At 71.5% G+C, this 56343-nt stretch carries 54 protein-coding genes and 2 pseudogenes (2 of these 56 running past the window's edge); 19 read left to right on the forward strand and 37 right to left on the reverse strand.

Annotation, left to right across the window (positions count from 1 at the left end; genetic code table 11):
• Nucleotides 1-454 carry the 3' portion of an L-glyceraldehyde 3-phosphate reductase gene (gene mgrA / locus OHB04_RS15375; protein ID WP_326688257.1) on the forward strand. 632 nt of this gene lie to the left of the window's left edge, so the window shows 454 of its 1086 coding nt (coding positions 633-1086); its start codon lies beyond the left edge, outside the window; its stop codon occupies nt 452-454.
• A gap of 168 nt (nt 455-622) precedes the next feature.
• On the opposite strand, the gene OHB04_RS15380 is transcribed toward mgrA, so the two are convergent.
• A complete protein-coding gene (locus OHB04_RS15380; protein ID WP_326688258.1) occupies nt 623-1378 on the reverse strand; it encodes an A24 family peptidase in 756 nt (251 codons plus the stop codon).
• Between the two features lie 9 nt (nt 1379-1387).
• Entirely contained in the window at nt 1388-2389 is a 1002-nt protein-coding gene (locus tag OHB04_RS15385) for a helix-turn-helix domain-containing protein (protein ID WP_326688259.1), read from the reverse strand.
• A gap of 93 nt (nt 2390-2482) precedes the next feature.
• On the opposite strand from OHB04_RS15385, the gene OHB04_RS15390 reads away from it, so the two are divergent.
• The 3 genes from OHB04_RS15390 to OHB04_RS15400 all read left to right on the forward strand — a co-directional run bounded on the left by OHB04_RS15390 (nt 2483) and on the right by OHB04_RS15400 (nt 4276).
• Nucleotides 2483-2824 carry a hypothetical protein gene (locus OHB04_RS15390; RefSeq protein ID WP_326688260.1) on the forward strand — a complete coding sequence of 114 codons (342 nt, stop codon included), beginning with the start codon at nt 2483-2485 and terminating at the stop codon, nt 2822-2824.
• A 66-nt stretch (nt 2825-2890) separates the two neighbouring features.
• Entirely contained in the window at nt 2891-3109 is a 219-nt protein-coding gene (locus OHB04_RS15395; RefSeq protein WP_326688261.1) for a hypothetical protein, read from the forward strand.
• A gap of 447 nt (nt 3110-3556) precedes the next feature.
• On the forward strand, nt 3557-4276 hold the full coding sequence (locus OHB04_RS15400; protein WP_326688262.1) for a hypothetical protein: 720 nt from the start codon (nt 3557-3559) through the stop codon (nt 4274-4276).
• 110 nt (nt 4277-4386) lie between these two features.
• Here the strand turns inward: OHB04_RS15400 and OHB04_RS15405 are convergent, their stop codons facing one another.
• The 4 genes from OHB04_RS15405 to OHB04_RS15420 form a co-directional block, all read right to left on the reverse strand.
• On the reverse strand, nt 4387-5460 hold the full coding sequence (locus OHB04_RS15405) for an alkene reductase (RefSeq protein WP_326807627.1): 1074 nt from the start codon (nt 5458-5460) through the stop codon (nt 4387-4389).
• Between the two features lie 325 nt (nt 5461-5785).
• The gene (locus tag OHB04_RS15410; RefSeq protein ID WP_326688264.1) at nt 5786-6250 is read right to left on the reverse strand and encodes a MarR family winged helix-turn-helix transcriptional regulator; all 465 of its coding nucleotides are present in this window, start codon (nt 6248-6250) and stop codon (nt 5786-5788) included.
• A gap of 35 nt (nt 6251-6285) precedes the next feature.
• On the reverse strand, nt 6286-7200 hold the full coding sequence (locus OHB04_RS15415; protein WP_326807628.1) for an NADP-dependent oxidoreductase: 915 nt from the start codon (nt 7198-7200) through the stop codon (nt 6286-6288).
• A gap of 295 nt (nt 7201-7495) precedes the next feature.
• Complete coding sequence (locus tag OHB04_RS15420) at nt 7496-8146, reverse strand: hypothetical protein (protein ID WP_326807629.1); 651 nt, start codon at nt 8144-8146, stop codon at nt 7496-7498.
• A gap of 95 nt (nt 8147-8241) precedes the next feature.
• Between OHB04_RS15420 and OHB04_RS15425 the strand changes: the two genes are divergently transcribed.
• The gene (locus OHB04_RS15425; RefSeq protein ID WP_326688267.1) at nt 8242-9516 is read left to right on the forward strand and encodes a winged helix DNA-binding domain-containing protein; all 1275 of its coding nucleotides are present in this window, start codon (nt 8242-8244) and stop codon (nt 9514-9516) included.
• Between the two features lie 133 nt (nt 9517-9649).
• Nucleotides 9650-10582 carry a hypothetical protein gene (locus OHB04_RS15430; protein WP_326807630.1) on the forward strand — a complete coding sequence of 311 codons (933 nt, stop codon included), beginning with the start codon at nt 9650-9652 and terminating at the stop codon, nt 10580-10582.
• Nucleotides 10583-10658: 76 nt separating this feature from the next.
• Here OHB04_RS15430 and OHB04_RS15435 read toward each other — a convergent pair whose 3' ends face one another.
• From OHB04_RS15435 to OHB04_RS15500, 14 genes are all read right to left on the reverse strand, one after another.
• Entirely contained in the window at nt 10659-10862 is a 204-nt protein-coding gene (locus OHB04_RS15435; protein WP_326807631.1) for a hypothetical protein, read from the reverse strand.
• 83 nt (nt 10863-10945) lie between these two features.
• Nucleotides 10946-11698, reverse strand: coding sequence for an OmpA family protein (locus tag OHB04_RS15440; protein ID WP_326809453.1), 753 nt, complete (start codon nt 11696-11698; stop codon nt 10946-10948).
• 2 nt (nt 11699-11700) lie between these two features.
• Complete coding sequence (locus OHB04_RS15445) at nt 11701-12294, reverse strand: hypothetical protein (protein ID WP_326807632.1); 594 nt, start codon at nt 12292-12294, stop codon at nt 11701-11703.
• Nucleotides 12295-12329: 35 nt separating this feature from the next.
• Nucleotides 12330-12905, reverse strand: coding sequence for a hypothetical protein (locus OHB04_RS15450; RefSeq protein WP_326807633.1), 576 nt, complete (start codon nt 12903-12905; stop codon nt 12330-12332).
• Between the two features lie 41 nt (nt 12906-12946).
• The gene (locus OHB04_RS15455; protein ID WP_326688272.1) at nt 12947-13150 is read right to left on the reverse strand and encodes a hypothetical protein; all 204 of its coding nucleotides are present in this window, start codon (nt 13148-13150) and stop codon (nt 12947-12949) included.
• Between the two features lie 628 nt (nt 13151-13778).
• Nucleotides 13779-14768, reverse strand: a complete 990-nt coding sequence (locus tag OHB04_RS15460) for a hypothetical protein (protein ID WP_326688273.1) — start codon at nt 14766-14768, stop codon at nt 13779-13781.
• A complete protein-coding gene (locus OHB04_RS15465) occupies nt 14756-15433 on the reverse strand; it encodes a hypothetical protein (protein WP_326688274.1) in 678 nt (225 codons plus the stop codon). Before OHB04_RS15465 ends, OHB04_RS15460 begins: the two co-directional genes overlap by 13 nt.
• A gap of 184 nt (nt 15434-15617) precedes the next feature.
• Complete coding sequence (locus tag OHB04_RS15470) at nt 15618-16508, reverse strand: DUF5936 domain-containing protein (RefSeq protein WP_326688275.1); 891 nt, start codon at nt 16506-16508, stop codon at nt 15618-15620.
• A 3-nt stretch (nt 16509-16511) separates the two neighbouring features.
• On the reverse strand, nt 16512-17465 hold the full coding sequence (locus OHB04_RS15475) for a type II secretion system F family protein (protein WP_326809454.1): 954 nt from the start codon (nt 17463-17465) through the stop codon (nt 16512-16514).
• A gap of 131 nt (nt 17466-17596) precedes the next feature.
• Nucleotides 17597-18949: a CpaF family protein gene (locus OHB04_RS15480; RefSeq protein ID WP_326688276.1), complete on the reverse strand. Its 1353-nt coding sequence runs from the start codon at nt 18947-18949 to the stop codon at nt 17597-17599.
• Between the two features lie 22 nt (nt 18950-18971).
• The gene (locus tag OHB04_RS15485; RefSeq protein WP_326809455.1) at nt 18972-19355 is read right to left on the reverse strand and encodes a TadE/TadG family type IV pilus assembly protein; all 384 of its coding nucleotides are present in this window, start codon (nt 19353-19355) and stop codon (nt 18972-18974) included.
• A gap of 180 nt (nt 19356-19535) precedes the next feature.
• Nucleotides 19536-21449, reverse strand: a complete 1914-nt coding sequence (locus OHB04_RS15490) for an AAA family ATPase (RefSeq protein WP_326809456.1) — start codon at nt 21447-21449, stop codon at nt 19536-19538.
• Nucleotides 21450-21457: 8 nt separating this feature from the next.
• A complete protein-coding gene (cpaB, locus tag OHB04_RS15495; RefSeq protein ID WP_326807634.1) occupies nt 21458-22210 on the reverse strand; it encodes a Flp pilus assembly protein CpaB in 753 nt (250 codons plus the stop codon).
• Nucleotides 22207-23310, reverse strand: coding sequence for a hypothetical protein (locus OHB04_RS15500; RefSeq protein ID WP_326807635.1), 1104 nt, complete (start codon nt 23308-23310; stop codon nt 22207-22209). The genes cpaB and OHB04_RS15500 overlap by 4 nt, the downstream gene beginning before the upstream one ends.
• A gap of 300 nt (nt 23311-23610) precedes the next feature.
• Between OHB04_RS15500 and OHB04_RS15505 the strand changes: the two genes are divergently transcribed.
• A complete protein-coding gene (locus OHB04_RS15505) occupies nt 23611-23754 on the forward strand; it encodes a hypothetical protein (RefSeq protein ID WP_326688280.1) in 144 nt (47 codons plus the stop codon).
• Between the two features lie 40 nt (nt 23755-23794).
• Here OHB04_RS15505 and OHB04_RS15510 read toward each other — a convergent pair whose 3' ends face one another.
• On the reverse strand, nt 23795-25102 hold the full coding sequence (locus OHB04_RS15510; protein WP_326688281.1) for an Nramp family divalent metal transporter: 1308 nt from the start codon (nt 25100-25102) through the stop codon (nt 23795-23797).
• A 198-nt stretch (nt 25103-25300) separates the two neighbouring features.
• Here OHB04_RS15510 and OHB04_RS15515 point away from each other — a divergent pair, with 198 nt between their 5' ends.
• The 3 genes from OHB04_RS15515 (at nt 25301) to OHB04_RS15525 (ending at nt 27239) form a co-directional block, all read left to right on the forward strand.
• On the forward strand, nt 25301-26341 hold the full coding sequence (locus OHB04_RS15515; RefSeq protein ID WP_326688282.1) for a chitinase: 1041 nt from the start codon (nt 25301-25303) through the stop codon (nt 26339-26341).
• A 161-nt stretch (nt 26342-26502) separates the two neighbouring features.
• A complete protein-coding gene (locus OHB04_RS15520) occupies nt 26503-27000 on the forward strand; it encodes a DUF2975 domain-containing protein (protein WP_326807636.1) in 498 nt (165 codons plus the stop codon).
• Nucleotides 27000-27239: a helix-turn-helix domain-containing protein gene (locus OHB04_RS15525; protein ID WP_326688284.1), complete on the forward strand. Its 240-nt coding sequence runs from the start codon at nt 27000-27002 to the stop codon at nt 27237-27239. The genes OHB04_RS15520 and OHB04_RS15525 overlap by 1 nt, the downstream gene beginning before the upstream one ends.
• A gap of 92 nt (nt 27240-27331) precedes the next feature.
• Here the strand turns inward: OHB04_RS15525 and OHB04_RS15530 are convergent, their stop codons facing one another.
• The 6 genes from OHB04_RS15530 to OHB04_RS15555 form a co-directional block, all read right to left on the reverse strand.
• A complete protein-coding gene (locus OHB04_RS15530) occupies nt 27332-28213 on the reverse strand; it encodes a S1 family peptidase (protein ID WP_326688285.1) in 882 nt (293 codons plus the stop codon).
• 87 nt (nt 28214-28300) lie between these two features.
• A complete protein-coding gene (locus tag OHB04_RS15535; RefSeq protein WP_326807637.1) occupies nt 28301-29239 on the reverse strand; it encodes a S1 family peptidase in 939 nt (312 codons plus the stop codon).
• Between the two features lie 215 nt (nt 29240-29454).
• On the reverse strand, nt 29455-30945 hold the full coding sequence (locus OHB04_RS15540; protein WP_326807638.1) for a GntP family permease: 1491 nt from the start codon (nt 30943-30945) through the stop codon (nt 29455-29457).
• Between the two features lie 57 nt (nt 30946-31002).
• Entirely contained in the window at nt 31003-31416 is a 414-nt protein-coding gene (locus OHB04_RS15545; RefSeq protein WP_326688288.1) for a RidA family protein, read from the reverse strand.
• On the reverse strand, nt 31413-32189 hold the full coding sequence (locus tag OHB04_RS15550) for an IclR family transcriptional regulator (RefSeq protein WP_326688289.1): 777 nt from the start codon (nt 32187-32189) through the stop codon (nt 31413-31415). The genes OHB04_RS15545 and OHB04_RS15550 overlap by 4 nt, the downstream gene beginning before the upstream one ends.
• Nucleotides 32186-33328, reverse strand: coding sequence for a sugar kinase (locus OHB04_RS15555; RefSeq protein WP_442815092.1), 1143 nt, complete (start codon nt 33326-33328; stop codon nt 32186-32188). Before OHB04_RS15555 ends, OHB04_RS15550 begins: the two co-directional genes overlap by 4 nt.
• Before the next feature lie 191 nt (nt 33329-33519).
• Between OHB04_RS15555 and OHB04_RS15560 the strand changes: the two genes are divergently transcribed.
• The gene (locus OHB04_RS15560) at nt 33520-34806 is read left to right on the forward strand and encodes an alanine racemase (RefSeq protein ID WP_326807640.1); all 1287 of its coding nucleotides are present in this window, start codon (nt 33520-33522) and stop codon (nt 34804-34806) included.
• Nucleotides 34807-34842: 36 nt separating this feature from the next.
• Nucleotides 34843-36435, forward strand: a complete 1593-nt coding sequence (locus tag OHB04_RS15565; protein WP_326807641.1) for an N-acyl-D-amino-acid deacylase family protein — start codon at nt 34843-34845, stop codon at nt 36433-36435.
• A gap of 206 nt (nt 36436-36641) precedes the next feature.
• Here OHB04_RS15565 and trhA read toward each other — a convergent pair whose 3' ends face one another.
• The gene (gene trhA, locus OHB04_RS15570) at nt 36642-37385 is read right to left on the reverse strand and encodes a PAQR family membrane homeostasis protein TrhA (protein WP_326688293.1); all 744 of its coding nucleotides are present in this window, start codon (nt 37383-37385) and stop codon (nt 36642-36644) included.
• A 244-nt stretch (nt 37386-37629) separates the two neighbouring features.
• Between trhA and OHB04_RS15575 the strand changes: the two genes are divergently transcribed.
• Nucleotides 37630-39465 (forward strand): phosphoenolpyruvate carboxykinase (GTP), encoded by a 1836-nt coding sequence (locus OHB04_RS15575; RefSeq protein WP_326807642.1) that lies wholly within the window; start codon nt 37630-37632, stop codon nt 39463-39465.
• Nucleotides 39466-39586: 121 nt separating this feature from the next.
• Here the strand turns inward: OHB04_RS15575 and OHB04_RS15580 are convergent, their stop codons facing one another.
• Nucleotides 39587-40000, reverse strand: coding sequence for an SCO4983 family protein (locus OHB04_RS15580; protein WP_326807643.1), 414 nt, complete (start codon nt 39998-40000; stop codon nt 39587-39589).
• Nucleotides 40001-40095: 95 nt separating this feature from the next.
• A complete protein-coding gene (locus OHB04_RS15585) occupies nt 40096-41307 on the reverse strand; it encodes a pyridoxal phosphate-dependent aminotransferase (RefSeq protein ID WP_326688296.1) in 1212 nt (403 codons plus the stop codon).
• A gap of 148 nt (nt 41308-41455) precedes the next feature.
• Here OHB04_RS15585 and OHB04_RS15590 point away from each other — a divergent pair, with 148 nt between their 5' ends.
• Nucleotides 41456-43150: an MFS transporter gene (locus OHB04_RS15590; RefSeq protein ID WP_326807644.1), complete on the forward strand. Its 1695-nt coding sequence runs from the start codon at nt 41456-41458 to the stop codon at nt 43148-43150.
• 5 nt (nt 43151-43155) lie between these two features.
• Nucleotides 43156-43809, forward strand: coding sequence for a TetR/AcrR family transcriptional regulator (locus OHB04_RS15595; RefSeq protein ID WP_326688298.1), 654 nt, complete (start codon nt 43156-43158; stop codon nt 43807-43809).
• Nucleotides 43810-43916: 107 nt separating this feature from the next.
• Here OHB04_RS15595 and OHB04_RS15600 read toward each other — a convergent pair whose 3' ends face one another.
• From OHB04_RS15600 to OHB04_RS15620, 5 genes are all read right to left on the reverse strand, one after another.
• A complete protein-coding gene (locus OHB04_RS15600) occupies nt 43917-45989 on the reverse strand; it encodes a thioredoxin domain-containing protein (RefSeq protein ID WP_326807645.1) in 2073 nt (690 codons plus the stop codon).
• Nucleotides 45990-46162: 173 nt separating this feature from the next.
• Complete coding sequence (locus OHB04_RS15605; RefSeq protein ID WP_326807646.1) at nt 46163-46840, reverse strand: NADase-type glycan-binding domain-containing protein; 678 nt, start codon at nt 46838-46840, stop codon at nt 46163-46165.
• Nucleotides 46841-46922: 82 nt separating this feature from the next.
• Complete coding sequence (locus OHB04_RS15610) at nt 46923-47720, reverse strand: hypothetical protein (protein WP_326809613.1); 798 nt, start codon at nt 47718-47720, stop codon at nt 46923-46925.
• Nucleotides 47717-48367, reverse strand: a complete 651-nt coding sequence (locus OHB04_RS15615; protein WP_326807647.1) for a DUF4255 domain-containing protein — start codon at nt 48365-48367, stop codon at nt 47717-47719. The genes OHB04_RS15610 and OHB04_RS15615 overlap by 4 nt, the downstream gene beginning before the upstream one ends.
• Nucleotides 48364-49026: a helix-turn-helix transcriptional regulator gene (locus tag OHB04_RS15620; RefSeq protein ID WP_326807648.1), complete on the reverse strand. Its 663-nt coding sequence runs from the start codon at nt 49024-49026 to the stop codon at nt 48364-48366. Before OHB04_RS15620 ends, OHB04_RS15615 begins: the two co-directional genes overlap by 4 nt.
• Before the next feature lie 981 nt (nt 49027-50007).
• On the opposite strand from OHB04_RS15620, the pseudogene OHB04_RS41825 reads away from it, so the two are divergent.
• From OHB04_RS41825 to OHB04_RS15635, 4 genes and pseudogenes are all read left to right on the forward strand, one after another.
• Nucleotides 50008-50178, forward strand: a pseudogene (locus tag OHB04_RS41825) (LysR family transcriptional regulator); the annotation flags it as partial.
• Nucleotides 50179-50363: 185 nt separating this feature from the next.
• Nucleotides 50364-50960: pseudogene (locus OHB04_RS15625) on the forward strand (LysR substrate-binding domain-containing protein); the annotation flags it as partial.
• A 231-nt stretch (nt 50961-51191) separates the two neighbouring features.
• Nucleotides 51192-53306: an ATP-binding protein gene (locus OHB04_RS15630; protein ID WP_326807649.1), complete on the forward strand. Its 2115-nt coding sequence runs from the start codon at nt 51192-51194 to the stop codon at nt 53304-53306.
• Nucleotides 53307-53374: 68 nt separating this feature from the next.
• Nucleotides 53375-53638, forward strand: a complete 264-nt coding sequence (locus OHB04_RS15635) for a hypothetical protein (RefSeq protein ID WP_326807650.1) — start codon at nt 53375-53377, stop codon at nt 53636-53638.
• Nucleotides 53639-53773: 135 nt separating this feature from the next.
• Here OHB04_RS15635 and OHB04_RS15640 read toward each other — a convergent pair whose 3' ends face one another.
• Nucleotides 53774-56335, reverse strand: coding sequence for an ABC transporter permease (locus tag OHB04_RS15640; RefSeq protein ID WP_326807651.1), 2562 nt, complete (start codon nt 56333-56335; stop codon nt 53774-53776).
• Nucleotides 56332-56343: the 3' end of an ABC transporter ATP-binding protein gene (locus OHB04_RS15645; RefSeq protein WP_326807652.1), read on the reverse strand. Its footprint extends 792 nt past the window's final position; the window shows 12 of its 804 coding nt (coding positions 793-804); its start codon lies beyond the right edge, outside the window — the gene reads right to left on this strand; the stop codon is at nt 56332-56334. Before OHB04_RS15645 ends, OHB04_RS15640 begins: the two co-directional genes overlap by 4 nt.

Here is a 56343-nt window from a genome sequence, read left to right on the forward strand (position 1 = left end):
GCCGTCGTACTCGATGATCAACCGCTGGACGGAGGAGGACGGGCTCCTCGACGCGCTGGAGCAGGAGGGCATGGGCTGCATCTCCTTCGCGCCGCTCTCGCAGGGACTGCTGACCGACAAGTACCTCGCCGGGATCCCCGAGGGCTCCCGGGCCACCCAGGGCAAGTCCCTGGACCCGGACCTGCTGACCGACGAGGTCGTACGCCGCCTGCGCGGCCTCAACGCGATCGCCGAGCGCCGCGGCCAGACCCTCGCCCAGCTCGCCCTGCGCTGGGTCCTGCGCGACCCCCGCATGACCTCGGCGCTGATCGGCGCGAGCAGCGTCGCCCAACTGGAGGCGAATGTGGGGGCGTTGCGGGGAGCGCCGCTCAGCGATGCCGAGCTGTCCGAGATTGACGACCTGGCGGTCAGCGAGCCCGACGCCAACATCTGGTCGGCAAGCAGCAGCCTCTGACCCGGCGCCCACTCCCGGGGGCTCCTCCCGGCTGACGGCCGGGGAAGAGAAAACGGGCCGGTCCGTGGGGGGATACGGACCGGCCCGAGGGGGGGTTTCCACCTTAGCCCCTCGGGCACTTCCCTCCACGCATCAACGGCCGTGTCGCACAAGCCGATCCGGGCCGGTTCAGGCCGCCGTCGCGCCCAGAACGACCCCGCCCAGGGCTCCGAGCACCATGAATGGCCCGAAGGCCATAGCCGTGCCGCGGACGGCGTGCCTGGTCAGCATCAGCGTGATGCCATACAGGGCCGCCAGTACGAAGCCGAGGAAGGCCCCGGCGAAAAGTACCCCCCAGCCGTACCACCCAAGGGCTACCCCGACCGAGAGCGCCAGCTTGACGTCCCCGAAGGCGACGGCTCTCGGGCTGATCAGGAACAGCACGAAGAAGACCCCCGCCAGCGCCCCGCCGCCCGCCAGTGCCCCCGCCCAGCTGCCGCCCGAGCCGGGCAGCAGCGCGGCGACCCCGAGCAGCGCCGCGCTGCCCGCGGCCAGCGGCAGGGTGAGCAGGTCCGGCAGCCGCATCACCTTCAGGTCGACGGTGGCCAGCAGCAGCGTGACGGGGACGAGCAGCAGCCACACCGCCAGCTCGGGGCGCGCCCCCACGGCCGCCGTCAGCCCGGCGCTCACGAGCGCCCCAGCCGCGCCGAGCACGCCGCCCCCGCTTCCGTACGCCCCCTGATGGCCCTCGCGGGCGCACCGCGTACACCGCGCGGGCCCGAGCAGCCCGCGCACTCCGGCACCCATCGGATGGCCCCGGGGGCACGCGTCACGCCAGGGCTCCTCCGGGGGGACGGAGAGCCGGTGGACGGCGCGCGGCAGCAGCGAACCGGCCACGGCGCCGTACGCGGCGGCGGCCACGATTCCTATCCACGGCAGCGGCACACCGCGAGCTTACGCGGCACCACCGCCGAGGCGCGTGCCCGATCCCGTGCCCACGCCGACACCCCGGAACGTGCGGCGGAAGGCGTTCGGGGTGGTGCCGAACCGCCGCAGGAAGTGGTGGCGCAGCGCAGCCGAGGTGCCGAACCCCGCCCGGACGGCGAGCGCGTCGACCGTCAGGTCGGTGTCCTCCAGCAGGTGCTGGGCGAACAGCAGCCGCTGGCCGAGCAGCCACTGGTAGGGGGTGGTACCCGTCTGGCGCTGGAAGCGGCGGGCGAAGGTGCGGGGCGCCATGTGCACCTGTTCCGCGAGCTGTTCGACGGTCAGCTCCTCGCCCAGGTGGCGCTGGATCCAGGTGAGCGCGGCGCCGATGGCGTCGTCGTCCCGGCAGTCGGGCAGCGGGTGTTCGATGTACTGCGCCTGCCCGCCGTCGCGGTGCGGCGGAACGACCATCCGGCGCGCGATGGTGTTGGCGACCCGGCTGCCCTGTTCCTCGCGCACGAGGTGGAGACAGGCGTCGATCCCGGCGGCCGTGCCCGCCGAGGTGATCACCGGGCCCGCGTCGACGTACAGCACTCCCGGCTCGTTCAGCGCGGCGGGGAACCGTGCGGCCAGCGCGTCGGCGCTCCGCCAGTGCGTGGTGCAGCGGCGGCCGTCCAGGAGCCCGGCGGCGCCGATCACGTAGGCGCCGGTGCAGACGCTGAGCACCCGCGCGCCCCGCTCGACGGCCGCCCTGAGCGCTTCGAGGAGTGGTTCGGGGAACGTCCGCGTCTCGTAGCCCTCGCCGGCGGGCACGGCGATCAGGTCGGCCTCGGCGAGCCGGTCGAGGCCGTGCTCCGTCGTCATGGTGAAGGCGGGATCGGCGCGGATGGGCGGCGGTTCGGCGGCAACGAGCGCGAAGTCGTAGACCGGTAGGCCCTGGTCGCTGCGGTCGGTGCCGAACACCTCGCAGACGACGCCCATTTCGAACGCCTTCACTCCGTGGAGCAGCACGGTGGCCACGTTCTTCAGCATGCGGTCAGTGTGGCAGGAATGTGGCAGTAATTCGACGGTGGGAGACAGTCCTGCCACTGCCGTCGGCGGCAGCGCGGCGGCAGCCTGGAAGACATGGAGAACATCACGGACACCCTGGTGACAGCCCTCGTCCTGGCCGTCGTAACGGCGGCCCTGCTGCTGCCTCCGCTGCTCGGACAGCGGCGGGAGTGGCGCGTCGACCGCGAGCTGAGGGCGGCGGAACGGGGCGCCCGGCTGCCCCCTCCTCCCCGTGCGGGGACCCGGCTGCCGGCTGCCCGCGAGGCCCGTAGGCCGTGGATCCGCCGGGGGCGCTACGCCGATGCGTCGGGTGGGGGCTCCGGCGTCCGCCGTACGGGGGCTCTCGCCGCGATTCATCTCACACCCGCTGCGTGCGCCCCGGAGCGCGACAGCGCCGGCACCTGCGGCGCAGCGTGAACCGGGCGTCACAGAGGCCCCGTTAACCAACTGCCGTTGTCAGTGGGGGGCCGTACTGTAGGTGCTATGACAACGACCTCCACCGGGCCCGGAGAGCCCGGCCGTTTCGGAGAGTCCGGCCACGGTGCCGGGCTCACCGCTCTCTCGTCCTCCGCGGCGAACGAAGCGATCAGACGGTTCGTCGCGGGCCGTATTCTTTGGTCGAAGGAAGAGCTCGCGGAGCTGGACCGCTTGCGCGGACAGTGGCAGCGGGCCGTTCGAGCCGAGATGGTCAAGGCGGCGTGAGGGCCGCCGTCTTGACCCTCTCCTCTTCCCCTCTCCTCTCTCCCGCCCAAGACCCTTTGTCCTGAACGGGGTCTCGCCACCCGCTCCTTGATCCGCAAGCATGTAGCCCGACGCGGGGCCCGCAGGCCCACAGGGGCGGCGGTGCATGGGGAGACGGGGCATGGGGAGACGGGTGCCGGCATGAAAAAGCTGAGCCTATGGCGACAGCACGTATCCGCACGCCTTCGGGGGCTCCCCCCGCTCCCCCCGGATTCGGACCGCGCTTCGGACCCCGCCCCGCCCTCCGAGAGCGGGAGCCCTTCCGGGGCGGAGCCGGCGCCGGCTTCCGACGGGGACATCGAGCAGGAGCGGGAGCTGGCGCAGGAGAGGGCCGCTGAGGCGGCCAGGCGGGGGCGGTGGCGGCTCGCTGCCGCAGGGGCCCTGTTCGCGACGCTGGTGCTCCCGCGAGTGACCGACGTCCCTGGATACTCTGACGGCGCCGCGGCCCAGCCCACCCCCAGCAGCAGTGCCAGCAGCGTCCCGGCCTACCCGTCGGCGGGGACGGGCGGCACCCCCTCCCCCACGGCCTCACCCTCCCTCCCGGGCCCGGCCGCGAGCAGGCCGCTGCCGAGTCCGCCCGGCGAGCCCCCCTCGCCCGGTGCCACCGGGCCCGCGGCCGGCGCCGAATCCCTCACGGGCGCGTTCCGTTCCGTCGAGGCGGGCCAGTGCCTGACCATCCACAGCAACGGCACCGGCTGGAGCCGCCCGGCGCCGACCCCCGCCACCCGCGTCGGGTGCGGCGACGAGAGGGCCTATGTGCGCGTGACGGCCGTACGCGACGACGAGGGCGGCACCTGTCCGGCCGGGAACGGCCGAGCGGCCTGGACGCACGGTGGGACCTCGCTGTGCCTCACCCGGCAATTCCGCGTCGACCAGTGCCTGCTCGCCGAGTCCGACGGCGGCCAACTGCGGGCCGCCCTCATGTCGGCGCCCGCGTGCTCGACCCAGCGGCCCTCGGGCAAGTACGACCGTCTGCTCACCATCACCGCCGTCCACGACGCCGGCTCCTCCGCGTCCGCCCCCTGCCGCGACGACGACCGGAGCAGGGACGGGGAGCACGCCCGCTACTGGACGTGGAAGGTGGACGGCGGCAGCCGCACCCTGTGTGCGGCGGACGCCACGGAGTGAGGCCGGGACGGGGCCGGATTCCCGGGGCTGGACGAGGACGAGGACCGGGAACCGGGGTGAGTCGGAGGCGCCGGGATCAGCCGGGAGAGTCCGGCGGGCTACGGCCTGTCCTACAGCTGCGGGTAGTCGGTGTAGCCGTGGTGGTCGCCGCCGTAGAAGGTGGAGGGGTCGGGTGTGTTGTAGGGGCCCTGGGCGGCCAGGCGGGCGGGGAGGTCCGGGTTGGCGAGGAACAGCGCGCCGAAGGCGATCATGTCCGTGGTGCCGTCCTGTATGAGGCTGAGGGTGTCCGGGCCGGTGGGCTCGGGGTGGGTGAACGGGTTGAGGATGAACGAGGCGGGCCAGGTCTTGCGCAGGCGCGTGGTCAGTGTTCGGTCGGCGCCTTCGAGCATGTGCAGATAGGCGAGGTTCAGATCGCCGAGCTGGCTGACCAGGGTGGTGTAGGTGTTCTCCACATCTGCCGCATCCGTCTCGGCAATGTCGTTGTAGGGGTTGCCGGGGGAGATGCGGAAGCCGGTGCGGTGGCTGCCGATCGCTTCTGCGACGGCGGCGGCCACTTCCAGGCCGAAGCGGACCCGGCCGGTGACGTCGCCGCCCCAGTCGTCGGTGCGCCGGTTGGTGTTGGGTGCGAGAAACTGGTGGATCAGGTAGCCGTTGGCACCGTGGATCTCCACGCCGTCGAAGCCGGCGGTGATCGCCTTGCGTGCCGCGTCGGTGAAGTCGGTTATGGTGCGGGCGATGGCGTCGGCGTCCAGCTCTTGCGGGGTGACGAAGTCCATCGGTCCCTGGTGAGTGAAGACCTGGCCCTCGGCGGCGACGGGCGAAGGGGCGACGGGGCTCAGGCCGTCGGGAAGCAGGCTGGGGTGACCGATGCGGCCGGTGTGCATCAGCTGCGCGAAGATCACGCCACCGTTGAGGTGGACGGAGTCGGTGACCTTGCGCCAGGCGGCCACCTGCTCCGGCGAGTGCAGGCCCGGTGTGTCGGGGTATCCCTGACCGACCACGGAGGGCTGGATTCCTTCGGTGACGATGAGGCCCGCACTCGCGCGCTGGCTGTAGTAGGCCGCCATCAGACCGGTCGCGGTGGCTCCCGGTCCGTAGGCCCGGCTGCGGGTCATCGGCGCCATCACAATGCGGTTGGCCAGCGACTGGCCGGCCACATCGATCGGGGCGAATGCGTGCGTCATGGGAATCTCCCTGCTTTCACGAAGGATGGAAGAAAAGAAGAGCCGGCTGCGGCGCGGCTGCTCTGAGGGCAGTTCTTGCGCACCGGCCGAACGGCGGGATCTGCGCCCGTGTGGCGCCGGCGGGCCTACGGTGCGCCGGCGTGCGTACACGTGCGTTCCTCAACCGCCGCGGTGGTGCGCCACTCATACGCGGCGTCGAGGCGTCCGCGGAGGGTTCTTGTCGCCCCGCGCAGAGCGCCCTCGGGGCGCCCTGGCTCCGCGCGGGGCAGGGGCGGTCGGCCTGGCGAGTGGGCCGCCCGGTCGTGCCTGATTACCTGACGGGTACCTACTGGCTGAGGTCCCTGAGCGACTTCTCGATGGTGTGCGCACACGTGGTGAACATCTCGACCTGGTCAGGGGTCAGATCGCGCACGGAAATCTGCTCCAGGGTGCGCCACATGTCGGCGATGGGCTCCTGAAGGGCGCGGCCGGCATCGGTGAGGCTGACCACCATGACCCGCCGGTCGTGGGGAGCGGGCTCCCGGGTGAGCAGTCCGGCCTCCTGCATGCGGCGCAGTGACTTGGAGACGGTGGAGTGGTCGAGGCCGGCACGCTCAAGCAGTTCTGCCTGTGTCTGGCCGTCGTGGTCGAAGAGCTGCATCAGCAGCAGTTCCTGTCCCGGGTGCAGGTTCAGGGCGCGCAGCATGGCGGCGGCGTGGGCGCGGTGGGCGCGGGCGAGCTGGAAGATGGTGTAGCTCAATCGTCCGTCGCGCGCCGCGTTCGGCAGCTCCGATGAGGTGGTGTCGGACATTGCTGCTCCCTCATCACAAGAGTGGGGTTGACCGGTCAGTTGACGATGAGGACGAGCTTGCCACGGTTGTGGCCGGCATCGCTGGCCTGCTGCGCCTTGGCGGCTTCTGCCAGCGGGTAGGTGGCGCTGAGGGTGGTCACCAGTGTGCCGTCGGCGGCCTGCTGGGCCAGTTCGGCCAGCCGCGCGGCGGAGCGGCGCTGCGGGCCCTCGGCGAAGACGATGCCGAGTTCGCGGGCGCGGAAGTCCGCGGTGGTGACGATCCGGCCGGTGCCGCCACGCAGGAGGATGGAGTCCTCCAGTGCGCCCTTGCCCGCGGCGTCGAAGACAGCGTCCACCCCTTCGCGGGCGAGCTCGCGGACTCGCTGGACCAGGTTGTCCCCGTAGACCAGCGCGGTCGCGCCGAGCGAGGTGACGTACTCCTGGTTGGCGGCTCCGGCAGTGCCGATAACGCGGGCGCCGCGTGCGACGGCGAGCTGGACGGCGATGGTGCCGAGCGCGCCGGACGCTCCGTGGATCAGCAGCGTTTCACCCGAGGTGACGTCGAGCAGGTCCAGCACGCGTTCGGCAGCGTCGCTCGCCACGGGCAGGGCGGCGGCGTGTGTCCAGTCCAGGCCGGCCGGCTTGGGCGCGAGGACGGCCGCGGGTGCCAGGGCGTACTGGGCGTAGGAGCCGGTGTCGGACCAGCCCAGGACCTCGTCCCCCACCTTGAGGTGGTCGTTGTCCTCGCCGACGGCGTCGACCACACCGGCGATCTCCCCGCCCGGCACGGCGGGCAGCGTGGTGGGGAAGATGGCTTCCATGACACCGGAGCGGATCTTGCCGTCCACCGGGTTGACGCCGACAGCCTGTACACGCACACGGACCTGGCCGGGGCCGGGCTGAGGAATGTCGATCTCCGTCTCGCGCAGGACCTCGGTGCCGCCGAACGTGTCGAAAACAATGGCCTTCATGACTGTGGTCTCCTCGCGTCGTATGCCGTGCCGACCGCTTTCCGTGGCCAGCCACATAAAAGTAACACCGATTATGTGGCTAGCCAAGTAATCGCTTCGAGGGGATCCCGGAGGCAACTGCCGGTCGTGCTCGACATGCCGGGCAGGTCGCCGGCATCCTCCGCGCCGCCGAGCTGGACGGTGTCGAGCGGGCCGCGCTCGTGAGCTGGACGATGGTGAGCGGGCCGCGCTCGGCCGGGGCGTCACCGTACGGCGCGGCCAGGGCGTCCCGACGCTCCCCGCCCGGCGCAAGGCCCTAGCCGAGGACGCGGCGGCGCCAGCCGGGCGTGGCGCCCACGACGGCCACGGCGCCCAGCACCAGCACGAAAGGCAGCGCGAAGCCCGGCAGCGCCAGATACGGAATCGCGGAGAGGGCGGCCAGCGCGCAGTACAGGGCCCCCGCCAGGGAGAGAAAGCACTGGGTGCGCGGCGGGCCCTCCTTGTTGAGGCGTACGACCAGCGCGGCGCAGACCGCGGCCCACAGCGCCGCACGCGGCTCACCGAAGCTCATCGCGTCGCGCGCCTCGCCCAGCAGCCGGAACCACCACTGGACCCCCAGCGTGGCCTGGAGGTGCGGGAAGTCGGCAGCGTAGTGCGGGAGTTCGACGCCGGGGCGTACCCGTTCGCCCAGCGCGGCGACGTCCTGGCGCACGAACTCCGTGATGAGCAGCAGCGCGACGCCGATCGCCTGTGCGAGCCCGGCCGGCCAGCCCACCGTCCAGGCCCGCGCGGATGCCCGCGGCCGAAGCCGCGCCCTTATGCGGGGGAGCGTGGCGCCCGCGCGGCCCGCGGCCTCGCGACTCGTGCCCTCGCGGCCCGCGGCCTCGCGACTCGCGGCCTCCTGGCCCGGGTTCGGCTTCGTCGGGCCCGGATTCGGCTCGCTCGGGCCCGGGTCTGTCTCTGTCACCGCGCTCACTCCCCGCTCCCCCGTCTCCCGCCCTGGGCGGCACGTTCATGGTCTTGCGGCCACATCCTGGCCGCAAGGGGCCGTAGCGTCATGGCATGACGACGCAGCCGCAGCCCGCCGCCACCCGCCCGTGCCTGACCTGGCCCCAGGCCAACGCCCGCCGCCTCGCCCGCGGTTATCTCACCACCCCGGCGCCGGACGCGGTAGGCCTCCCGGAGATCGCGGGCGTCATGCTGGGCGCGCACGCGCAGGTGCTGTCGGCGGCGGAGGTGTCGCTGGCGATGCGGGCGGCGCCCGGCACGACCCGTGCCCACGTACGCCACGCGCTGTGGACCGAGCACAGCCTGGTCAAGACGTACGGCCCACGCGGCACGGTGCATCTGCTGGCGACCGAGGACCTGCCGATGTGGACGGGCGCGCTGTCGGCGACACCCCGTCCGGCCGGCATGCGGATGAAGGGCACCGACGGGGCCGTGCTGCTGGACGCCGACCAGCTCGCCGCCGTCGTCGCCGCGATCGGGGACGCGCTCGCGGACGCCGAGCTGACCGTGGACGAGCTGACGGAGGCCGTCGCCGCGCGGGCGGGCGGCTGGGCCGCCGACCGGGTCATGAGCGCCTTCCAGGACAACTGGCCCCGCTGGCGGGCCGCGACGGCGTACGCCGCGCACGCCGGTGCGCTGTGCTTCGGGCACAACCGGGGACGCAAGGTCACGTACACCAACCCGCACCGCTGGCTGCCCGGCTTCCGGCCCCTGGACGCGGACACGGCGCTGAGCGCGCTCGTCCGCCGCTATCTGCACGCCTACGGCCCGGCGCTCCCGGCCCACTTCGCCAAGTGGCTCGCGGCGCCGAGCGGCTGGGCGAACGGTGTCTTCGAGGCGATGGAGAGCGCCGGTGAGCTGGAACGGGTGACGTTGGAGGCGGGGCCGGTCGAGGCGTGGCGGGTCGCGGGCGACACCGGATACGTCGGGGTCGGCGGGTACGTCGGGGTCGGCGGGTACGTCGGGCCCACGGATGAGGCCGGGGCTTCCGCTCCGGCGGCACCGGGCGTGCGGCTGCTGCCCTACTTCGACGCGTTCAGCATCGCCTCCCACCCCCGTGAGCTGCTGTTTCCCGGGCGCGCCTACGAGCGGGCCCTCACGGGCGGGCAGGCGGGCAACTATCCCGTTCTGCTGATCGACGGGACGGTGGCGGGCGTCTGGCACCAGCGCCGCGCGGGGCGCCGTCTCCACGTGACCGTCGAGCCGCTGGGCGCTCTCGGCGCGGCGCACCGGACGGCACTGGAGGACGAGGTGGCGCGGCTGGCGCACATACAGGAGGCCGAGGCCGAACTGACCGTAGGGCCGGTGACGGTGGGACCGCACGCCTGAGCGGAGTCTCGTTCCGCACCGGCGCCTCGGGTGGCGCGCGGCACTGGTGCTTCGGCGCCATGCGGGAGCGCTGACGTTCCGGGCGGCGCGGAACAGCGCCGGGCGGGCCGGTGGCCGGTGCGAGGATGCCGGGATGACGGTCGACACCACCACCTGGAACATCCGCCCGTTCGACGGCCTGGAGGGCATCGTCCCCGGCGGCATACGGCTGGGCGAGCCCCGCGCCGCTCTCGCCCAGCGCTTCGCCGCCGCCTTCGGTGAACGCCTCGGAGAGCGGCGGACGTTCAGGAAGGGCGCCACGGCCACCGGCCTGTGCGACCACTACCCGGAAGGCGGGCTCATCCTCTTCCACGACGACCGCGAGCGCCTCGTCTACGTCGAGGTGTTCGAACCGGCCCCCGTCGCGTACGAGGGCATTCCCCTGCTCGAGCGTCCCTACGGCGAGGTCGTCGCCGAACTGCGCGGGCGCGGCTGCCGCCTGGTGGAGGACGAGAGCGGCTGCGAGGTCCCCGAGGCGGGCTTCAACCTCAGCGCGGACCCCGATGAGCCGGAGGAGCCCGTCGAGTCCGTCGGAGTGCTCACCCGGGGGCGCGGTCAGGAGGACGGGCCCCCGCCGGGGATGACGGACGGCCCGCGCCTGCCCGGCACGGACACCCACCGCATCGTGCCGCACCAGGGAACGGAGACGGTGCGGCTGGGCGAGGACCGCCACGCGCTGCGGGCCCGGCTGGGAGCCACGCTCGCCTCCCGGCCGGCGTACGGCGGGGCCGCGCAGGACTGGTACCACGAGCACGGACTCATCCTCACGTTCGACGCCGCCGACCGCCTCACGACGCTGGCCGTCAGCTACGCCGGGCGCACCGGCACCGCCACCTTGGAGGGCGTCCAGCTCCTGGGCCGCCCGTACGAGGAGGTCGTCGCCGACCTCACAGGCGCCGGCGTCCGCGTCGTCCCCGGCGAGCTGTCGGCCCGCCTGCCCGACCATGGGGTCACTTTGCACCTGATCGCCTACACGAATCCGGCGCTGCCGGTGTGTGCGGTACTGCTGGGCGGCCCGGCCGCGTAGTCGGTCTCCCCCGGGGCCCGGTCCGGCTCCGGGCGTGCGCAGGCGGCATCCGCACCTGCTACGGCGTGCCGGCGAGCTAGCCCATCAGGGCGTACGTCTGCTGCGGGGTCAGCGGGGCGACGGGAAGCGGTCCTTGTGCGGCTTCCGTGCGCAGTCCGTCCAGCAGGAGGGCGACTTGGCGGCGCCAGCCGTCGGGCGCGGCGTAGCACCTGGAACGCGGGCCGGGTTGCGGCAGACCGGCCGCGACCCGGTGCCCCGGCGAGGCCGGCAGCGCAGCCATGCGGGCGGCGCGCCGCCTGGGGAGTGGGGCCCGAAGCGCGGGCCACGGCCCGCTTCCCCGCTCCTCCGCCCCTCTCCCCCCGCTCAGTCCTCGCGGGGGAAGGAGACCTCGACCCGGCGGTTCTTCGTGCGGCCCTCTTCCGTGCCGTTGTCGGCGACCGGGTAATCCTCGCTGTAGCCGCGCACGTTGAAGCTGACGTCCGAGCCCAATTGACGGGAGAGTTCCGTCTGGACCTGTGTCGCACGCTTCTTGGAGAGCGTTTTGCCGTGATCGTAGGAGCCGAGGTCGTCGGTGAAGCCGAAGACGTTGACCTCCGTGCTCTTCTGTTTCTCGATCTCGTCGGCGATCGTCTTGATGCGGGCCTTCGCACCGCTGTTCAGCGTGGAGCGGTCCTTCGGGAAAAGGACTTCCGCCTGAAGCGTGAACTTCGTCCTCTCCTTGCTGTCCTCCCGGCGCTCCTCGCCGCCCAGGTCCTCGGTCACGAACTTGATGTCCAGCACCTTGGGATCCGCCAATTTCGCCCCGCCCGCCAGCCGCAGCCCTTTCGCCTGCGGGTCGAGCTTCTGCGACGGCTTGGAGTCCGACATATTGTCCGGCGGCTCGCTGAACCCCTTGTCCCCCGGCCCCGTCTCCCCCGGCAGCGAGGGCGCCTGGCCGGTGGGGATGGTGGTGGGGTTGTCCGTCGGATACTTCGTGGCGATATCGGGGACGGAGGGGGAAGGACGTGGCGCGGGGCTCTTCGCCTGTGCCACCGAGACGCTCATGCCCAGGACCAGAGCCGCCGAGAACGACGAGCATGCGACGACCCGGGTCAGGCCGGGCCGGGTGAAGACCATCGTCACTCGCCTCCTGAGATCTGCACGCCGGCCGGCGGCATGTCGGCGATCTGGAATTCGACCTCGTTGTTGTCGTCGGGCGGCGCGGGGAATTGCGCGTACCAGGTCTTGGACTTGCCTGCCTGGATCGGCTGACCGAAGGAGGTGCACAAGCAGTGCCCCTCGGTGTCGCGCAGAACGAGGTAGCGCTTCTTGCCCTTCTTGTCGACGAGCTTCGCACCGGCGACAGAGAGCTTGTTGCGGAGGGCGAGTTCGGATTCCGAGCCCTCCCAGCCGGGTGCCACCCACACCTTTCCCCCACCGTTGGTCACTTTTCCGGTGACGGTCACAAACCCTCCCGACTCGCGGCGGGCCGAGTTGACGGTGAGCGTGATGTCCTCGCCTCCCTTGACCTCCGCCAGCACCTTCCCGCTCTCGACGTCCTCGGGGCTGCCGCCGTTCTTCCCCCCGTCCTCCTCGCCGGTGGGGCGGGGCTTCTTCGCGTCGTCCCCGCCGTCGCCTCCTCCGCCGCAACCGGCGGTCGTGAGGACCAGCCCGGCCGCGAGCGCCACGACGGTCATTCCCCTGCGGGTCTTCATGGCACCCCGAAAGTTCATGGATCGCTCGTCCCTTGTCTTTCGTCGTTTGCCCGTCATTCGGCCAGCACCACCGAGAAGAGGTCCGACGGCTTCAGATCGAGATCCTCATCGTCGGGATCGATCGTGAGTTCCTCATCGCCACAGGTGATGTCGATCGCTTCGCCCTCGGCCTCGTCCTCGTCCTCTTCCACGGGATCCGGATCGACGTCACAGCGGGGTTTGACCACGGCAGTGGCGGTGGCCCGTGCCTTTTTGTGGTCAGCGCCGGGGACGAAGGTGTCGCCGGTGTCGAAGCGGGTCTCGATTCTGACGGTGTACCCGTTGTCACCGTTCCGCGTGATCAGGTCGCATTTGAGCACATCCGCACGGTTGCGCCCCGCGAAGTGGTCGGCTTCGTCGCATCCGTCTCCGTCCAGGGGAGGGAGGGCATCGAGCCAGTCCTGCCACGCCTCCTCGTCACCGAGGGCGTCCATGAATCCGTCGAAGAGCTGGTCTCTGTCGTCCTGCGCCGCTGCCAACGCCGCGGCGTCCGCAGCCGATTGTCCGCCGTTGCGTACGGTGCCCGCCTGGGCGACAGCGAAGAAGGCGAACGCGAGAAAGAGCAGCCCCACGATCACCGCCCCGTACAAGATGACGGTCTGCCCGCTGTCGTCGTACCGCCTTCGAGGCTTCAGCCCCCCAGAACGGCGCTCACCGCGTTGGCGATGGCGCCAGAGATGATCGCGTCCAACCCCAGCGCCCGGATGGCGAGGATGATCCCCGCCACCAGGATCACGATGCCCGCGTACTCGATCGAGTTCGCGCCCCGGTCGGCGGCGCGGCCCCGCATCCGGTTGAGGGTTCGGTCGCGCCAGCTCCGCATGGCATTCGGCATCGGGTTCTCCTCCAGGGGTGGCCGGCTCGGTATCCGGGAGGGGATACGGGCGCGTGACGGGGCGGGGGCGGCGGGGTGTCACGTCGCGGGCCCCCTTCCGTGGCGCGCGGCGCCGGGTGCGGTGAGGTTGAAGGTGCGGTCGCAGAGGTTCTTGACTGACTCACGCCCCGCGAAACAGGCTGCCGCGCAAAGGGAGTTGGTCATGCCGGAGGCTGAGAGCCCCATCGCGATGTCCCCCTCCCCACGGCCCGCCGCTATAGCCGACAGTCGCTGCCCGAACGCAGACTGTGCCACAAATCGGCGCGGGGACGAAGAGGTGCGGGTCCGCGCGCGCACCCGGTACTTCCCGGGGCCGAGGGGTAAGCCGGGCATGGACCGAAGCCGCCTCCTCTCCAGAGCCGTAGCGACAGGGACGGTACGGCGGACGCCCTGTGTGCCGGGTGGTGCGTGTGTGACAGGGCGGCGATGCGGCGTCTTTCACCATAGCGAGACCCGAGCGGTATGACCCCGCATACGCCCCTTGTTCACGGAGTGGAGGGCCAGCTTCCGGTGGCGGCTCCGCGCCGAAGGCGTGTGGGGCGGCATCCCTCGGGAATGCCGCCCCACACACATACGTTCCGGACCCCGCTCAGTCGCGCACGATCGACTGGACCTCCTTGACCGTGACCGCCGTCTCGTACTCGGACTCGCCGTCCGGCATGGCGTGCTGGGGATCGCCGTCGGGGCCGTCGCCCTCGTTCCAGTGGACCTTCCAGGTCAGGTAGGCCCGCAGGGGGTGGGTGCCCTTGCCGGAGGCGCGGCGGTAGGTGATGTTGCAGTCCGCGCCCTTCGTCTGCACCGCGTAGTCCCCGCCGTGCCCGGTGAGGTCGTACGAGCAGGAGGCCGGATCCGCGTCCCCGCCGTCCGCCGCCAGCCGCAGCCGGGAGGGCTCGGCGACCGCCGTGGCGGCCAGCGGCTCGCCGCCGGGCACATCCACGCTGGCCGTCACCCATACCCGCTCCAGCTTCTTGGTGAAGCTGGCATAGGTCTTGAGGTTCACCACCTGGTGATCCGGCGCGGGGCTCAGCTTCACGGGCGGAGCGGGCAGCTTTGTCTCGCGGTACGCGAGTCCGGCGAGGATCTCCGGATCGATGACGGGCGCGTCAGGCGGTGCCGGATGGTCGGGGCCGATGAAGATGTAGCCCTCTTTCTCGTTGCACGACCCGTCGTCGTCCTCGGAGATCTTCAACTCCCACCACAGGCCCTTTTCGCCCTTGTTGAAGTCGTCCTTCCCGTATTTCTTCGTCAGATAGGCCGAGGCGCTGGCGGGATAATTGCGCGCGGTGTTGGTGTAGTCGTCGAACTGCTTCGGGGTGAAGCGGGGTTCGTACCAGCAGGTCGGAGGCTCCCACGCGGCGCCCCCGGCAGCGGGCGCCATCGGCGTCCCGCCCTCCGGGACGTTCACCTTCTTGTAGTGGACCCCGGCGCCGATGGTGTCGGGGCCGTCGCCCTTCTCCTCGGGGAGAGGCGCGTTACGGTTTCCGCCACCGCCCGCAGACGCCGGTCCGGCGAGGCCGAGGATCATCATGGCGGCGAGGGCCGCCCCGCCGATGCCACGCCCCCCGTTTACCGCTCGCACCGCGCGTCTCTGTTCTTGGTGTAGGTAGACATGACCTTCCACTCCCCGTTCTGCTTCTGCATGAGGTCCTTGAAGCTGGTGAAGTCGTCCATGCTCGGCTTGGTACGCAGGACCTTGTCTGTCTTCGTCTTCTTGGCGAAAGCGTCGCGCTGGCTCTCGCAGTAGGTGACGACCGCGGAATTGCTGTCGCGGACCTCGGCCTTGCGGTTGTAGTAACGGTAGACGCCGGTACCGACCTTGCCGTCCTTCTTGAACTGTGCGGCGCTGTACCGCAGTTTTTCGCCCGCCTTGCCCCAGAAGAACCGCTGGGCCTGGGGAAGGTCCGCGTCAGCGGTGGCGAAGGACAACACCGAGGCACGCAACGCGTACCCGTGGTCCCGCAGCACCGCGTCCTTCTCCTCGTCGCCGGTGCGATCACCGGCGACGTCCGCCCGTACGCCCTTCGGAAAGTCGAACTTCGGGGCGTCGGGCTCGTTCTTCCCCGTGTCCTTGTCCTTCTTCGCACTCGCGGAGGGCGAAGAGGTCTTCTTTCCGGCGCCCGCGCCCTCGATCTTGTCGGAGGAGCCGTCCTTGTCGCCGTCGCCGCAGCCGCTCAGCAGCAGGGCGCCCGCGAGGGCCGTCGCCGTGGCGAGGGTGGTGACGGTGCTGGTGGCCCGCTTACTCATCGTGCGCAACTCCCGTTAGCAGTCGGCGAATAGCGCACTTGACCCGGCTACGGTCGCGGGAGGCGTAAGAGCTCGCTCGCACCCCCGTGCGCCACGTTCGAAGGGTAGCCACTCGGGTGCGTCGCCGACAGTGTGAATCCGCACTCAGGGGCGCAGGGACGCGTCGCGGGGCGCGGGCCGCAGGTCAGCCCCCCAGCACCGAGCCGAAGTCCGTGTCGGAGCCGAGGACGAACGTGGCGGCGATCAGGATCAGGGTGCCGGGCAGCAGGAAGGCGATGGTGGTCATCGTGGCCTTGGGGACCGTTTTCGCCGCCTTTCGGCGGGCGTTCTGCGCGTCGGTGCGCCGCATGTCGGTGGCGATCTGGATCAGTGTCTCGGCGATGGGCGCGCCCAGCTCCTCGCCCTGCTGGAGCGCGGTGACGAACTGGTCGACCTGATCGCTGGCGTTGCGGCGGCGCAGCTCGTCGAACGCCTGGCGGCGGCTGACGCCCATGTCCATCTGGCGCAGGGTGATGCGCAGTTCGTCGGCCCAGGGGCCCTCGTAGCGTTCGGCGACGCGCTCCAGCGCCTGGCGGAAGCCGAGTCCGGCGGAGACGACGACGGCGAGGACGTCGAGGAAGTCCGGCAAGGTGCGTTCGATGACGTGGCGGCGGTCCTTGATGGCCTGCCAGATGCCCATGTCGGCGGCGAACCAGCCGAAGGCCAGCACCATCGCGGTGAACACCAGGCTGTCGGCGGAGAGGCCGACGAGCCCCATGACGATGCCGAACGCGCCGAAGACGGCGCGGCGCGCGGCGTAGCGCTGGATGGTGAGCCCGCCGGGGTTGCCGGCCTGGTCGATTCTGCGGCGCTTCTTGTCGACCTGGGCGGACCCCATCAGCCGCAGCACGAGGGGGGCGAAGCGCATGCCGAGCCGGTCGACGGCCTGGCCTCCGGTGCTGGTGCGGGTGGCGCCGACCTCCAGTGCGACGGCGAGGTCGGGCGGCAGCTTCGTCTCGGCGCGGTACATGCGGATGCCGGCGAAGGCCCCGTACACCGCGAGGCCGAACAGGGCGGCGAGTGCGAGAGCGACCACGGCTCACACCTCGATTCTGCCGAGGCGGCGGATGACGAAGAACCCGGCGGCGAACAGGCCCACCGCGATGACCATGGCGATCTGGCCGACCGGTGAGCCGGTGACGCGGGCGAGCGCCCCGGGCATCATCGAGTTCATCATCAGCATCGCGCCCAGCCCGAGCAGCGGGATGGTGAAGGCCGTCGCGTTGACCTCGGCGAGCATGGTGCGCACCTCGCGGCGGGTCTCCTTGCGCTCCTCCAGGGTGGTGGTGAGGTTGCGCAGCGAGCCGACGATGGTGCCGCCCGCCCGGTTGGACAGGACGAGGGTGGTGACGAGGACGACGAGCTCGCGGGAGGGCAGCCGTTCGGCCAGCTCGCCCAGCGCGTCTTCGATGGACCGGCCGACGGCCAGCTGATTGGTGACGATCGTCAGCTCGTCACCCGCCGGCGCCTCCAGCTCCTCGGCGGCCATACCCAGGGCCGTACGGAGCGCGAGTCCGGCGGAGGTGGCGTTGGCGAGTATGCGCGACAGCTCGGGGAGCTGGTTGATGAACTGCTCGGTGCGGCGCTGGCGCTGATGGTTGAGGAACGCGTTGGCGGCGAAGACGCCGACGAGCCCCGCGATGGGCCCGAAGAAGGGGGCCAGCACGGCGGAGGCCAGCATCCACAGCACGGCCACGAGCCCCGCCATGTAGACGAAGAACTCGCCCGCCGTCAGGTCGAGTCCGGTCGCGGCCAGCTTCGCCTGGAGGCGGCGGCCGAGGCCCGTGGCACGCAGCCTGCGGTCGACATTGGTGAAGCGGCGCCGTCTGCCGCTGCCGGGCGGCAGCGCGAGCGCGGCTCCCTCGGCGCCGCTGAGCCGGTCGATGAGGGCCTGGCGGCGGGCGCGTCCGGAGGCGTAGGTCAGCACGCCGACGGTGGCGAGCACTCCGGCCACCAAGGTGGCGCCGAGCGCGAACTGGGCCGTGGAGTCCAGCGCGAGAGCGTGCAGGGGCTCCAGCGCGAGAGCGTGCACGGGCTCCAGCGCGAGAGCGTGCAGGGGCTCCGGGGCGAGAGCGTGCACGGGCTCCAAGGCGAGGGCGTGCGCGGTGGTGGCTGCCGGGCCCGTCATACGGCCTCCCTGGTCGCGAGCTGGTCGGCCGAGCGTGCGACGCCGAAGGCGGGCGGCACCGGCTCCCCCGCCAGGTAGAGCCGGTCGGCGGAGCGGCGCGGCAGCGGCAGGTGGTCGAAGGTGCCGTGCACCCGGCCGTCGGCCGACATGGGCCGGGCGTCGAAGCGCGAGGCGGTGGCGAGCTGGAAGGTCTCGCGGCCGTGCGAGGAGAGGATCGAGATCTCCACGATCTTGCGCGAGCCGTCGGCCAGCCGCGCGAGCTGGATGATGACGTCAACGGCCGAGTTGATCTGGTCCTGGAGCGCGGCGAAGGGCACCTCGACCTCCGACATGGACGCGAGCGTCTGGAGCCGCATCAGCGCGTCCTCGGCGCTGTTGGCGTGCACGGTGGCCAGCGAGCCGTCGTGCCCGGTGGACATGGCCTGGAGCATGTCGAGGGTCTCCCCGCCGCGCACCTCGCCGACGATGATGCGGTCGGGCCGCATGCGCAGGGAGTTGCGCACCAGGTCGCGGACGGTGATCTGGCCCTTGCCCTCGACGTTGGGCGGCCGGGTCTCCAGGCGGATGACGTGCCCCTGCTGGAGCTGGAGCTCGGCGGCGTCCTCGACGGTGATGATCCGCTCGTGCTCGGGGATGAGCGCGGACAGCGCGTTGAGGAGGGTCGTCTTGCCGCTGCCGGTGCCACCGGCGACGATCAGGTTGAAGCGGGCCCGGATGAAGCCGGACAGCAGCGAGAGCATGTGCTCGTCCAGCGTCCCCAGCGAGATCAGCTCGTGCAGCGTGTAGGCACGGGGGAAGCGGCGGATGGTCAAGGTGGCGCCGGTCAGCGACAGGGGCGGGATGATGACGTTGACCCGCTCGCCGGAGGGCAGCCGGGCGTCGACCATCGGATTGGACTCGTCCACCCGGCGGTTGACGGTGGAGACGATGCGCTCGATGGTCTGCATCAGCTGTTCTTCGGAGGCGAACCGGACGGGCACCTGCTCGACCCGGCCGCCGCGCTCGACGAAGATCTGGTCGGGCCCGTTGACCATGATCTCGGTGATGGAGCCGTCCTCCAGCAGCGGTTCGAGCACCCCGAGCCCCAGGGCCTCGTCCACCACGCGCCGGATCAGCAGCGTGCGGTCCTGGGTCGCCAGGACCGGGCCCTCGCGGCTGATGATGTGGCCGAGGACCCGCTCCAGGCGGGCGCGGCGCTCGGCGGGGCTGAGCGCCGACATCTCGGCGAGGTCGATCTCCTCCAGCAGCTTGGTGCGGTAGGCCGCCACCAGGTGACCGGTGCTGTCGGCGGGGATGCCGCTGCCCGCGCCGGTGTTCTCGTGCGCCGCGATCCGGGAGCGCAGGCTCATCCCCGGCCTCCTTTCAGGCTCGTCACTCGCCGTCGTCCTCGTCCTCGTCGGTGGGCATCGCGGCCGAGCGGGTCGCCTCGCCGAAGCTGTCGATGCCCGGGATGAGGGAGGGGATCGTGACGGTGGCGGTCACCTCCACCTCGTCGCCTCCCTGGGTCAGCGCGAAGCCGCTGCGCGAGGCCGTCCAGCCGGACATCGCCGCGCGCCCGGCCGCCGCGTAGCCGGCCGCCGCGTCCTCCTGCGAGGCCACCCGCGCCGCGGCCCGCGCCCCGGTGCCCGCCTGCTGTACGGCGTAGCCGACGATGCCGAGCTGGAGGGCGGCGACGGCGACGAGCAACAGCAGCGGCAGCATCCCGGCGAACTCCAGCGCGCTGGAACCCCGGTCGCGCTCCGCACTCCGGCGCAGTGATCGTGCCCCGAAGGGGCGCGGGGAACTGCTCCCCCAGCCTCCGGCCGGGAGGTGCCCCCACCAGCCACGACGCAGCCGCAGCCGCAGCCGCAGCCGAACGACAAACCCCCTCGGCACTTCCCGCAGAGCACGCCGCGGAGCCCTCAGCGGAGCGGTCAGCCCTGGTCTCATCGTCGCTCATCCCTCCTCCGCCGCGCCCGCCTCGCCGTTGACCGTGAAGGGCAGCCCCGCGGCTCCGGGGAACATGATCGGTGTCTTCAGATCGACGCTGGCCTTCCACACCCCGTCGCCGCGCGAGCAGCTGATGGAGGAGCTGTCGCGCCACTTGGCGGGCAGGTGCTCGCGCGCCGCCGCCACGCAGGCGCCCTGCGGGTCGCCGTAGGCGGCGGCGCCGGTCGCGGCACGCGCGGCCTCGTCGGCGGCGTTTCCCGCGAGGGAGAAGGTGTAGCCGATCAGCACGCACTGCCACAGCAGCGCCAGGGTGACCAGCACGATCGGCGCCATGCCCGCGAACTCCACGGTCAGCGAGCCCCGGTCGCCCTCGCCCGGCGGGGGTGCCAGGCGGCGGCGCACGAAGGCGACGGCGCCCCGGTCCGAGCCGAAGCGGGACGGGGAGCCGGGCGGGGAGCTGGGTGGGGCGTTGGACGGGGGACCGGGCGGCGGGCCGGGCGGGGAGCTCGCCGAGGATCCGGGCGGCAGCGCCTGCTGACGCTGTACGCGCTCGCGCTCCCGCCCCGGCGAGCCGCCGCCCGCGGGCAGCGATCTGTGACCCGGCGCCGCCGACCCGCCTGAGCCCCTGCTCTGCCTGCCCCTGCGCCGTCCGCCCGTTCCCGTTCCCCCGCCGCCCGTCTCCTGGGAGCCCGCGGCCAGGCCCAGCTCCCCCGCGAGGCTCCACAGCGCCTGCCGCACGCTGCCCTTGGCGTCCAGGTCCTGCATCCGGCCCGCGTCCAGCGCGGACTGCAACTCCTTGAACTGGGCGGGCACCGTCGTGCGCGCCACCGGGGTGCCGATGATGCGGGAGATGAGCTGCGGCTGGATCTCGGTGTGCCGGGAGGCGCGGTTGACGACGGTGACGGTCTCCTCCGCCTTGCGGACCTGGAGCCTGTCCCACAGCCGCACCATGCGCTTGGCGCCGCGTACGGAGATCACATCGGGGGTGGTGAGCAGCACGGTACGGTCCGCCAGTTCGACGGCGGCGGCGTTCGCGGCGTGCATCTGGGTGCCGCAGTCGACCACGACGACCTCGAAGCGGGCCCGCAGGGCGCCGACGATCTGCCGGGCCGCGCGCTCGTCGACCTCCTCCCCGCGCTCGCCCTCCCCCGGCGCCAGCAGCAGACCCAGCCCCGACTCGTGCGTGTAGACGGCGTCCTGGAGCACGCGCGGGGTGATGTCCTTGATGCCGACGAGGTCGGCCACCGACCTGCGGAACTGCACATCCAGGTAGGAGGCGACGTCCCCGGCCTGGAGGTCCATGTCCACCAGCGCGGTCTCCCGGCCGGAGGCGCGCGCCGCCAGTGCCAGCTGGACGGCGGTGAGGGTGGTTCCGACGCCGCCCTTGGCCCCGCTGACGGTGACGACGGTGCCCAGGCCGCCCCGCCCGCCGCCGGGCCCGCCCACACCGCCCCCGTACGCGCCGTACCCGGAGCCGTAGCCCGCCCCGTATCCCCCGTCCTGGCCGCCCAGGTGGCGGCGTACCCCGGTGGCCCAGGACGAGGCCGCGGCGACCCTGGCGGCCAGCTCGTCGTAGGCCAGCGGCAGCCCCGTCACACCGCGCGCCCCGGCGTCCATGGCGGCCGAATACAGCCGGGGGCTGGTGTCCTGCGTGGCGAGGACGACGGCGACGGCGGGAAAGTGGAGCGCGATCTCCCGGATCAGTTCCAGCGCGGGCAGCGGCCCGATCAGCTCGTGGACGAGCACCACTTCGGGCAGCTCGGCGAGCGACTCACCGGCCTGCTGGGCGAGGGCGTCGAGCAGCTGGGTGGAGTCGACCGCGGGCGGCACGGGCTCGCTGTCGGGCAGTTGGCTGAGCAGGGTGACGACCGAGCGGGCCGCGTCAGGATCGCTGACGGCCGGCTGGATACGGGTGACCATCTGCTGCCTCACTTGTCTCCGGGGAGCGTGTAGGTGCGGTCCTCCTCGGGGACCTCGGCGTCGTCGCCGGGCGCCACGAGGGCGAGGCGCACATGCTCGGCGAACGACTCGGCGTAGGCGACGCGCTGCGCGTCGGCGGTGCTGAGCGCGAAGGTGATCGGCACGCCGTCCCGCTCGCGCTGACGGGTCCGCTCGTCCCGGCTGCCGTCGTCCTTGAGCGGGGTGAGCTTGCCGACGTCGATGACCTTGGCCTGGCTGACGATGACGCGGGACTCGGAGGGCGTCTTGCCGTTGCCGGTGCTGTTGCCGCTCTTGGCGTCGGAGCGCTGTTCGCCCTCGAAGGTGGCGTAGATGTTGACCCGGTCACCTGGGTTGATCTTGCCGGCGACGCCGGTCTCCGCGTCGATCATGATGGCGATCTCCTGCTCGCCCGCCTTCAGCCGGGGCCGCTTGGCCATCATGTCGGACTGGAGGAGCGAGCCCTTCTTGAGCGGGTTGACGGCGATGTGGCCGCGGATGCCCGACAGGTCGGTGACGGCGGTCTCCGGCAGCCAGCGCTCGGGCATGGACACCTTGGTGAACTGCGCCTCCTCCAGCTTCCGGTAGGCGGGCACGTCCTCCTTCAGCTCGTAGGCCGTCGTCTCGTCGCCCACCTTGGACTCCACGTTCCTGATCACGGCGAGCACTCCGGCGAACGCGGCGAGGGCGCACAGGATCGAGAGGACCAGCAATATGACGCCGCGGCGCTGGCGTGAGTTCATCGACGGATACCTCGGGGATCGGCGACGACGGGAGCGTCGTCCGTGTGGGTGGCGGTCGGCGCGGCGGGCTCGGTGACGGCGCTCTGGGGCGGTGCGGCGGGCCGGGGCGGGACGGCGCCCTGGGGCCGGGGGGCCTCCTGGGGGTGGGCGGCCTCCTGGGGGTGGGCGGCCTCCTGGGGGTGGGCGGCCTCCTGGGGGTGGACGGCATCCCGGGGCCGGCCGGACTCCCGGGGCTGGGCGGGCTCTCCGGGCCGGCCGGAGGAGGGGGCCCGGCGCTGCTCCCGCGCCGGGGCGCGGCCCCCCTCCTGCCCCTGGGGCAGAGCGGGGGCCGCGCAGAACGCGCAGCGGTCTCCGATGAGTTCGAGCCCGCACCAGTGGCACTCGTCCCGCCGCACGGAGGCGACGAGCTGGTAGAGCACCGAGACGTCGGGGATGGCGGCCACGAACTCCGTCAGCTTTCCCGTGCCCCACCACTCGGCCGAATCCCCCGGCAGATACGCCTCGCGCACCTCACCGGATCGCCAGTGGGGGGCCAGCGTGCGTGTGACCCAGTCCGAGGCGAGCTGGCCGCGCGCGACGGTCAGCTCCGTGGCGAACTGCGGCCCCGTCAGGGCGCTTTCCCCCTCTCCGCCCAGCCGGACCAGCTCGGGCGTCGGCGCGGCCAGAACGGCGAACTGGGCGCCGGGCATCCACGACTTGGCGTGCGCGGTCAGGGTGACCGGCACCCGGTCGAGCCGCGCGACCGAGCCGAGGACCGCTCCCGCGTACAGGTAGTGCGTCAGCAGCCGGGCCGCCGCGCCGAGCACGCCGGGCGTGAAGTCACAGAGCGAGAGCTGCCGCAGCTGCCGTACGAGAACGCCGGTGGCCAGCGGCGGCAGCGCGACCGGCAGCAGCGCGATGCGCCGGCTCTCCAGCAGGGATCTGATCGTGTGCAGCCGGTGCAGGTAGCGGGTGGGGAGGGTGGCCGGATACAGGGCGATGAGGTAGCCGTGCTGCTCCAGCAGGGTCTGGGTCTCGGCGAGCGCGGCCTCCAGCGGCTGCTCGTCGGGCGAGCTGAAGACGTGGGCGCGCGGGGTGTGCCGGTCAGGCGGAGCGAGCATGTGATCACCCCTGGTGACCGCTAACGCCGTCGACACATCCGCCTCCCCCGGGTCCTCTGCCACGGTGGCTTCGGCCGGATCCGCCCAACTCCGCGCCGAGTGCCCTCGCTTGCCGATCTCGTCGTACGCCTGCCGACATAACACACTATCCACGGGACACCGGCCAGTAGCAGCCCGTTCCGGGAACCCCGCGCTTCCAGCGGGAGCACTACCCGCCCCCCGCACCACACCAACCCCCCATCGCCCCGGCGCCCTTTCGAGGAGGGCACAGCCGTTCATCCGATCCGGGGACCGGGGGATGTGCTCACGGCGTGGCCGGCGCGGTCTTCCTACGGTCCGCGCACCGGCCTGGAATCCCTGGACCGGCGGCTGGAAGTCCTGGACCGGCGGCTGGAGCGGGACGGCCGTCAGGCCGCCCGCGAGCCAGGGCCCGGCGTCCGGTGAAGGCCCCGGGGCGACCGGACGGGTCCCGCCGGGCCGCTCCTCACCAGGGCAGCTCCCTCAGCTGCTGGACGCACAGGACCACGAAGAGCACGCAGGACGCGGCGAGCAGGGTGTTGCTGAGCCAGCCGCTGCGCCATTCCTGTGGTGTGCGGCCGGTGTTGAGGAGCCACATGAGGGTGGCGGCGAGGAAGGGCATGAAGAAGGCGCCCAGGACGCCGTAGGCGATGACGAGGCCGAAGGGCTGGTCGAGCCAGAGCAGCGTCATCGGGGGGAACGTCAGCCACAGCAGGTAGCCGCGGAAGGGCCAGGAGCGCTCCTGTTCACCCCGGGCGACCGGGGCCACGCCCGCCTCGGCCGCCAGCCCGCGGGCCGCCTTCAGCCGTTCGACGAAGTCCGCGAACATCAGGCTCACGCCGTGCCAGACCCCCACCAGGGAGGAGAAGGAGGCGGCGAAGAAGCCGATCAGGAACAGGACCGAGGTGAAGGTGCCGAAGCGCCGCTCCAGGATGTCGTTCAGGTCCAGGAGCCCTTTGTCGCCGGTGGCGAGGGCGATGTGCGAGGCGTGGAGCAGTTCGGCGCCCACGATCAGCATCGCGACGACGAAGACGCCGGTGGTGATGTAGGCGACGCGGTTGTCGAGCCGCATCATCTTCATCCAGCCGCTGTCGGTCCAGCCCTTGGCGTTGATCCAGTAGCCGTAGGCGGCCATGGTGATGGTGCCGCCGACGCCGCCGATCAGCCCCAGCGTGAAGACCATGGAGCCGGAGGGCAGGACGGGGAGCAGCCCCGCGAAGGCGGCCGGGAGGTCGGGCGAGACGCGGATCGCGACGTAGACGACGACCACGAACATCACGCCGACGAAGACCATCATGATCTTCTCGACGATGGCGTAGCGGTTGCCCCATACGAAGGCCAGCCCGATCAGCCCGGTGATGATCGCCCACGCCTTGAGCGGCATCACGTCGGGGAAGAGCGCCTGGAGCGGCAGCGCGCTGGAGGACATGGCGGTGGCCCCGTAGATGAAGCCCCAGATGACGACGTAGACGGCGAAGTAGACCGTGGTCCAGGGGCCGAGGCTGCGCCAGCCGTCGAAGATGGTGCGGCCGGTGGCCAGGTGCCAGCGGCCGGTGGCCTCGGCGAGCGCGATCTTGACGACGCAGCCGATGACGGCGGCCCACATCAGGGTGTAGCCGAACTTGCTGCCGGCGATGAGCGTGGCGACGAGATCGCCGGCGCCGACGCCGGTGGCGGCGACGACCATGCCGGGGCCGATCATCTTCCAACTGGGCTTGCGCACCGGGGGCCGCGCGCCGCCTGTGGTGCTGGGGGTGGTGTCCTCCGCTGACATACCGGGCTGCCTCCACCGTGCGCAGGGATGGCGTACGTGCTGGTCGTGGGCGCATGTAACCGTCTGCGGACGATCAGCACAAGGGGGTACGCACGCCCGGACGCTACCGCCAGGTATTGACAACCTCATTGGTCTGGACCAGGTTGTACGCCACACACGCACCACCTCCCCCCATGTCCCCCCACACCGGAGGCAGTTGTGGCCCGTAACAGATCCCTGATCCCCCGCCGGTTCCGAACCCGCGCGCTGGTCGGCCTCACGGCCTCGGCACTGGCCGCCGCCGGGCTGTTCGCCTTCGGCGCGGCGCAGGCGAACGCCGGCGCGAGCGCGTCACCGGAAGCGGGGCCCCGCGTCGGCGCCTCCAAGGTCCCCGCCCACGCGGTCACCGGCTACTGGCAGAACTTCAACAACGGCGCGAAAGTCCAGACCCTCGCGGACGTGCAGAAGGACTACGACATCGTCGCGGTCGCCTTCGCGGACGCCACCACCTCGCCGGGCCAGGTCGACTTCAAGCTCGACCCGGCGCTCAACTACTCCGAGGATCAGTTCAAGGCGGACATCGCCGCCAAGCACGCCGAGGGCAAGTCGGTCGTCATCTCCGTCGGCGGCGAGAAGGGTGCCGTCTCCGTGAGCGACGACGCCTCCGCCGACGCCTTCGCCAAGAGCATCACCGGCCTCATGGACAAGTACGGCTTCGACGGCGTCGACATCGACCTGGAGAACGGCCTCAACTCCACATACATGACCAAGGCCCTGGAATCCATCCACGCCGCCAAGAGCGACGTCGTGGTGACGATGGCCCCGCAGACCATCGACATGCAGTCGCCGCAGAACGAGTACTTCAAGACGGCGCTCAACATCAAGAGCTTCCTGACCGTCGTCAACATGCAGTACTACAACAGCGGGTCCATGAACGGCTGTGACGGCAAGACCTACTCGGCCGGCACCGTCGACTTCCTGACGTCGCTGGCCTGCGTCCAGATCAAGGGCGGCCTCGATCCGTCCCAGGTCGGCATCGGCACCCCGGCATCCTCGCGGGCCGCCGGCTCGGGCTACGTCGAGCCCGGCGTGGTCAACGACGCGCTGGACTGCCTCGCGAAGGGAGAGCGCTGCGGCAGCTTCACCCCCGACCAGAAGTGGCCCGGCATCCGCGGCGCCATGACCTGGTCCACCAACTGGGACGCCACGGACAGCGACAAGTGGTCGAGCACCGTCGGCCCCCACGTCCACGGTCTGTAGCCCCCACGCGCGACCCCGAACCGTGCGGAGCCCCCCACCCCCCACCCCGCACACACACGACGCCCCCGGGTCCGGCAACGGCTACCCGGGGGCGTCGCGTTGAGGCGCCGAACCAGACGACACCTATTGATTTTCGATCGATACCAATCGATAATCGATGCATGCACCGTCTCTTCATCACAGCGCTGCGCGCCGGTATCGCCGCGGCATTCCTGGCCGGTCTCTTCGGCCAGATCCTCGTCATACCGAACACGGCCGCCAACGAGGTCGACACCTTCCCTCCTTACGAGCCGTTCGAGGCGCCCTACGTGACGGTGGCGATCGTCGGCGTCGCCTGCGTCCAGGTCGCGCTCGTCGCCACGTGGATGCTGCTCAGCATGGTCGAACGCGACGCGATCTTCACGCCGCGTGCCTTCCGGTGGGTCGACGTCATCATCGGGGCCTCGATCGTGGCGACGCTGTTGGCGACAGGGGTCATGGCGCATCTGGCCCTGGCCACCATCCCCTCCCCCGGCGACGGCATGGAGGTCATCGGCGCCTTGTTCACCGCGACCGCGTGCGCCGGTGCGGGGACATACTTCGCGTTGCTCGTCGTCATCATGCGAAGCCTCCTGCGCAAGGCGACGGACTTGCAGACCGAGATGGCCGAGGTGGTGTGATGGCGATCATCGTCGACCTCGATGTCCAGCTCGCCAAGCACAACATGTCCGTCGGCGAGTTCGCCGCCGCCGTCGGCATCACCCCCGCCAACATCGCCGTGCTGAAGAACGGCCGTGCGAAGGCGGTGCGGTTCACGACGCTCGACGCGATCTGCCGCACCCTCGACTGCCAGCCCGGCGACGTGCTGCGCTGGGTACCCGACGAGGGCGCGGACGACGGCGGGACGACGGCGCCGTAGCGGGTGACCGGCCGGCCGGAGAGGGTCCGGCGCCGCGGCCACCCGCTACGGCGAGTGCGCCCACGTCGTCGCGGGCGGGGCGAGCGGTCCCGTTACGCCTTCGGCTCCGGCAGCACGCAGTGGCGTGCGTCCAGGTCGAGCTGGTTGCCGCGGCCGAAGCAGGAGTTGATCAAGTATGTCTGCTGGCCGTAGGCGTTGAGGTAGCGGACCACCACGTGGCCCTTCTCGTTCACCTCACACGGGTTGTTCAGGGTGCACATCTCCCCGTCCTCGTTGTGGGTGTTGTTCACCCCGACGACCTTGTTGGTCTTGTTGTCGATCACCGGGGAGCCGGAGGTGCCGCCCTTGGTCTGGCAGTCCATCGTGTAGCGGATGGAATCCTTCCAGGTCCAGTCGCCCTCCTTCAGCCGGTAGGCGAAGCCGTCGACCGCGCAGCCGAAGGTCTCCTTCCAGTAGCCGGAGACGACGGTGATGTCGCGGCCCTGGCGCGGGTGCTTGGCATCCAGCTCCAGCGCGTCGATGCCGTACTTCTTCTTGATCTCCTTGTACGTGGAGGTGGACTCGTACACCGAGATGTCCGTGTCCGTCATCGTCGCGTAGGCGATCTTGTCGGAGTGGATCTTCCCGGCGTCGCTGCCGTCCGCGTTCAGGAGCGTGAAGTCGCGGCTCGTCTTCTTGTCGACGACGACCTCACCCGCGCCCGGCATGCCCTCTTGCAGGCAGTGCCCGTTGGACAGGACCAGCGCCGGGTCGCCGGGCTTGGAGTTCTTCAGCTTGACGACGGAGCCCGAGCAATTGCTGAGCGCGACGGTGCCCTCGAAGGTGGGCTCCTTCTGCGCCGAGGCCGGGTCCGAGGCGGACGTCGAGGCGGCTGCGGACGTCGAGGCGGCTGCGGCGGGTGCCGCGGCTATACCGGCCAGCGCGGCGGCGCCGAAGAGCACCGCCGCGAGCGTGCTGGCTAGGGGCTTTCTCATGAACGACCCTTCTGAAGTAGGGATACAGCGGTACGGACGCGCCGTGCGCTGCATCTCCACAGCGCCGCCTCAACGCCCCTGCGGGCGCTACGGCTTGGGTAGCGTGCAGCCCTCACGGCTGAGGTCGATCTGGTTTCCCGCTCCCACGCACGGCGCGATGATGTAGGTCTGCTGGCCGTAGGCGATCTGGTCGTGAACGGTGGTCTTGCCGCTCTCATCCACCTCGCAGGGGTTGTTGAGCGTGCACTCCGCACCGTCCTCGTTCCGGGTGTTGTTCACGCCGACGACCTTGCCCGAGGCGTTGTCGATCACCGGGGAGCCCGAAGTTCCGCCCTTGGTCTTGCAGTCGGCGGTGTAGCGGATCGAGTCCTTCATCGTCCAGCCCGCTTCCTTGAGCCGGTACGCGAAGCCGTCGATGGCGCAGCCGTAGGTCTCCTTCCAGTAACCGGAGACCACGGTGATGTCGTTGCCCTGCGTGGGGTGGGCAGCGTCGAGGTCGAGTGCCTTGATGCCGAACTCGGACTCGATCTCCTGGTAGGTGGAGCCCACCTCGTAGAGCGAGACGTCGGTGTCGGTCATGGTGGCGTAGGCGATCTTCGTGGCCTTGACGGTGCCCGCGTCACTGCCGTCGGCCTTCAGCAGCGTGAAGCTGCGGCTGGAGGCCTTGTCCGTGATCACCTGGCCGGGCTCGGGCATGCCCTCTTCGAGACAGTGCCCGTTGGACAGGACCAGCGCGGGGTCACCGGGCTGGGACTCGGGCATCTTGACCACCGAGCCGGAGCAATTGCTCAGCGCGACGGTCCCCTCGAAGCTGGGCGCCGCCGCTGGCGCCTTCTTCGCGGCCGACGCGCTCGAAGAGGCGGCGTCCGTCGCTGGCGTGGACGTCGCTGGGGTGGACGTCGCTGGGGTGGACGTCACTGGGGTGGACGTCACTGGGGTGGCTGCGGCGGGGGACGCGGCTATGCCCGCGAGAGCGGCGGCTCCGAAGAACGCCGCGGCGAGCGAGCCGACGAGAGGTCTTTTCATTGTGGGGGTTCCTCTCTTGGTACCGAAGGTCGATTCGGTCTGACGCCGTGCATTCTTGGGCCAGTTGAGGTTCACCCACAAGAGCGCCCCCGGAAGCGATATGAGCGATTCCGGGGGCGCGAGGGGGACGGGGCAGGCGGGACGGGGGCGGGGACGGACGCGGACCCACGCCCGCGCCCCCGGAACGAGCGGACCCGCGCCCGCGCCCCGCCGCCCTAGACGAAGACGCTCACGAGTGCGGCGACCGCGAAACCGGCGACCGAGAGCACGGACTCCAGCACCGTCCAGGACTTGAGGGTGTCCCGCTCGGAGATGCCGAAGTACTTCGAGACCATCCAGAAGCCGCCGTCGTTCACATGCGAGGCGAAGATCGACCCCGCCGAGATCGCCATGATGACCAGCGCGAGATGCGCCTGCGAGGGGTCGCTCTCGGCCAGCAGCGGCGCGACGATCCCCGCCGTGGTGACGATGGCGACCGTCGCCGAGCCCTGTGCCACGCGCAGCACCAGGGAGATCAGATAGGCCAGCACGATCACCGGCAGCCCCGCGTCCCCGAACACGTCGGCGAGCGCCTTCGCGACGCCCGACCCCTGAAGGACGGCGCCGAAGACGCCGCCGGCGCCGACGACCAGAATGATGTTGCCGACGGGCTTGAGCGAGGCGGTGGAGACCGTCTCCAGCGACTTGCGGCTCCAGCCCCGGCGCAGCCCCAGCAGGTAGTAGGACAGCAGCAGCGCGACGGTCAGCGCCACGAAGGGGTGGCCGATGAACTCGATGACCGAGCGGCCCGTCGAGGGGTCCAGCGCGATGGAGGAGAACGTCGCGGCCAGGATCAGCACCAGCGGGGTGCCGGTGATGGCCAGCACCGTGCCGACGGCGACCGGCTTCTCGTCGGCACGCGCGCCGTCGGCACGCGCGCCGTCGGCACGCGCGCCGTTGGCACGCTGCTCCTCGGCGACGGCCGCCTTCGCCTCCTCAGCGGCCTCCAGCATGTCCTGCGGCACGGGGACGAACACGCGGTTGCCGATCCAGGCCGCGTACGCCCAGGCCGCCAGCACGGCGGGGATTCCGCAGATGACGCCCATCAGGATGACCCAGCCCAGGTCCACGTTGAGCAGCCCGGCGGCGGCCACGGGGCCCGGGTGCGGCGGCAGGAACGCGTGGGTCATGGACAGCCCCGCCAGCATCGGCATGCAGTACAGCAGCACCGACTTGCCGCTGCGCTTGGCGGCGGCGTAGATGATCGGCGCCAGCACGAAGATGCCGACGTCGAAGAAGACGGGGATACCGAAGATCAGGCCGGTCAGGCCCATCGCGAGCGGGGCGCGCTTCTCCCCGAACAGCCCCAGCAGCCGGGCCGAGAGCGCCTCGGCACCGCCGCTGACCTCCAGGATCGCGCCCAGCATGGTGCCCAGGCCGATGATGATCGCGACGTGCCCGAGGATCCCGCCCATCCCCGCCTCGATCATCGAGACGGCGTCGGACTTCTGGACGGTGCCGAACAGTTCGGTCACGGAAAGGCCCGCACCCAGGCCGACGGCTATGGACACCGTGAGCAGCGCCACGAACGGCTGGATGCGGACCTTGATGATCAGTACGAGCAGCAGGACGATCCCGAGGGCCGCGACGGTCAGCAGACCCCCGGTCCCGGGTATGAGCGCGAGCAGGCCGCCCGTATGGGGCGGGGTGTCTGCGGCAAGCAGCATGGGGAACTCCATTGTTTCCGTGCCTGGTCCCAGAACGCCCGGATGGGGGGATGACCCTCAGCCGAGGACGGCGAGGGTGTCGATCTCGACCAGCAGACCGGCGGGAAGGCCGACGTACACCGTCGTACGCGCGGCCGGGGCCTCCTGAAGGGAGGCGAAGTACTCGTTGTAGATCTCGTTGAACTCGGCGAAGTGCGCGGTGTCCGTCAGATACACCCGCACCATCACCGCGTCCTCCCAAGTGGCGCCCCCCTCCTTGAGGATGGCCTCCACGTTGGCGAAGGTCTGGAGGGTCTGCTCGCGCAGGCCGGGGCCCACCGGCGTGGGCGCCTGGCCCTCGGCGGCCGGGCCGAAGCCGACCTGCCCGGCGACCTGGAGGATGTTCCCCTTCCGCACGCCGTGCGAGAACTTCGCGGGCGGCGTGGTGTGCGTGTCCGGGGTGAGTGCGGTCTTGGGAAGCTTGTCGCTCATGGTGCGGCTCTCTTGGCTCGTTGACGGTCGGGGGACCTGCCCACGTACTCCGCGCTGATGGCCTCGGCCGTGCGGCGTACGCGGGGCAGAAGGGTGAGGAGTTCCTCGGCGGAGACGACGACGCTGGGCGCCGAGACCGACATCGCCGCCACCACCCGCCCCTCGGCGCCCCTGATGGGCGCCGCGACGCAGTTGATGGACTCCTCGTGGCCACCGAGGTCGGTGGCCCAGCCCTGTTCGCGCACCTTCGCCAACTCGGTGAGAAAGGCGCCGGCGCTCGGGGTGGAACGGGCTGTGTACAGGGGATAGTCGAGCCGTTCGGCGACCGCGCGCCGCTCCGGCTCGGGCAGATCGGCGAGCAGCAGCTTGGACACGGCGGCGACGGTGATCGCCACGGGTTTGCCGATGCGGGAGTACATCCGCACCGGGTAGCGGCTCTCGACCTTGTCGATGTAGCGCACCTCGTCCTCCTCGTAGACGGCGAGGTGGACGGTGTGCCCGCAGGCGGCGTTCAGTTCCGCGAGGTGCGGGTGGGCGATCTCCCGTACGTCGAGGTTCTCCATGGCCTCCTGGGCGAGCGCGAACAGCCGCGCTCCCAGCCGGTAGCGCTGGTCGGGCTGGCGGTAGACGATGCCGTGCTCGTGCAGGGTGCGCAGCAGCCGCAGCGCGGTCGACTTGTGCACCTCCAGCCGGGTGGCGACCTGCTCCAGGTTGGCGGGCCCCTCGGCGAGCAGGGGCAGAATGCTCAGCGCCCGGTCCACGGTCTGACTCATGCGGAACGCACCTCCGGCTCCTCTTCCGCCGGCTCTTCTTCCGCCGGCTCTTCTTCCGCCGGCTGCTCTTCGTCGGGCCCCCGCACGGTCCAGCCCGGGGCCAGCCGGAGTCTCCCCCACGCCTGGGCGTCCAGGGCCACGAGCCGGTCGGCCCGCTCCTGGCCGGGCGGCGGCGCGAGGTCACCGGCTGCGGTCAGCGCGGCGGCGGCCATCACATGGCCGTGCCGCAGCCGCTCCACCACGGGCAGTTGACGCAGCGTCCCGGCGAGGAACCCGGCCGCGAAGGCGTCGCCCGCGCCGACGGGCGAGACGACGTCCACGCGCAGCGCGGGCGCGAAGACTGCGGGCGCGTCCCCGACGAACGCGGTGGCCCCGGCGCTGCCTTGCTTGACGACGAGCACGGCGGGCTCGGGCAGCGCCGCGCGGACGGCTTCGGGCCCTCCGCCGATCCCCCAGGCCGCCGCGGCCTCGTCCTCGCCCACGAAGACGAGGTCGCTGTGGCGGGCGAGTTCGAGCAGGACGCCGGGGCCGGGCCCGTGCCCCTCGCGCCACAGGCCGACGCGGTAGTTGACGTCGAAGGAGACCAGCGGCCCAGGGTTGCCGCCGCCGCGCGCCCCGGTCAGGGCGCGCATCAGGGCGAGGCAGTCGGCGGAGAGCGCGGCGGTGATCCCGGTCAGGTGCAGCACCTGGCCCGAACCGAGCACGTCCAGCGCGACGTTGGTGGGCGACATCGCGGAGGCGGCCGACCCGGCGCGGTAGTAGAGCACCTCGGAGAGCGGGGGCCCGGCCGACTCGGCGTCGACGGGCCGCCCGTCCCCGACAGACCGCCCGCCCTCGGTGGGCCGCCCGTCCTCAACGGACCGCCCGTCCTCGGTGGGCCGCTCGGCGTCCGTCCGGAAGTAGATGCCGGTGGGGCGCACGGGGTCGCGCTCGACGGCGGCCGTGTCGACGCCGTGCCCGGCGATCGTCCGCACCAGGTGATCGCCGAAGCCGTCGGTGCCGACCCTGCTGACCCAGCGGGCCCGGTATCCGGCGCGGGCCAGGGCGCAGGCGACGTTGGACTCGGCCCCGCCGATCGAGCGGTCGAAGGAGGGCACGTCGGCGAGCGGCCCGGGCCGGGAGGGCAGGAACGTGACCATGGACTCGCCCAGGCAGACGACGTCGATGTCAGGGGTGGGGGTCACGATCCGTACCGCTCCTTGGGGCCGAGGGGGCTGCCGGTGCCGCGCTGATTCCATTGACCGGCCGTTCGGCGGGATGCTAGACAGCGGTAAGCGTCATACGCAATGGTCGTTGCAAGATCTGCAACATAATCTTCTACGGAGCCCGCATGGCCGCCCTCGACGACGCCGTCGCCCGCCTTGCCGACGAGCCAGCCGACCACCGCTTCAAGGGGCTGCCGCCGGACGCCGCCGTGTCCGGCACCACCCTCGGCGGGCTGGCTGCCGAGCGGCGCTCCCTGTTCACCGGCGGCTTCACCTCCCCGGTGCTCGCCCTCTCCGCCGAGCGCCTGGAGCACAACCTGGCGACCCTCGCCGGCTACGCGGCACGGCACGGCCTGACCTTCGCTCCGCACAGCAAGACGCACATGGCCCCCCAGCTCATCGCCCGCCAGCTGGCGGGCGGGGCATGGGGCGTCACACTCGCGGTCCCCCACCAGGTGCGTGTGGCCCGCGCCTTCGGCGTCCAGCGGATCCTCCTCGCCAACGAGCTGGTGGACGCGGCAGCCCTGCGCTGGCTCGCCGGCGAGCTGGACAGAGACCCGGACTTCCGCTTTGTCTGTTATGTCGACTCACTGCGCGGCGTCTCGCTCATGGACGAGGCCCTGCGCGCGGCGGGCGCGCGGCGCCCGCTCGACGTGGTGGTGGAGCTGGGCGCGGGTGAGGGCGCGCGCACCGGCGCCCGCACGGAGGCCGAGTGCGCCGCCCTCGCGGACGCGGTGGCCGCCACCGGCACCCTGCGCCTGGTGGGCGTCGCCGGTTACGAGGGCGAGGTGCCCGGCCCCACCCTGGAGAACGTCGGGGCCTGGCTGGAGCGGCTGACCGCGCTGGCCGTCACCTTCGACAAGGCGGGGCGCTTCGCCGGACTCGACGAGATCATGGTGAGCGCGGGCGGCAGCGCGTGGTTCGACGCCGTCGCCGACGCTTTCGCGGGTATCCCCGCCCTCTCGGCGCCGACGTTGAAGCTGCTGCGTTCCGGCGCGTACGTCTCGCACGACGACGGCCACTACCGCGAGGTGACGCCCTTCAACCGCCGCCCCGAAGAAGGCGGCCTCCAGGCCGCCTTCACCCTGTGGACCCAGGTCATCTCCCGCCCCGAGCCCGGACAGGCGTTCGCGAACGCGGGCAAGCGGGATGCCGCGTACGACCTCGAACTGCCGGTCCCGCGTGTGGTGCGGGGCCTCGACGGATCGACGCGCTCCGCGCAGGGCATCACCGTCGCCTCGCTGAGCGACCAGCATGCCTGGCTCCACGTGGACGAGGGCGTCACCCTCGACGTCGGCGACTGGATCGGGCTCGCCCTGTCCCACCCCTGCACCATCTTCGACAAATGGAAAGCCATCCCGTTGGTCGAGGCGGACGGCACGGTGGTCGACGTGATCCACACGTTTTTCTGACCCCCGCGCCGCAACCAGAGAGGCATCGGAATCCGCATGGACCTGGTCATCCGTGACGCCCGCGTCATCGACGGTACGGGCGCCCCCGTCTACCGGGCGGACGTCGCCGTCCAAGACGGCCGCATCGCCACCATCGCCCGCGAGGGCGAGCCCCGCCCGAGCGGCGGCCACACCATCGACGCGGACGGCCAAGCGCTGGCGCCAGGCTTCATCGACATGCACGCCCACTCCGACCTGGCGATCCTCCGCGATCCCGACCACTCGGCGAAGGCCGCACAAGGCGTGACGCTCGAAGTCCTGGGACAGGACGGCCTGTCCTACGCGCCGGTCGACGACACCACCCTCGCCGCGCTACGCGAAGCCATCACCGGTTGGAACGGTGACGGCAGCGACATCGACTTCGACTGGCGCACCGTCGGCGGCTACCTGGACCGCATCGACCGCCAGGGCACCGCCGTCAACGCCGCGTACCTCGTCCCGCAGGGCAGCGTGCGCATGCTGGCGGTGGGCTGGGACGACCGTCCCGCCACCCCCGACGAGCTGGCCACCATGAAGCGCCTGGTCGCCGAGGGCATGGAGCAGGGCGCGTTCGGCATGTCCTCGGGGCTGACGTACACACCGGGCATGTACGCCTCGGACGCGGAACTGACCGAGCTGTGCCGCGTGGTGGCCTCCTACGGCGGCTACTACTGCCCCCATCACCGCTCCTACGGCGCGGGAGCGCTGGAGGCGTACGAGGAGATGGTCGCGCTCACCCACGAGGCAGGCTGCGCGCTGCACCTCGCGCACGCCACCATGAACTTCGGCGTCAACAAGGGCCGGGGCCACGAGCTGCTCGCGCTGCTGGACGGGGCGCTCGCCGAGGGCGCGGACATCACGCTCGACACGTATCCCTACACCCCGGGCTGCACCACGCTCGCCGCGATGCTGCCGAGCTGGGCGAACGAGGGCGGCCCCGAGGCGACGCTGGCCCGGCTGGCCGACCCGGCGGCCACCGCGCGCATCCGGCACGTCATGGAGGTGGAGGGCGCGGACGGCTGCCACGGGGTACCGATCGAGTGGGACTCGATCGAGATCTCGGGCGTGAGCGACCCCGAGCTGACCGCGTATGTGGGCCGTACGGTCGCCGAGTCCGCCGCGGTGCGCGACGAGGCCCCATGGACGACGGCTCACCGGCTGCTGACCGAGGACCGGCTGGGCTCGACGATCCTCCAGCACGTGGGCCACGAGGAGAACGTCCGGACGATCATGCGGCACCGGGTGCACACCGGCGGCAGCGACGGCATCCTCCAGGGCGCGAAGCCGCATCCGCGCGCGTACGGCACCTTTCCGCAGTACCTGGGCCGCTATGTGCGCGAATTGGGTGTTCTCTCGCTGGAGGAGTGCGTCGCACATCTGACCGGCCGCCCGGCGGCGCGTCTGCGGCTGCCCGACCGGGGCCTGGTGCGCGAGGGGTACGTCGCCGACCTGGTCGTCTTCGACCCCGGAACGGTCGCGGCGGGCTCCACCTTCGAGCAGCCCCGCACCCTCCCCGTCGGGATCCCGCACGTCCTGGTCGCGGGCCGCCCGGTCATCGAGGACGGCCACCGCACGGACGTCCTCGCCGGACGGGCCCTCCGACGAAGCTGAGCTCCCCATTCTCCCGCCGCTGGGGCACCTCCCGGCCGAAGGCCGAGGGAGGCGAGACGTCAACGGCGCCGATCGGCGGTGTCGAATGGACCGGAGCCTCCGGCAGGTTCGGCACCGCCGCTCACGTTGCGTCGGAGTCCCCACCGTCGCGGCGGGAAGAGGGTGGCCGTCACGACGGAAACGCGAGGCCCCCGGGAGGAAAACGCTCAGGTGTGCTGGTACGCCACGATCGAGATGCCCACGTAGTGGACGACGAACGCGGCCAGCGTCAGGGAGTGGAAGACCTCGTGGAAGCCGAACCAACGCGGTGAGGGGTTGGGGCGCTTGATGCCGTACACCACCCCGCCGGCGCTGTAGAGGACGCCGCCGACGATCACACAGACGAGCACCGCGATCCCGCCCCGCTGCATGAAGTCGGGCAGGAAGAAGACCGCGGCCCAGCCCATCGCGATGTAGCAGGGCGTATACAGCCAGCGGGGGGCGCCGACCCACAGGACGCGGAAGCCGATGCCGAGCGCTGCGGCCACCCAGATCCCCCACAGCAGCAGATCGCCTCTGCCGTCGGGCAGCAGCAGGATCGTCAGCGGCGTGTACGTGCCCGCGATGATCAGGAAGATGTTGGCGTGGTCCAGGCGCCGCAGCACGGCGTTGACCCGGGGGCTCCAGTCGCCTCGGTGGTAGAGGGCGCTGATGCCGAAGAGCAGGCAGGCCGTGAGCGTGTAGACGGCGCACGCGACGCGCCCTCGGGTACTGCCGGCGAGGGCGGTCAGGAACATTCCGGAGACCAGCACAGCGGGGAACATGCCGGCGTGCAGCCAGCCGCGCAGCTTGGGCTTGATCACCTGTGCGGCCGAGACGGCGGACGCGGACAGCCGGTTGGCTGCTGCCGGGGGGGACGACACGGGCGTCGTGGCGGCGGGCTCCGGGGACGGGGACGCGGAGTCGTTCATCAAGCCATCGTACCCACTACCTACTCAACCGTAGGTTACGGGCGGCCTCCTTCTCGCATGACGGCACGTGTCGACGGACACACAATTCCCATCTGGACAAGCAACCTCTAGGCTCGCATGATCAGATGAGCACAAGCGGCACCGGATGAGCGACGAAGAAAAACCGCCACGAAAGCATCCGGGTCGCGGCCCCCAAGGGGCGCGCTGATAGTCGGACAAAACCCTCAAAATGTCTGGAGCGATCGTGGCGCGCAGTTCTGCGGCTCCCACCACCTCAACCTCGGCCGTCCCCACCCGTCACCAGGAGCTGCGCTCCTGGGTCGACGGGATCGCCGCCCTCACCGAACCCGATCAGGTCGTCTGGTGTGACGGCTCCGAGGCGGAGTACGACCGCCTGTGCGAGGAGCTGGTGGCGAAGGGCACGTTCAAGAAGCTCGACCCCGTCAAGCGCCCCAACTCCTACTACGCCGCATCCGACCCGTCCGACGTCGCGCGGGTCGAGGACCGTACCTTCATCTGCTCGGAGAAAGAGCAGGACGCGGGTCCGACGAACCACTGGAAGGACCCCGAGGAGATGCGCGCCCTCTTCAGCGGGGAGCAGGGCATCTTCCGCGGCTCGATGCGCGGACGCACGATGTACGTCGTCCCGTTCTGCATGGGCCCCCTCGGCTCCCCCCTCTCCGCGCTCGGCGTGGAGATCACCGACTCCGCCTACGTCGCCGTGTCGATGCGCACCATGACCCGGATGGGGCAGGCGGTCCTGGACGAGCTGGGCGAGGACGGCTTCTTCGTCAAGGCCGTGCACACCCTGGGAGCCCCGCTGGCCGAAGGCGAGCAGGACGTGCCGTGGCCGTGCAACCCGACGAAGTACATCTCGCACTTTCCCGAGACCCGTGAGATCTGGTCCTACGGCTCCGGCTACGGCGGCAACGCGCTGCTGGGCAAGAAGTGCTACGCGCTGCGCATCGCCTCCGTGATGGCGCGCGACGAGGGCTGGCTTGCCGAGCACATGCTCATCTTGAAGCTGACGCCGCCGCGCGGAGAGTCCAAGTACGTCGCGGCGGCCTTCCCGTCGGCCTGCGGCAAGACCAACCTCGCCATGCTCCAGCCCACCGTGCCGGGCTGGACGGTCGAGACCATCGGCGACGACATCGCCTGGATGCGCTTCGGCGAGGACGGCCGCCTCTACGCGATCAACCCGGAGGCGGGCTTCTTCGGCGTCGCGCCCGGCACCGGCGAGGACACCAACGCCAACGCCATGAAGACCCTGTGGGGCAACTCGGTCTTCACCAACGTCGCCCTCACCGAGGACAACGACGTGTGGTGGGAGGGCATGACCGAGGAGAAGCCTGAGCGGCTGACCGACTGGAAGGGCAACGCCTGGACGCCGGAGTCGAACGTCCCCGCCGCCCACCCCAACGCGCGCTTCACCGTGCCCGCCGGGCAGTGCCCGATCATCGCCCCCGAGTGGGAGGACCCGCGCGGCGTCCCGATCTCCGCGATCCTCTTCGGCGGCCGTCGCGCCACGGCCGTGCCGCTGGTGACCGAGTCCTTCGACTGGCAGCACGGCGTCTTCCTCGGCGCGAACGTCGCCAGCGAGAAGACGGCCGCCGCCGAGGGCAAGGTCGGCGAGCTGCGCCGCGACCCGTTCGCGATGCTGCCGTTCTGCGGCTACAACATGGGCGACTACTTCGCCCACTGGCTGGAGGTCGGCGAGGGCGCCGACGCGGCGAAGCTGCCGAAGATCTACTACGTCAACTGGTTCAAGAAGGACGAGAGCGGAAAGTTCGTCTGGCCCGGATTCGGCGAGAACAGCCGCGTCCTGAAGTGGATCGTCGAGCGTCTCAACGGCGAGACGGAGGGCGTCGAGACGCCCATCGGCATCCTGCCGAAGAAGGAAGACCTCTACACGGAGGGCCTCGGCCTCTCCGACGCCGACCTCGACTTCATCCTCGCCGTCGACAAGGACGTCTGGCGCGAGGAGGCCGCGCTGGTCCCCGAACACCTCAACACCTTCGGTGACCACACACCCACGGCCCTGTGGGACGAGTACCGCGCCCTGGTCAAGCGCCTGGGCTGACCGGCCCGCTGCGCTTGGGCAGCCTGCTCCCCCAGCCTCCGGCCGGGAGGTACCCCCAGCCCTGCGGAACGATTGCCCACAAGCGCGCGAACCGCCCGAGCGCAGCGGGGCGGAGCCCCTACTACGCCGGCACCGCCTCCGCGGAACCGTGCGCCTCAAGGCGGGCGGTGGTCACAACGGTGGCGGCCTCGTCTCCGCGCGAGGTCGCCACCGACAGCGCGTTGCCGGCGAGCATGCGAGCCCTCGCATGGAGCGAGGCGACATGCGGGGCGTCGGCCCGCAGCGCGGAGGGCTCGGCCCGCAGGGGCGCGCGGCCTCCGGAGAGGCGGGTCACCAGGGCGGCCAGCTCCACCGCGGCGGCCTCCAACGAGGCGTCCGGCGTGAGGACGCGCAGCTCGTCGGTCACCGTGAGCAGCGCGGTCAGGTGCCCCGCGAGGCGGATGTCCAGCTCTTCCTCGCGGGTGCGCTGCGGCAGCCCCCGCAGGGCGTCATCGGCCGAGGTGTGGACCGACTTGGTGCGGATCGGTTCGTACATGGTGGGCCTCCTGGCAATGCGTTCAGAGACCCATCTTAACTTAGACTCCGTCTAAAATTGTCCCGCGTTCACTGATCCTTCAGGGCCCTGAACGATCAGGGCTGGCTGTAGCCGTCCAGAAAGCGACCGATGCGAGTGACGGCATCGGTCAGCTCGCTCACGCCGGGCAGGTTCACGATCCGGAAGTGGTCGGGCTCCGGCCAGTTGAACCCGGTGCCATGGACGATCATGATCTTCTCCGCGCGCAGCAGGTCTATCACCATCTGCCGGTCGTCCTTGATCTTGTAGACCTTCGGGTCGAGCCGCGGGAAGGCGTAGATGGCCCCCTTGGGCCGCACACAGGTGACTCCCGGGATCTGCGTGAGCAGGTCGTACGCGGCGTCACGCTGCGCGCGCAGCCGGCCGCCGGGCAGCACCAGGTCCTTGATCGACTGCCGTCCCCCCAGCGCGGCGGCGACCGCGTGCTGGGCCGGCACGTTCGCACACAGCCTCATGTTGGCGAGGATGGTCAGACCCTCTATGTAGCTGGCGGCGTGCGCCTTGGGGCCGCAGACCGCGAGCCAGCCGCTGCGGTATCCGGCCACGCGGTAGGACTTCGAGAGGCCGTTGAAGGTGAGGGTGAGCAGGTCGGGAGCGATCGCCGTGGTGGGGGTGTGGGTCGCTCCGTCGTAGAGGATCTTGTCGTAGATCTCGTCGGAGCAGACGATCAGGCCGTGGCGGCGCGCGAGGTCGGTCAGACCTCGCAGCATTTCCTCGTCGTAGACCGCGCCCGTGGGGTTGTTGGGGTTGATGATGACGAGCGCCTTGGTGCGGTCGGTGACCTTGCGCTCGATGTCGGCCAGGTCGGGCATCCAGTCGGACTGCTCGTCGCAGCGGTAGTGCACGGCCGTGCCGCCGGCCAGGGAGACGGACGCGGTCCACAGCGGGTAGTCCGGGGCGGGGACCAGCACCTCGTCCCCGTCGTCCAGGAGTGCCTGCATGGACATCTGGATCAGCTCGGAGACGCCGTTGCCCAGGTAGATGTCCTCGACGGACAGCTCGATGCCCTGCGTCTGGTAGTGCTGCATAACCGCGCGGCGCGCCGACAGCAGGCCCTTGGCGTCGCCGTAGCCGTGGGCCGTGCCCACGTTGCGGAGCATGTCCTCGAGGATCTCCGGCGGGCAGTCGAAGCCGAACGCCGCGGGGTTGCCGGTGTTGAGTTTCAGGATCCGGTGCCCTGCCGCCTCCAGCCGCGTCGCCTCCTCCAGGACCGGGCCCCGGATCTCGTAACAGACATTGGCGAGCTTCGTCGACTGGATCACCTGCATATCGCAAGCCTAAGCGCGCCTTTCCCGGGACGCCCCGTGTTTTCCCTCACCCCGGTGACGGGCCGACAACCCTGCGGACACCCATTGACGGCTACTCCCTTTTGAGAGTTACTGTCATTATTGCCACGGAGTCACGGGGAGGACCGCCATGAACACCGCCACGAACGCCGCCACGAACGGGGAGGCCCGGCACGACCCGCGCCGCTGGTGGGCGCTGGTCGCCCTCGGCGCCTGCATGCTGACGCTCGGCTTCGACCTGACGATCCTGAACGTCGCCCTGCCCCGGATGGCCACCCAACTCCACGCCGACACCGGCGACATGCAGTGGATCGTGGACGCCTACGTCGTCGTCTTCGCCGCGACGATGCTCCCCGCCGGGCTGCTCGGCGACCGCTACGGACGGCGCCGGATGCTCGTCACCGGGCTCGCCGTCCTCCTCTTCGGCTCGCTGCTGGGCACCCTCACCGACAGCCCCGGCTGGGTGATCGCGGCCCGCGCCGGCATGGGACTGGGCGCGGCGCTCATCTCGCCGCTGGTGCTGGCCGTCCTGCCCTCGCTCTTCACCGACCCCACCGAGCGCACCAAGGCCATCGGCATCGTCACCGCCGCCGTAGCGGGCGGGATGCCGCTCGGGCCGATCGTCGGCGGCTGGCTGCTGGACCACTACTGGTGGGGCTCGATCTTCCTGATCAACGTCCCGCTCGCCGCGCTCGGCATCCTCGCCTGCCTGCTCCTGCTGCCCGAATCCCGCGACCCCGCCGCCTCCCGCGTGGACCCGCTCAACACCCTCCTGGGCGTCGCGGGGCTCGCCGCGCTCGTCTACGCGATCATCGAGGGCCCCGTACGCGGCTGGGGCGACCCGCTCGTGGTGGCGCTCTTCCCCGTCTCGGTGCTCCTGGTCGCCGCCCTCGTGCTGCGCGAGCGCGGGGCGCGGGGGCGCGGCACCCGGCCCATGCTCGACCTGGACCTGCTGCGCGCCGCGCGCTTCCGCTGGAGCGCGCTGACCGTCACCCTCGCGACGCTCGTGATGTCGGGGCTGCTGTTCGTCGTGCCGCAGTACCTCCAGGCGGTTCTCGGCAACGACGCGCTGGGCACCGGGCTGCGGCTGCTCCCGCTGATGGGCGGCATCGTGGTCGCGGCCCGCGCGGCGGGGCCGCTCGTGGCGAAGCTCGGTCCGCGCCTGGTCATCAGCGCGGGGCTCGTCGTCCTCGCGTTCGCCGCGTTCCTCGGCGCCCGTACGGACACCGGGGACGGCTACGGGCTCGCCGCCACCTGGCTCACCCTCACCGGGCTGGGCACCGGGCTGGCGATGGTGCCCGCCATGGACACCGCGCTCACCGCGCTGCCCGCCGACCGGGCCGGCAGCGGCTCCGGACTGCTGATGACCGTGCGCCAGATGGGCACCGCGCTGGGCATCGCGCTGCTGGGCAGCCTGCTGGCACAGACGTACACCTCCCGGCTCGACCTGGGCGCGCTCCCCGGCGAGCTGCCGCCGGAGGCTGCCTCGGCCGCCTCGGCCGCCGAGGATTCGGTCGTCTCCGCGCATCTGCTGGCCGACCGGCTGGGCCTCCCCCATCTGGCGGACGCGGCCGACACCGCCTTCGTGCACGGGATGAGCCAGGTGCTGCTGCTGTGCGGGGTCGCCGCGCTGGCCGGTGCGCTGCTGGTGGCGACGGTCTTCGGCCCGGCCCCCGCCGGTGAGGGCGCGGGTACGGGTGCCGGTGCGGGCGCCCGTACCGGCACCGGTACGACGGCCGGTACGGGTGCGACGGGTGTGAGTAACGGGGGTGACACAACCACTGGCACGAAGATGGCCCCGCCCGAGGCCGATGCCCGACAATGAGATCCATGGCCCCCGCACCTACAGATTCCGCCAACGACACGTCCGCACCCGCAGACCTCCCCACAGCCAAGCTGGGTCTGCGCGAGCGGAAGAAGCTCCAGACCCGCCAGGCCATCCGGCGGACCGCCTACCGGCTCTTCCAGGAGCAGGGCTACGACGCGACACCCGTCGACCAGATCGCCGACGAGGCGGAGGTCTCCCCCAGCACGGTCTTCCGCTACTTCCCCACCAAGGAAGACATCGTGCTCACCGACGAGTACGACCCCCTCATCGAGGAGGCCCTGCGCGGGCGCCCGCCGGGCGAGCCGCCCGTGGCCGCCCTGCGCGAGGCGCTCTACGAGTCCCTCGCCCGCGTCTACAGCAACGACGCCGACGAGACCTACCAGCGCGTCCGGCTCATCCGTGAAGTCCCCGCGCTGCGCGGGCGGATGAGCGAACACTCCGCCAAGACGATGCGGTTGCTGTTGAACGCGCTGGCCGAGCGGACGGGGAGACCCTGCGACGATCTCGAACTCCGCATCGTCACCGGGGCGATGCTCGGGGCTCTCACCGAAGCGATGTACGCCTGGGTCGACGCCGGCATGACCGGCGACCTCGAGGCCCTCCGCGACCTGGTCAACCGCTCCTTGGCCGTGTTGGAACGCGGCCTCACGCTGTAAGAGCCCTGCCTCGATCGCCGGAGAGCCTGTTCATTGCCCCTCCGGGGGCACCTCCTGGCCGAAGGCTGGGGGGAGGGGGAGGGAAGGGGCCGGGGCAGGGGCTCGATTCACGTGCGGAGCGCGGCCTCCAACGCCTCCGGGTCGGTCACCGGCGCCGCACACACGAAGCCCCGGCACACATACGCGGCGGGACGGCCGTCCACGAGCCCCCGGTCCGCCAGCAGCGGGACCTCCGCGGCGCCCGAGGCACCCGGCGCGCCCACGGCAACCACCGCACCGGGCGCCGAGGACAACAGCGCCGCCCGGTGCAGCACCTCCCCCGCGGCCCCGGCCCCCACCACGGCGACCTCCCGGGGCCCGTCGAGCAGGGCCTCCCCCACCGCCAGCCCCCATCCGATGAACCGCGGTACCCGCCCGGCCAGTTCACGTACGACGCCCAGTGCCCGCGTGGCCGCCTCGCGGTAGCGGTGGTCGCCGGTGTAGGCGGCGTAGGACAGCAGCGCGCCGGCCGCGGCGTTCCACCCCGACGGCACCGCGTTGTCCGTGGGGTCCTGCGGGCGCCGGATCAGCCGCTCCGCGTCGTCGGCCGTGTCGTACAGCGTGCCGTCCTCGGCGGCGAACCGCTCCAGCACGGTGCCCAGCAGCGTGCCGGCGCGCTCCAGCCACTCGGTCTCGCCGGTCACGGCGTACAGCGTCAGAAAGCCCTCGGCCACATCGGCGTAGTCCTCCAGCACGCCTTCGCTGGTGCCGGGCGTTCCGTCGCGCGAGGTGCGCATGAGGCGGCGGCCCTCGTCGTGGGTGTGCGGCCCGGCCAGCAGCCGTGCCGCGCGGCGCGCGGCCTCGACCAGGTCGGGGCGATCGAAGTAGGCGCCGGTCTCGGCGAGCGCGGCGACGGCCAGGCCGTTCCAGGCGGTCACGACCTTGTCGTCACGTTCGGGCCTGGGCCGCTGGGCGCGCGCCTCGAACAGCCTGCGCCGTACGTCCTCGAAGCGCTCTCCCTCGGCGGCGCCGGGCCCGGGGCCGGCCTCCCCCTCCCCTTCCGGCTGCTCTTCGGGAAGCCGCAGCACGGACGCGCCGCCCTCGAACGTGCCGGAGTCGGTGACCCCGAACCAGCGCGCGGCGCGCGCCCCGTCCTCCTCGCCGAGGACCTCCGCGAGCTGCGCGGGCGTCCACACGTAGTAGGCGCCCTCGGCGTGGCCGCCCGCTGCGTCCTGTGGGTCCTCGCTGTCGGCGTCCAGCGCGGAGGCGAAGCCGCCCTCGGCGGTGCCGAGTTCGCGCACCATGAAGTCGGCGGTCTCCAGCGCGACCACGCGCGCCTCGTCCGCGCCGGTGCTGCGCCACAGGTGGGCGTAGACGCGGCACAGCAGCGCGTTGTCGTAGAGCATCTTCTCGAAGTGCGGAACGACCCATTCCGCATCGACCGAGTAGCGGGCGAAGCCGCCGCCGAGCTGGTCGTAGATGCCGCCGCGCCGCATCGCCTCGCAGGTGACCCGCACCATCTCCAGCGCACCGTCCGAGCCGGTGCGGGCGTGGTGGCGCAGCAGGAATTCCAGCGCCATCGACGGCGGGAACTTGGGCGCGCCCCCGAAGCCTCCGCGTACCGCGTCGAAGTCCCGGGTGAGGCCGAGCAGCGCGGCGCCCATCTCCTCGGCCCCGGGCGGCCGGGGCGCGTCGACGCTGATGGTGCGCGCGGCCAGGTCACGGCTGATGCGCCCGGCGACGTCGTCGACCTCCTCGCGCCGGTCCGTCCAAGCGGTGCGCACTCCCTCCAGCACCTGCCGGAAGGAGGGCATGCCGTGGCGGGGGCCGGGCGGGAAGTAGGTACCGAAGTAGAAGGGCCGGGCATCGGGCGTCAGGAACACCGTCATCGGCCAGCCGCCCTGCCCGGTGGCCGCCTGCACGGCCTCCATGTAGACGGCGTCCACGTCGGGCCGCTCCTCGCGGTCGACCTTCACGGCGACGAAGTCCGCGTTCACCAGCCGCGCGGTCTCCTCGTCCTCGAAGCTCTCGCGGGCCATCACGTGGCACCAGTGGCACGCCGAGTAGCCGACGGACAGCAGTACGGGTACATTGCGCCGCTTCGCCTCATCAAACGCCGCCTGCCCCCACGGCCACCAGTCGACCGGATTGGAGGCGTGCTGGAGCAGGTAAGGCGACTGGGAGTCAGCCAGTCGATTCATACCGGGATCGTCGCACGACCGGGACCGTCCGGCCCACCTGGCGGGTTCGGGCTCCAGGAGCAGGAAGGCGCACACAGCACGTGGCCCGCAGGCAGCCGAAGCCACTCCGGCGGCCGGTCCGCCAACGCCTCACCGACCCGAGGCGTTGCCGGCGTTCCGACCGCCGGTGGGGGTCATGAGTTACGGGTGTTGGAAGGGCCGAAGAACTCGATCTCGGCGATGGACACCTGCTTCTCGGCGTCGGCCCGGTAGGCCGAACGGATCGTGAAGCGGACCGCGGTGACGTTCTGGGCGCGGAAGGGGCGGCGCTGGAAGCCGGTGCCGTCGTCGAGGACGATCTCCCTGGTGGTCGTCTTGCCGTCGTCCGTGGTGATGCGGGCGTCGATGCGGTGCGGGAGGGCGGACTTCCCCTGGTCCTCGGCGTGGGTGGACCGGCCCGGCGTGATACCGATGTCCAGCAGGCGCACCGGATCCTGGAAGCGGGCCTCCAGCCATTCGCCCTCGGCGGACTGGGTGATCCCCGGTCCCCACCAGGAGTTGCTGACCACGTCGAACGCCTTGTCCGGGCCGTGTCCGGAGTACGAGCGGGACGCCTTGTAGTAGTCCGGGGCGAGCGGGGCGCGCTTGGAGAAGTGGTCGCGTACCGCGCTGACGGCCCGCGGGGTCTGGAACAGGGCCCAGGCCACCAGGGCCAGTACCACCGCGAGGCCCACCCAGCGCAGGACGCGGCCCAGTTGGCGGCGCAGGCGGGGGCGGTCGCCGGCCCAGGGCGCCTCCCTGTTGCGGTGGTCGAGCATCCGTCGCCACCAGGGGCGGAGGGCCGGGTTCTCCGGGCCCTGCGCCATCGGCATGGCGCACCGGGCGCAGAAGTGACGGTCGGGGCGGTTGGCGAGATGGCACCAGGGACACGCGATGCCGCCCTGGTTCTCCGGCTCACCCGGGACGCGGACCTCCGGCCGGGCGGGAGCCGGGCGGCCCGGGAGGACCGGGGATACGGCCGGGGGGCGCTCCGGTTCGCCCTGGGGATCGGCCACCGGGACCAGAAGGGCCCTCGCCCGGTCGGCGTCGGTGGTGGAGGCGTGGGGCGTGGAGGGCGGGGGTGGCGTGGGGGGTGCGGGTGGCGTGGAGGGTGCGGGTGGCGTGGGGGGCGGGGGTGGCGTGGGGGCCGTGGGGCTCACGGGGGGTATGGGGGCCGTGGAGATGTTGTCCGGGTGGGTTCCGGGAGTGGCGGCGGGGCTGTTTCCGGTGGCGCCCGGGGCGGCGGGGACGGCAGGGGACGTCCAGCTCGGTCAGGCCCAGGTGGAGGGCGAGCCAGTGCAGGCGGTCGCCCTCACTCGGCAACTCGGCATCACGCGGCTCGGCATCACTCGGCTCGTCGTCACTCGGCAACTCGTCGTCACGCGGCTCGGCATCACGCGGCTCGTCGTCACGCGAGGGCTCGTCGTCGGAGCCCTCGGCGGTGTGCCCAGCCCCCGCGTCGCCCTCCGGCGGCAGCGGGTCGGCTGACCGCCGCAGATGGTGGCGTACGGCCTCGTCGGACAGGTACAGGCCGCGCAGCGGGTCGTCGGCGGTGGGGTCGCCGACGCTGCGCCGTTCGACCAGGTCGGCGACGCGGGTCCGCAGCCGGGCGAGCCGGGCGAGCAGCGCGTCGGCTGGGTCGTCGGCGCGGGTGTCGGGCGAAGTACGGAGGTCGGACGAAGAGCGGGTGTCGGGCGAAGTGCTGTCGGTCACGGGGTACGTGCTCCCGTGGTCGGCAGGCCCAAGTGGCGGGGCTGGTGCATGCGGTCGTCGTCCTCCAGGGGGCCGTCCAGTTCGCGGGTGCGCACCACGGCACCCTCGGTGACCGGCGGTCCGGCGTCGTAGTCGGGGTGGGCGGGGAACGGCACGGTGATCACGAGGTCCAGTGAGGGCTTGAGCATGCCGCCCAGCGCGGACCAGATCTCGGCCAGGGAGCGGGACTCGGTCTGGATTCCGACGACCGTGAGCGGCACGGTGAGATCGAGCGCCGCGAGTGGCTCCGGAAGCATCTCGGGCGACAGCAGCTCATGGGGCATCAGGGTGGCCAGCGCCGCCGAGAGCAGGCGGTGTTCGTCCTCGGGCCGCTTGGTCCAGGCGGTGAGGAGGTACGACAGCCGGAACCAGCGCGGGGCCTGCCGCCGGCGCAGGATGACCCCCCGTTCGTCGCGGACGGCGCTCGTGCCGCGTTCGCGCCGCTTGACGTCCTCCCGTATGTCGTACAGGTAGGCGTCCAGGGTCGGGGCGTTGCGCCGGGCCGACCAATCGCGGGTCGGCGCGTCGAAGGCGATCTCGATGTCGGTGCCGGTCAGGGCGCCGCCCTGGAGCAACGTGCGCAGCAGCCCGTCGACTTCGTGAATCACGAGATGTACCCCTCGCGCAGTGCGTAGGCCACGGCGTGTGCGCGATTGCGCAGATCCAGCCGGGTGGTGAGTCCTTGCATGATGTTCTTGACGGTCCGTTCCGAATAGGACAACTTGCTGGCGACTTCCCCGGTGCCCATTCCCTCCGCGACCAGCCGCAGGACGTCGATCTCGCGCGGGGTGAGGCCGGAGCGCTGGGTTCCGGGGTGGTTGGCCACCCCCGGCCGCAGCGCGCCGACCTGGTTGATCAGCCGGCCGAGGAGGTCGGCGGGCAGGTCGCCGCCGCCGTGGAAGGCCGCGGTCACGGCTTTCAGCAGCCGGCCGCCGGTGGCCTCGTGCCGCCAGAGGATGGCACCGACGCCGCATTCGATGACGTCCAGCAGCTCCGCCTCGCGGATCAGGTTCACCACCAGGACGGGGTGCAGACCCTCGCTGCGGACGAGTCTGCGCAGCCGGGAGAGCAGGGCCTGGTCGGGCGATTCGGCGAGCAGTACGGCCACGCCGTCGCCCTGGGCGGCGGCCTCGTCGACGAGGTCGATCTCCGGGTGCCGCCGGAGCTGGCTGATCGTTCCTTCCCGTGAGATCGGATCCGGCGCATGGACCACGACGGGAATCCTTTTCTCGGGATCCACCGTCGCCAACTGGAAAGTGCCGTGCAATGTTCCTCCCCTGTCGCAGCGACAGTACGACAGTGCGCGATATCGACCGCACAACCACAACTCTTTTTACCACTTCTATATTTTCCGGACCTGCTCCAGGGAATCGCTCAAGAAAATACTCAAGAAAGTGCTCAAGAAAGTGCTCGGAAAAGTGCCCGGCGAACTGCTCACCGGGTGTTCACCGAGAGCGCCCGCCCACGAGACGACCCCGGAACGCCCACTGGTTCTGACCGGTGTCGCGCGGAGGCAGGCCGCGTGTCGCGCGGAGGCAGGTCGCGCAGGCCGGTCGTGCGGGCGTCTCGAACGAGGCCCTCGACCCGGGCCGCTGTCGGTGCCGCAGATTCGAGTGCGGCGATCGGGGAAATTGCGACAGCATTCCTCGAACGACCGGCGACACAATTTCGCCTGGGCGTTGTCTGTCGTCCGAATTCCATGGCCGAACCCGCACTCGACCAGGAATACGACGTCCTCCAGGTCCCGCTCCCGGTCACGACCGCTCAGCGCCTGACGGATCAGCCATTCGCTGTGGCCGGAGCCGTAGAGACCGCCGGTGCCGAGAAGGGGGTCACCGGAATCGAGGTAGGTGTGGATGATGCGCACACCCCGTTTCGTCGTCGGTGGGGCCGGGATTGCCGACAGGCCGTCCCGTAGCCCCACGCGGGCGGTCTCACCGAGCGGACCGTGCCGCTACGCGGAAGAGCGCGGCGACGAGTCATGCCGATGACCTCCTGATGTCTCCCTGGGCGACCGCAACAGGACATCACGAAGACCCACCGGGATCATCAGTCAAGATTGTTGTGAACCATGCGCCCGCCCGGCTACGTCTGGATGTTCAGCAAGGTAAGTGGGGATCGGGGAGCGCAGCCGGGATCACGGCGCGGGAGCAGGGAACCGACGGCCGGGCACCACGCCTGCCGGCGCGCGACGAGTTCGTGGGGCGTGACCAGGTAGATGCCGGTGAGCGTCGGGACAGGAGGTTCGATGGAGATCCGCTTGCTGCGCTACGTGGTGACCCTGGCCGAGGAACTGCATTTCGGGCGGGCGGCCGGACGGCATCACATCTCGCAGCAGCCCTTCGGGCAGTACATCCGGCGTCTCGAACGCGAGGTAGGGGCTTCGCTGTTCGAGCGGACCAGCCGACGGGTGACCCCGACCCCGGCGGGTATGCGGCTCGTCGCCGAGGCCCGGGTGCTGCTCGACGCGGTGGATCAGCTCGCCGAGCACGCCAGGTCCGAGGGGGCGGGACGGGACGGGCGGACGCTGCGCCTCGGGGTGCTCGGATTCGGAGCGGGGCAGAAATGGGATGACCTGCGTGCGGCGCTGAGCGTCAGGTACCCGGGCTGCGCGTCGATTACGTCGACCTGGACTGGGCCACGCAATATCGCGCCGTGCTCGACCGCACCGTGGACGCCGGGATCATGTGGCACGCCGGCCAGGTGGACGGGCTGCGGTCCGACGTCGTCTTGTCGACACCCCGCGTCGCGGTGGTGCCGTCCCGGTCGCTGCTTGCCGACGCCACGTCGCTGACCATGGACGATGTCGCCGATGGGCCATGGCTGGCGACCCCGCCCCTGAGCTCGGCGCTGCGCGAATGGCTCGGACCCGCCGCCGAGCCGGGGCCGAAAGCGCCAGTCGTCCGTCAGCCGGCCGCCATCCCGCCCGCTGTCGCCACCAGCGGATACATCGCGCTGCACGCGGAGGTGGCACGCGACTTCTATCCGCGCCCCGACGTGCGGTTCGTTCCCTTGGGGGGAGATGCCGTGGAGATCGCCGTCGTCACACGCGCCGACGACAGGCGGCCGACCATCGCCGCCCTCCGGCGAGCGGCGCGCTTCACTCGCGACGGCGCCGCCCGGCCCCTGCCGGTCGCCGAACCCCTGCCGGTCGCCGAACCCCTGCCGGTCTCCAGGAAAGGCAGCCGCCGCAACGGATAGAGCCTGCCGAGATCGCGCACAGTGAGAAGCGACTACGCAGGGCCGACCACCCCGGCTTCCAGGTCCAGCCGTGTCGGCGGGCCGCACGCGCCTGGGGCCCGCGAGACAACCGTGCGGCCGTCGTCCCGCGGTACGCACACGCGGAGACGACCCGGTGCGACGACCCGGTGCTCTTCTTCACGAGACCACCCTCTGCCTGTGACCCCGGGTCCGGGCTCACAAGGAAGTTGTATGACTCACCGTGACCGTGACAGCCGCCTGCCCGTGAGCCTGGGTGAGCACCTACGAGCCGCGCGGCGGCGTGCCTTCGTCGGACGCGCGCGTGAACTGGCCCTGTTCCGCTCGGCGCTCGACGCCGCCGCGGACTCCTTCGCCGTGCTCTTCCTGACCGGCCCGGGCGGGGTCGGCAAGTCGTCGCTGGTGCGGCGCTTCGCCGACGAGGCGAGCGCGGCCGGACGGACGGTGGTCGAGCTCGAAGGACACAGCGGCGAGAGCTCCCCCGCGTCGTTCGAGGCCGACGCCGCCGAGGTGATCACCGCCGACAGACCGGTGCTGCTGATCGACACGTTCGAGCAGTACCGGTCGATCGAGGGCTGGCTGCGTGACCGGTTCCTCCCCCGGCTGCCCCAGGGGTCCGTGGTGGTGCTCGCGGGACGAGAACCGCCCGCGGACGTCTGGCGGACCGACCCCGGCTGGGCCGAGGTCATGCGGGTCGTCCAGCTGCCTGACCTGTCCCGCGACGAGGCGGTCTCCATGCTGACGACGCGCGGTGTGCCGCCCGAACAGCACCTTGCCGTCCTCGCCTTCGCGGGCGGACATCCGCTCGCCCTGTCGCTGGCCGCCGAGGTGGTACGGGCGGACAGCCGCGGAGGTGGCCCGTGGACACCGACCCAGGACGTGATCGGCACACTGGTGTCCCGGCTGGTCGGCGAGGTGCCCTCGGCGATCCACCGGCAGGCCCTGGAGATCTGCGCCCATGTGCACATGACCACCGAGGAGTTGCTGCGGGCCGTCCTGCCCGAGGCCGATGCGGGGGCCCTGTTCGCCTGGCTTCGGGGGCTGCCGTTCATCGAGACGGGCCTGTACGGGATCTTTCCGCACGACATGGTGCGCGAGATCCTGGACGCCGATCTGCGCTGGCGCGATCCACAGCGCTACGACACCATGCGCCACCAGGTCCTCAGCCATCTCATCGAGCAGGTGCGAAAGGCCCACAGCGGGCCCGGACGCACCACGGGCCGGGCGGTGCGCAGCCTTTCGCTCGCCGTGCTCCACCTCCAGCGCGACGGGTTCACCGGCAACTGGTTCGGCGGCAACCGGAAGCACGAGGTGTACGAGGACGCCATGCGGCCCGGCGACCGGGACGCGGTGCTGGAACTGACCGCCCGGGACGGCCCGGAGGAGGCCGTGGCCACCGTCCGCCACTGGCTCTGCCAACAGCCCGAGTCCTTCTACGTCTACCGGCACGCGGTCTCGGGCAAGACGGTCGGCTTCATGTCCTGGTTGCGGCTCACCGAGGCCCGGACGGCGGACCTCGACGCGGATCCCGTGATCGCGTCGGCCTGGGAGTATCTGCGGCGGAAGGCGCCGCTGGAGCCGGGGGACCATCTGGGAATCGCCCGGTTCATGGTGCGGACCGAGCCGAACCCCTCCCCGGAGGGGGACCTCATCAGCGAGCGGACCATGCTCGAACTCCTCGTCGGCGACGGCCTGGCCTGGACGTTCGTGGTGCTGGACGACATAGAGCCGTTCCGGTCGTCCGAGTACGTCACCGACCTGGACGCCCCGGCCCCGGTCCGCATCGGCGGCCGGCTCTACGGGCTCTTCGGCCACGACCAGCGGACGATGCCGCCCGACGCCCTGCTCCGGCAGATCTTCCGGTTCGACTCCAGCGGCGGGGAGGCGGTGGAGGCGGAGGCGGGGGAACCCGCCGCCGGGCAGGCACCGCCCGTCCGGGAGCGGCTGCCCCGCTCCGAGTTCGACGCCGCGGTACGGAGCGCGCTGCGCTCCTGGCACCACCCCGACGCGCTGGCGGCCAGTTCCCTCCTGCGCACCGGGCTGGTGGCCGCCGATGCCCCCGACCCCGTGGCGTCGTTGCGGGGCGTCCTGGCCGAGGCGGTCGGGAAAGTGCGCGAGGACCGGCAGGGGGAAAAGCTCCACCGGGCGATGGCGACAACCTTCTTCGACGGCGCCCCGACCCAAGAGGCCGCGGCGGAACGGCTCGGCGTACCGTTCAGCACCTACCGCCGTCACCTCACCCGCGGCCTCGCCCGAGTCTGCGAACTCCTGTGGTACCGGGAACCGTCGGGCGACGAGCGGCCCCCGGATCCCCCGGCCGGCGGGTGATCAGTTCGGTGACACCGAGGGTCCCTCGTTGTCGTCGAGACAGCCCTCGCCATCGCCCCCCGGCTGGCATGAAGCTCCAGAAGGACGGCTCGATCACGGCGGTCAGCAGCGGTCTACTGACCGGCAAACCCGCCAAGATCCAGCACATAAAGCCCCGCGACGGCTGGAAGGAAGCCACGGTGAGCGTCACCGACGCCGTCAAGGACCCCATCACCAGCGACGTCACCGTGGGACCGGGCGGGACGACGTACGCGCTCAGCGGTGGGCTGGCCCAGTTCCTCGGAGGCAAGCCCAACGACGGATTCACCCTGACCCCCGTCAAGACCGATTGAGCCGGAGGCCGTTCCCCGGACGATCCGCGGGCACCAAGCGTGCGGCCTGTCCCGGAGTCGGCATCGTGCGGTAGATCCCTCCCACGGGCGGGCTACCGCACTCCCGCTTGTGCCGCGCCCCCGCCCCGGCACGGGTCATTCGCCGGTGCCCAACGCGGCGACCGGGCTGACCCGGGCCGCGCGGCGGGCCGGCAGCAGCCCGGTGAGCGCCGTGAGCGCCGTCAACCCGACGAAGACGCCCACCAGTTGCCCGTACGGCAGGTCCAGCGGAGCGCCGAGGTTCAGCACCCGGATCGCCAGCCAGGCGTAGGGCACGCCGAGGGCCAGTCCCAGGACGCTGCCCAGGACGCCGTACAGGCCCGCCTCGGCACCGATCATGGTGCGCAGCCCGGCACGGCCGAGTCCCAGTGCACGCAGCAGGCCCGACTCGCGGGTGCGTTCCAGCACGGTGAGGCCGGTCGTGCTGGCGACGCCGACCACGGCGATCAGCACGGTGAGTCCGAGCAGCCCCAGCGCCGTGGTGGCCAGCAGGCTGATGTCGGCGTCGCTGCGTTCACGCTCCTCCGCGAGGACCTTCAGATGGACGTCGCCCTGGGCCCCGGCGGCCTTCGTGATCGCCTTCGCCGCCGCGTTGCGGCCCGCCTGCCCGCCCTCGGCGGCGTTGGCCAGGACATCGGTCGCCCGCGGCGGGGTGCCCGCCTTGTCGAGGTCGGCCGGTGCGAGGACCATGCCTGCGGTCAACGGGCCCTCATCGGGCAGTGTCGCGGCGACCGACGCGCGGATGCTGCCCTTCTTCGCCGCCTTGAGCGTGATGCTGTCGCCGGCCCGCACGCCGAGCTCCTCGGCGAGCGTCGCACCGAGGATCACCCGGCCGGGGCCGAAGTCCCGCACGTCCCCGGTGGCGGTGCGGATCTGCCGCAAGGACGGCAGCTCGCCCAGGTCCATGTCGGTGGCGGACACGCCGCCCGGTCCGGCCCCGCGGACGGAGACCTCGGCCGTTCGGTAGCTGGTCACGTCGGCGAGCTGCGGCAGCTTCTCGGCCCGGCGTACGAGATCGGGATCGAGGCCCTTCTCCGAGCCCTCCAGGTTGAAGTCCGCAGGCGCTTGGACGGCGAGCCGTCCGTCCGCGTAGCTCTGCATGCTGGTGATGCCGACGAGGGTGCCGGAGACCAGGGTGACACCGAGGGCGACGACCATCGACACGGCGGCGGCCCGGCGCGGGGCGCCGCCGACCCCGCTGACGGCAAGGTTGCCGGTGGGCCCGAGCCGCCGCAGCGGCCATCCGGCGCCGGCCAGCACCGGGCGGACCAGCAGCGGTCCGAGCGTGATGAGCGCGAGGAAGGCCAGCGTGCCCGACAGGACCGTCACCGTGAGATTGCCGGACGGCTCGTACGCCGGGTCGGCCCCTTCCGGCAACTGCCCGAGGACGACGCCGACGAGTCCGACGGCGGCCGTGGCGAGGACCAGCCCGATGCCGAGGCGTCCGCGGCCGACGCCGCGTTCGCCCGCCGAGGTGTCGGCGCTGCGCAGCGCCTGCAAGGGGGAGACACCGGCGGCGGAGACCGCCGGGGCGAGGACCGCGCCGACCGTCACCAGCACGGCGCCGGCCACCACCGCCAGCGCCGCCCCCACGGGCACCCCCGGTGCAGAGAGGTCCTGCCCGGCCGAGCCGGCGACCACCGGGGCGGCGTGACCGGCGCCGAGCGCCAGCAGGACGCCCGTCGTACCGGCGGCCAGTCCCACCACCGCCCCCTCGACGGCGAGGGCCCTCACGAGTTGGCGGCGGTGGGCCCCGATGGCACGCAGCAGAGCCAGTTGCCGCAGCCGCTGGGCGAAGACGATGCGGAACGTCGACGTCGCGACGAGGGCCGCAGCGATCACGGCGACGGCGAGGAACATCGCGATGATGCGGAAGAAGTCCACGTACTGCTGCACCGCGTCGTGCGCCTCCTCGGCCCGCACGGCAGTGCCGGTGGTGATCTCGACGTGGGTGCCGTGGTGGTCGAGCACCTGGGAGAGCCGCTTGGACAACGCATGTGCTGACACCCCGGGTTCGGCGCGGACGTCGAGCCGGTCGGAGCCCTTCACGCGGCTCATGGCGTTGATGGTGGCCGCGGGGGCGTACGCCGTCTCCATCCGGTCGGAGCGGGTCGCCACCACTCCGGTGACGGTCGCGGTGACCGTCCTGGTCCGCTCGGGGTCGTCGCCTCGCGGGAACGGCATGCGGAGGCGGTCACCTGGCTCGATGCCCCAGTGCCGCGCGGCCTGCTGGTTGACGGCCACCTCACGGTGACCGTCCGGGTACGCGCCCGCAGTGACCCGCACCCGGGACAGCCGACCCCGGCCCGGGTCCGCGTTCAGTTGCAGCAGGCGGTCGGAGACCCCGGCGAGCGACACCTGAGTCTCGGTGCGGGCAGTGGCCTCGGCCACGCCGGGCACCTTCCGGGCGGCTCCGGCCCCGGCTTCGGTGATGCCCGGGCCGCCCCCGTCCGGGCTCGCGATCAGGCTGGTCGCCGCCGGAGTGCCGCTGAAGTGGTCGAGGGTGGTCCGCTCCGTGATCTCCTGGGCCAGCACGGTGCCGAACACAACGAACGCGGCGATGAGCACCGACAGGCCGGTCAGGGCGAGACGGCCCGGGCGTTGCAGCATTCCGGCGAGTTGGGTGCGCAGCAGGGCAGTGTGCGGTCCCCCGCTCATCGGGCGTC

Origin of the sequence: Streptomyces sp. NBC_01775, from assembly GCF_035917675.1 — a bacterium.
GTDB lineage: Bacteria > Actinomycetota > Actinomycetes > Streptomycetales > Streptomycetaceae > Streptomyces.

Coding starts and splice junctions, on each gene's coding strand:
- OHB04_RS15385 (WP_326688259.1), bottom strand. CDS start 2,389: ATGCTGAAGAACGTGGCCACCGTGCTGCTCCACGGAGTGAAGGCGTTC.
- OHB04_RS15390 (WP_326688260.1), top strand. CDS start 2,483: ATGGAGAACATCACGGACACCCTGGTGACAGCCCTCGTCCTGGCCGTC.
- OHB04_RS15395 (WP_326688261.1), top strand. CDS start 2,891: ATGACAACGACCTCCACCGGGCCCGGAGAGCCCGGCCGTTTCGGAGAG.
- OHB04_RS15405 (WP_326807627.1), bottom strand. CDS start 5,460: ATGACGCACGCATTCGCCCCGATCGATGTGGCCGGCCAGTCGCTGGCC.
- OHB04_RS15410 (WP_326688264.1), bottom strand. CDS start 6,250: ATGTCCGACACCACCTCATCGGAGCTGCCGAACGCGGCGCGCGACGGA.
- OHB04_RS15415 (WP_326807628.1), bottom strand. CDS start 7,200: ATGAAGGCCATTGTTTTCGACACGTTCGGCGGCACCGAGGTCCTGCGC.
- OHB04_RS15425 (WP_326688267.1), top strand. CDS start 8,242: ATGACGACGCAGCCGCAGCCCGCCGCCACCCGCCCGTGCCTGACCTGG.
- OHB04_RS15430 (WP_326807630.1), top strand. CDS start 9,650: ATGACGGTCGACACCACCACCTGGAACATCCGCCCGTTCGACGGCCTG.
- OHB04_RS15435 (WP_326807631.1), bottom strand. CDS start 10,862: ATGGCTGCGCTGCCGGCCTCGCCGGGGCACCGGGTCGCGGCCGGTCTG.
- OHB04_RS15440 (WP_326809453.1), bottom strand. CDS start 11,698: ATGGTCTTCACCCGGCCCGGCCTGACCCGGGTCGTCGCATGCTCGTCG.
- OHB04_RS15445 (WP_326807632.1), bottom strand. CDS start 12,294: ATGAACTTTCGGGGTGCCATGAAGACCCGCAGGGGAATGACCGTCGTG.
- OHB04_RS15455 (WP_326688272.1), bottom strand. CDS start 13,150: ATGCCGAATGCCATGCGGAGCTGGCGCGACCGAACCCTCAACCGGATG.
- OHB04_RS15465 (WP_326688274.1), bottom strand. CDS start 15,433: ATGAGTAAGCGGGCCACCAGCACCGTCACCACCCTCGCCACGGCGACG.
- OHB04_RS15480 (WP_326688276.1), bottom strand. CDS start 18,949: ATGAGCCTGCGCTCCCGGATCGCGGCGCACGAGAACACCGGCGCGGGC.
- OHB04_RS15490 (WP_326809456.1), bottom strand. CDS start 21,449: ATGGTCACCCGTATCCAGCCGGCCGTCAGCGATCCTGACGCGGCCCGC.
- cpaB (WP_326807634.1), bottom strand. CDS start 22,210: ATGAACTCACGCCAGCGCCGCGGCGTCATATTGCTGGTCCTCTCGATC.
- OHB04_RS15500 (WP_326807635.1), bottom strand. CDS start 23,310: ATGCTCGCTCCGCCTGACCGGCACACCCCGCGCGCCCACGTCTTCAGC.
- OHB04_RS15510 (WP_326688281.1), bottom strand. CDS start 25,102: ATGTCAGCGGAGGACACCACCCCCAGCACCACAGGCGGCGCGCGGCCC.
- OHB04_RS15520 (WP_326807636.1), top strand. CDS start 26,503: ATGCACCGTCTCTTCATCACAGCGCTGCGCGCCGGTATCGCCGCGGCA.
- OHB04_RS15525 (WP_326688284.1), top strand. CDS start 27,000: ATGGCGATCATCGTCGACCTCGATGTCCAGCTCGCCAAGCACAACATG.
- OHB04_RS15530 (WP_326688285.1), bottom strand. CDS start 28,213: ATGAGAAAGCCCCTAGCCAGCACGCTCGCGGCGGTGCTCTTCGGCGCC.
- OHB04_RS15535 (WP_326807637.1), bottom strand. CDS start 29,239: ATGAAAAGACCTCTCGTCGGCTCGCTCGCCGCGGCGTTCTTCGGAGCC.
- OHB04_RS15540 (WP_326807638.1), bottom strand. CDS start 30,945: ATGCTGCTTGCCGCAGACACCCCGCCCCATACGGGCGGCCTGCTCGCG.
- OHB04_RS15545 (WP_326688288.1), bottom strand. CDS start 31,416: ATGAGCGACAAGCTTCCCAAGACCGCACTCACCCCGGACACGCACACC.
- OHB04_RS15550 (WP_326688289.1), bottom strand. CDS start 32,189: ATGAGTCAGACCGTGGACCGGGCGCTGAGCATTCTGCCCCTGCTCGCC.
- OHB04_RS15555 (WP_442815092.1), bottom strand. CDS start 33,328: ATGGTCACGTTCCTGCCCTCCCGGCCCGGGCCGCTCGCCGACGTGCCC.
- OHB04_RS15560 (WP_326807640.1), top strand. CDS start 33,520: ATGGCCGCCCTCGACGACGCCGTCGCCCGCCTTGCCGACGAGCCAGCC.
- OHB04_RS15565 (WP_326807641.1), top strand. CDS start 34,843: ATGGACCTGGTCATCCGTGACGCCCGCGTCATCGACGGTACGGGCGCC.
- trhA (WP_326688293.1), bottom strand. CDS start 37,385: ATGAACGACTCCGCGTCCCCGTCCCCGGAGCCCGCCGCCACGACGCCC.
- OHB04_RS15580 (WP_326807643.1), bottom strand. CDS start 40,000: ATGTACGAACCGATCCGCACCAAGTCGGTCCACACCTCGGCCGATGAC.
- OHB04_RS15585 (WP_326688296.1), bottom strand. CDS start 41,307: ATGCAGGTGATCCAGTCGACGAAGCTCGCCAATGTCTGTTACGAGATC.
- OHB04_RS15590 (WP_326807644.1), top strand. CDS start 41,456: ATGAACACCGCCACGAACGCCGCCACGAACGGGGAGGCCCGGCACGAC.
- OHB04_RS15595 (WP_326688298.1), top strand. CDS start 43,156: ATGGCCCCCGCACCTACAGATTCCGCCAACGACACGTCCGCACCCGCA.
- OHB04_RS15600 (WP_326807645.1), bottom strand. CDS start 45,989: ATGAATCGACTGGCTGACTCCCAGTCGCCTTACCTGCTCCAGCACGCC.
- OHB04_RS15605 (WP_326807646.1), bottom strand. CDS start 46,840: ATGCCGATGGCGCAGGGCCCGGAGAACCCGGCCCTCCGCCCCTGGTGG.
- OHB04_RS15630 (WP_326807649.1), top strand. CDS start 51,192: ATGACTCACCGTGACCGTGACAGCCGCCTGCCCGTGAGCCTGGGTGAG.
- OHB04_RS15635 (WP_326807650.1), top strand. CDS start 53,375: ATGAAGCTCCAGAAGGACGGCTCGATCACGGCGGTCAGCAGCGGTCTA.
- OHB04_RS15640 (WP_326807651.1), bottom strand. CDS start 56,335: ATGAGCGGGGGACCGCACACTGCCCTGCTGCGCACCCAACTCGCCGGA.